The 56,374-nt window shown below is 45.0% G+C and carries 48 protein-coding genes, 1 pseudogene and 1 riboswitch; of the genes and pseudogenes, 30 read left to right on the top strand and 19 right to left on the bottom strand.

Annotated elements, in window-relative coordinates; translation table 11 throughout:
- The first annotated feature begins 686 nt into the window (after positions 1 to 686).
- Positions 687 to 1,214 (top strand): hypothetical protein, encoded by a 528-nt coding sequence (locus H525_RS0107475; RefSeq protein WP_027415697.1) that lies wholly within the window; start codon positions 687 to 689, stop codon positions 1,212 to 1,214.
- Positions 1,199 to 1,450 (top strand): hypothetical protein, encoded by a 252-nt coding sequence (locus H525_RS0107480; protein WP_245590425.1) that lies wholly within the window; start codon positions 1,199 to 1,201, stop codon positions 1,448 to 1,450. Before H525_RS0107475 ends, H525_RS0107480 begins: the two co-directional genes overlap by 16 nt.
- A 465-nt stretch (positions 1,451 to 1,915) precedes the next feature.
- On the opposite strand, the gene ggt is transcribed toward H525_RS0107480, so the two are convergent.
- The 5 genes from ggt to H525_RS0107505 all read right to left on the bottom strand — a co-directional run bounded on the left by ggt (position 1,916) and on the right by H525_RS0107505 (position 7,068).
- A complete protein-coding gene (gene ggt / locus H525_RS23220) occupies positions 1,916 to 3,520 on the bottom strand; it encodes a gamma-glutamyltransferase (RefSeq protein WP_051330880.1) in 1,605 nt (534 codons plus the stop codon).
- Positions 3,521 to 3,537: 17 nt separating this feature from the next.
- Positions 3,538 to 3,804, bottom strand: coding sequence for a fumarylacetoacetate hydrolase family protein (locus H525_RS29130; protein ID WP_342664277.1), 267 nt, complete (start codon positions 3,802 to 3,804; stop codon positions 3,538 to 3,540).
- Positions 3,756 to 3,965 carry a fumarylacetoacetate hydrolase family protein gene (locus tag H525_RS28490; RefSeq protein WP_245590426.1) on the bottom strand — a complete coding sequence of 70 codons (210 nt, stop codon included), beginning with the start codon at positions 3,963 to 3,965 and terminating at the stop codon, positions 3,756 to 3,758. Before H525_RS28490 ends, H525_RS29130 begins: the two co-directional genes overlap by 49 nt.
- Before the next feature lie 144 nt (positions 3,966 to 4,109).
- A complete protein-coding gene (locus H525_RS0107500; RefSeq protein WP_027415701.1) occupies positions 4,110 to 5,285 on the bottom strand; it encodes an amidase in 1,176 nt (391 codons plus the stop codon).
- A 169-nt stretch (positions 5,286 to 5,454) separates the two neighbouring features.
- A complete protein-coding gene (locus tag H525_RS0107505; RefSeq protein ID WP_162142481.1) occupies positions 5,455 to 7,068 on the bottom strand; it encodes a PucR family transcriptional regulator in 1,614 nt (537 codons plus the stop codon).
- Positions 7,069 to 7,285: 217 nt separating this feature from the next.
- Between H525_RS0107505 and allC the strand changes: the two genes are divergently transcribed.
- The 6 genes from allC (at position 7,286) to allB (ending at position 14,395) form a co-directional block, all read left to right on the top strand.
- Positions 7,286 to 8,590 carry an allantoate deiminase gene (allC, locus tag H525_RS23225; protein ID WP_051330881.1) on the top strand — a complete coding sequence of 435 codons (1,305 nt, stop codon included), beginning with the start codon at positions 7,286 to 7,288 and terminating at the stop codon, positions 8,588 to 8,590.
- Complete coding sequence (locus H525_RS0107515; protein ID WP_027415703.1) at positions 8,532 to 9,776, top strand: pyridoxal-phosphate-dependent aminotransferase family protein; 1,245 nt, start codon at positions 8,532 to 8,534, stop codon at positions 9,774 to 9,776. Before allC ends, H525_RS0107515 begins: the two co-directional genes overlap by 59 nt.
- 97 nt (positions 9,777 to 9,873) lie before the next feature.
- Positions 9,874 to 10,461 carry a chromate efflux transporter ChrB gene (gene chrB / locus H525_RS0107520; RefSeq protein ID WP_027415704.1) on the top strand — a complete coding sequence of 196 codons (588 nt, stop codon included), beginning with the start codon at positions 9,874 to 9,876 and terminating at the stop codon, positions 10,459 to 10,461.
- A complete protein-coding gene (gene chrA, locus H525_RS0107525; RefSeq protein ID WP_027415705.1) occupies positions 10,461 to 11,000 on the top strand; it encodes a chromate efflux transporter ChrA in 540 nt (179 codons plus the stop codon). The genes chrB and chrA overlap by 1 nt, the downstream gene beginning before the upstream one ends.
- Positions 11,001 to 11,442: 442 nt before the next feature.
- Entirely contained in the window at positions 11,443 to 12,840 is a 1,398-nt protein-coding gene (locus tag H525_RS0107530) for an NCS1 family transporter (RefSeq protein WP_027415706.1), read from the top strand.
- Positions 12,841 to 13,000: 160 nt separating this feature from the next.
- Positions 13,001 to 14,395 carry an allantoinase AllB gene (allB, locus tag H525_RS0107535; protein ID WP_027415707.1) on the top strand — a complete coding sequence of 465 codons (1,395 nt, stop codon included), beginning with the start codon at positions 13,001 to 13,003 and terminating at the stop codon, positions 14,393 to 14,395.
- Positions 14,396 to 14,525: 130 nt separating this feature from the next.
- On the opposite strand, the gene H525_RS23230 is transcribed toward allB, so the two are convergent.
- Complete coding sequence (locus H525_RS23230) at positions 14,526 to 14,762, bottom strand: transposase (protein WP_211236986.1); 237 nt, start codon at positions 14,760 to 14,762, stop codon at positions 14,526 to 14,528.
- On the opposite strand from H525_RS23230, the gene H525_RS29135 reads away from it, so the two are divergent.
- Positions 14,754 to 15,554, top strand: a complete 801-nt coding sequence (locus H525_RS29135) for an aminoacyl-tRNA deacylase (protein ID WP_342664275.1) — start codon at positions 14,754 to 14,756, stop codon at positions 15,552 to 15,554. The genes H525_RS23230 and H525_RS29135 overlap by 9 nt on opposite strands.
- A gap of 44 nt (positions 15,555 to 15,598) precedes the next feature.
- Here H525_RS29135 and H525_RS28495 read toward each other — a convergent pair.
- Together H525_RS28495 and H525_RS0107550 are read right to left on the bottom strand one after the other, a co-directional pair.
- A pseudogene (locus H525_RS28495) lies at positions 15,599 to 15,822 on the bottom strand (IS5/IS1182 family transposase); the annotation flags it as partial.
- Positions 15,810 to 15,995, bottom strand: a complete 186-nt coding sequence (locus H525_RS0107550) for a hypothetical protein (RefSeq protein WP_211236987.1) — start codon at positions 15,993 to 15,995, stop codon at positions 15,810 to 15,812. The pseudogene H525_RS28495 and the gene H525_RS0107550, both read right to left, overlap by 13 nt.
- 225 nt (positions 15,996 to 16,220) lie before the next feature.
- Between H525_RS0107550 and H525_RS28095 the strand changes: the two genes are divergently transcribed.
- The 4 genes from H525_RS28095 to H525_RS0107570 are packed head-to-tail and all read left to right on the top strand — an operon-like array spanning position 16,221 to position 23,083.
- Positions 16,221 to 17,759: a toprim domain-containing protein gene (locus tag H525_RS28095; protein ID WP_051330883.1), complete on the top strand. Its 1,539-nt coding sequence runs from the start codon at positions 16,221 to 16,223 to the stop codon at positions 17,757 to 17,759.
- Complete coding sequence (locus H525_RS0107560; RefSeq protein WP_027415710.1) at positions 17,735 to 19,150, top strand: hypothetical protein; 1,416 nt, start codon at positions 17,735 to 17,737, stop codon at positions 19,148 to 19,150. The genes H525_RS28095 and H525_RS0107560 overlap by 25 nt, the downstream gene beginning before the upstream one ends.
- 25 nt (positions 19,151 to 19,175) lie before the next feature.
- On the top strand, positions 19,176 to 19,853 hold the full coding sequence (locus tag H525_RS0107565; protein WP_027415711.1) for a hypothetical protein: 678 nt from the start codon (positions 19,176 to 19,178) through the stop codon (positions 19,851 to 19,853).
- The gene (locus tag H525_RS0107570; RefSeq protein WP_027415712.1) at positions 19,850 to 23,083 is read left to right on the top strand and encodes a coiled-coil domain-containing protein; all 3,234 of its coding nucleotides are present in this window, start codon (positions 19,850 to 19,852) and stop codon (positions 23,081 to 23,083) included. The genes H525_RS0107565 and H525_RS0107570 overlap by 4 nt, the downstream gene beginning before the upstream one ends.
- An 842-nt stretch (positions 23,084 to 23,925) precedes the next feature.
- Here H525_RS0107570 and H525_RS0107580 read toward each other — a convergent pair.
- The 7 genes from H525_RS0107580 to ahbD form a co-directional block, all read right to left on the bottom strand.
- A complete protein-coding gene (locus H525_RS0107580; protein WP_027415714.1) occupies positions 23,926 to 27,219 on the bottom strand; it encodes a DEAD/DEAH box helicase in 3,294 nt (1,097 codons plus the stop codon).
- A 34-nt stretch (positions 27,220 to 27,253) separates the two neighbouring features.
- Positions 27,254 to 28,528: an SEC-C metal-binding domain-containing protein gene (locus tag H525_RS25460; RefSeq protein WP_051330884.1), complete on the bottom strand. Its 1,275-nt coding sequence runs from the start codon at positions 28,526 to 28,528 to the stop codon at positions 27,254 to 27,256.
- 325 nt (positions 28,529 to 28,853) lie between these two features.
- Entirely contained in the window at positions 28,854 to 29,954 is a 1,101-nt protein-coding gene (locus H525_RS0107590) for a GerAB/ArcD/ProY family transporter (protein WP_027415715.1), read from the bottom strand.
- 25 nt (positions 29,955 to 29,979) lie between these two features.
- The gene (locus tag H525_RS0107595) at positions 29,980 to 30,207 is read right to left on the bottom strand and encodes a hypothetical protein (protein ID WP_027415716.1); all 228 of its coding nucleotides are present in this window, start codon (positions 30,205 to 30,207) and stop codon (positions 29,980 to 29,982) included.
- A 7-nt stretch (positions 30,208 to 30,214) separates the two neighbouring features.
- Complete coding sequence (locus H525_RS0107600) at positions 30,215 to 31,402, bottom strand: Ger(x)C family spore germination protein (RefSeq protein WP_027415717.1); 1,188 nt, start codon at positions 31,400 to 31,402, stop codon at positions 30,215 to 30,217.
- Between the two features lie 15 nt (positions 31,403 to 31,417).
- Entirely contained in the window at positions 31,418 to 32,998 is a 1,581-nt protein-coding gene (locus H525_RS0107605) for a spore germination protein (protein WP_081413289.1), read from the bottom strand.
- A gap of 457 nt (positions 32,999 to 33,455) precedes the next feature.
- Positions 33,456 to 34,604, bottom strand: coding sequence for a heme b synthase (gene ahbD, locus H525_RS0107615; protein WP_245590427.1), 1,149 nt, complete (start codon positions 34,602 to 34,604; stop codon positions 33,456 to 33,458).
- Between the two features lie 208 nt (positions 34,605 to 34,812).
- Here ahbD and H525_RS27120 point away from each other — a divergent pair, with 208 nt between their 5' ends.
- A complete protein-coding gene (locus H525_RS27120) occupies positions 34,813 to 34,989 on the top strand; it encodes a hypothetical protein (protein WP_155837185.1) in 177 nt (58 codons plus the stop codon).
- Between the two features lie 231 nt (positions 34,990 to 35,220).
- On the opposite strand, the gene H525_RS0107625 is transcribed toward H525_RS27120, so the two are convergent.
- Positions 35,221 to 35,799: a DNA-3-methyladenine glycosylase I gene (locus H525_RS0107625; protein ID WP_027415721.1), complete on the bottom strand. Its 579-nt coding sequence runs from the start codon at positions 35,797 to 35,799 to the stop codon at positions 35,221 to 35,223.
- A 228-nt stretch (positions 35,800 to 36,027) separates the two neighbouring features.
- Positions 36,028 to 36,114, top strand: a riboswitch (cyclic di-GMP riboswitch).
- A gap of 172 nt (positions 36,115 to 36,286) precedes the next feature.
- Here H525_RS0107625 and H525_RS0107635 point away from each other — a divergent pair.
- From H525_RS0107635 to H525_RS0107650, 4 genes are all read left to right on the top strand, one after another.
- Entirely contained in the window at positions 36,287 to 38,029 is a 1,743-nt protein-coding gene (locus H525_RS0107635) for a methyl-accepting chemotaxis protein (RefSeq protein WP_027415722.1), read from the top strand.
- A gap of 53 nt (positions 38,030 to 38,082) precedes the next feature.
- Positions 38,083 to 41,919 carry a non-ribosomal peptide synthetase family protein gene (locus H525_RS0107640; RefSeq protein ID WP_051330885.1) on the top strand — a complete coding sequence of 1,279 codons (3,837 nt, stop codon included), beginning with the start codon at positions 38,083 to 38,085 and terminating at the stop codon, positions 41,917 to 41,919.
- A 5-nt stretch (positions 41,920 to 41,924) separates the two neighbouring features.
- Positions 41,925 to 42,602 carry a 4'-phosphopantetheinyl transferase family protein gene (locus H525_RS23245; RefSeq protein ID WP_051330886.1) on the top strand — a complete coding sequence of 226 codons (678 nt, stop codon included), beginning with the start codon at positions 41,925 to 41,927 and terminating at the stop codon, positions 42,600 to 42,602.
- A 258-nt stretch (positions 42,603 to 42,860) separates the two neighbouring features.
- Entirely contained in the window at positions 42,861 to 43,526 is a 666-nt protein-coding gene (locus tag H525_RS0107650; protein ID WP_027415724.1) for a cyclase family protein, read from the top strand.
- 87 nt (positions 43,527 to 43,613) lie between these two features.
- Here the strand turns inward: H525_RS0107650 and H525_RS0107655 are convergent, their stop codons facing one another.
- Positions 43,614 to 44,819 carry a cation:proton antiporter gene (locus H525_RS0107655; protein WP_027415725.1) on the bottom strand — a complete coding sequence of 402 codons (1,206 nt, stop codon included), beginning with the start codon at positions 44,817 to 44,819 and terminating at the stop codon, positions 43,614 to 43,616.
- 207 nt (positions 44,820 to 45,026) lie between these two features.
- Between H525_RS0107655 and H525_RS23250 the strand changes: the two genes are divergently transcribed.
- From H525_RS23250 to H525_RS0107670, 3 genes are all read left to right on the top strand, one after another.
- Positions 45,027 to 45,875: a basic amino acid ABC transporter substrate-binding protein gene (locus tag H525_RS23250; RefSeq protein ID WP_051330887.1), complete on the top strand. Its 849-nt coding sequence runs from the start codon at positions 45,027 to 45,029 to the stop codon at positions 45,873 to 45,875.
- Between the two features lie 88 nt (positions 45,876 to 45,963).
- Complete coding sequence (locus tag H525_RS0107665) at positions 45,964 to 46,638, top strand: amino acid ABC transporter permease (RefSeq protein WP_027415726.1); 675 nt, start codon at positions 45,964 to 45,966, stop codon at positions 46,636 to 46,638.
- A complete protein-coding gene (locus H525_RS0107670; RefSeq protein WP_027415727.1) occupies positions 46,625 to 47,347 on the top strand; it encodes an amino acid ABC transporter ATP-binding protein in 723 nt (240 codons plus the stop codon). Before H525_RS0107665 ends, H525_RS0107670 begins: the two co-directional genes overlap by 14 nt.
- A 63-nt stretch (positions 47,348 to 47,410) precedes the next feature.
- Here H525_RS0107670 and H525_RS25465 read toward each other — a convergent pair whose 3' ends face one another.
- Complete coding sequence (locus tag H525_RS25465; protein ID WP_051330888.1) at positions 47,411 to 48,247, bottom strand: cell wall hydrolase; 837 nt, start codon at positions 48,245 to 48,247, stop codon at positions 47,411 to 47,413.
- Positions 48,248 to 48,468: 221 nt separating this feature from the next.
- Between H525_RS25465 and H525_RS0107680 the strand changes: the two genes are divergently transcribed.
- From H525_RS0107680 to H525_RS0107705, 7 genes are all read left to right on the top strand, one after another.
- Entirely contained in the window at positions 48,469 to 49,182 is a 714-nt protein-coding gene (locus H525_RS0107680; RefSeq protein ID WP_051330889.1) for a hypothetical protein, read from the top strand.
- A gap of 26 nt (positions 49,183 to 49,208) precedes the next feature.
- Positions 49,209 to 50,297, top strand: a complete 1,089-nt coding sequence (locus tag H525_RS23260; RefSeq protein WP_051330890.1) for a toxic anion resistance protein — start codon at positions 49,209 to 49,211, stop codon at positions 50,295 to 50,297.
- Between the two features lie 92 nt (positions 50,298 to 50,389).
- Positions 50,390 to 50,791: a hypothetical protein gene (locus tag H525_RS0107690; protein WP_027415729.1), complete on the top strand. Its 402-nt coding sequence runs from the start codon at positions 50,390 to 50,392 to the stop codon at positions 50,789 to 50,791.
- Between the two features lie 79 nt (positions 50,792 to 50,870).
- Positions 50,871 to 52,409 (top strand): carboxypeptidase M32, encoded by a 1,539-nt coding sequence (locus H525_RS0107695; protein WP_027415730.1) that lies wholly within the window; start codon positions 50,871 to 50,873, stop codon positions 52,407 to 52,409.
- Positions 52,410 to 52,447: 38 nt separating this feature from the next.
- Positions 52,448 to 52,903, top strand: coding sequence for a metal-dependent hydrolase (locus H525_RS23265; protein WP_051330891.1), 456 nt, complete (start codon positions 52,448 to 52,450; stop codon positions 52,901 to 52,903).
- Positions 52,876 to 53,046, top strand: coding sequence for a hypothetical protein (locus H525_RS29395; protein WP_425387662.1), 171 nt, complete (start codon positions 52,876 to 52,878; stop codon positions 53,044 to 53,046). The genes H525_RS23265 and H525_RS29395 overlap by 28 nt, the downstream gene beginning before the upstream one ends.
- A complete protein-coding gene (locus H525_RS0107705) occupies positions 53,046 to 53,360 on the top strand; it encodes a rhodanese-like domain-containing protein (RefSeq protein WP_027415731.1) in 315 nt (104 codons plus the stop codon). The genes H525_RS29395 and H525_RS0107705 overlap by 1 nt, the downstream gene beginning before the upstream one ends.
- 110 nt (positions 53,361 to 53,470) lie before the next feature.
- Here H525_RS0107705 and bacA read toward each other — a convergent pair whose 3' ends face one another.
- The gene (gene bacA, locus H525_RS0107710; RefSeq protein WP_027415732.1) at positions 53,471 to 54,271 is read right to left on the bottom strand and encodes an undecaprenyl-diphosphate phosphatase; all 801 of its coding nucleotides are present in this window, start codon (positions 54,269 to 54,271) and stop codon (positions 53,471 to 53,473) included.
- 172 nt (positions 54,272 to 54,443) lie between these two features.
- Between bacA and H525_RS29400 the strand changes: the two genes are divergently transcribed.
- The gene (locus H525_RS29400; protein WP_027415733.1) at positions 54,444 to 54,752 is read left to right on the top strand and encodes a hypothetical protein; all 309 of its coding nucleotides are present in this window, start codon (positions 54,444 to 54,446) and stop codon (positions 54,750 to 54,752) included.
- Between the two features lie 233 nt (positions 54,753 to 54,985).
- The gene (locus H525_RS0107720) at positions 54,986 to 56,140 is read left to right on the top strand and encodes a CaiB/BaiF CoA transferase family protein (protein ID WP_027415734.1); all 1,155 of its coding nucleotides are present in this window, start codon (positions 54,986 to 54,988) and stop codon (positions 56,138 to 56,140) included.
- Positions 56,141 to 56,374: the final 234 nt, after the last annotated feature.

A 56,374-nucleotide genomic window follows, 5' to 3' on the forward strand; every position in this document is an offset into this window, starting at 1 on the left:
TTCATACCGACGAGCTACAAGGGTAATCTTTCCTGTTTCTTGGGCTTCTTTGATGACTTGTAATTTAAATTCTTTAGAATGCATTGTTCGTTTCATAATGTCAGCCTCCTTGGTACATTAAGCAGTATAATAAAAACCACTCTTATTGTCCAAGTTCATTTTGGGGCTTATGAGGTGGAAGTACACTCATTGCTTGCCAAAAAACTGACCGTGTTTGCTATATGATGGAGCTAGACCCAAAATACGTGGATGTAATCGTGAACCGCTATATAGCCAACGTGGAGGGCGACAGTGGGGTATTTTTGATCAGGGATGGGCAAAAGTATAGCTACCAAGAAGCCGTTGACTTAGTGGAAGGTGAGAGGTAGCATGTGACCACTATAATGGAAAGGGTGGTTCGATTGAGTAAGGTAAAAGTGAATATGGTAATTCGATTCCTGAAGGATATGCAGACGGATAAGGTCTGCTCGCAAGGGAAGAAGAGGCCAAAGGGGACAATGAGTTGATCCAAAAGGTGATCGAGGACATTGAGATGTTTTATGAGGCGGAGTTGGAGTAGGGGCTGATATGGCTCCTTTTTTGGTTAGGCAAGTTTTTCATAGACATTTATAAGATGAATGAGTAATTAGTTTATGGTATAATATGGACAAAGATAGAAAAAAGAGTAGAGAAAGAGATTTTGTTGTATGCTGATCGAAGTGAAGACTGATACAGAAGTTGAATTTTATTTCCGAAAAGTGAGTCGAGAAGAAATAGTAAAAAGACAGTATTCACCAAAAGGTGGATGGGAATTTAGGTGGTTAAAACCCCTATCTCAAAGTTTTGAAATTTATGGATTAGTAACTGAAAAATATCCAACCGATGTTCAAGGTCTGATTGCTGCTCGACCGAATTATGACGAGGATTTTCTTTGTGTAGACGTAGACATTATTGAATCGTCACCTAAAAATAAAAAAATGATCAAAGGTAAGATCAACCCAAACCGCACTTACATTGGTGTAGGAAAATGTTTAGTTGCCTTTGCGTGTCAATATAGTATTGACAAAGGACTAGAAGGATTTGTGGAATTAACATCGAAGTCCTCTAAGTATGAATTATATAAGGAATTAGGTGCTTATCAGACATACGGTCAAAGTATGGTGTTTTCAGATATTGCAGCTAATCAATTAGCTCAAATTTATTTTCCGGAGGGTGTGAAGTGGTGGGAAAGATAGTGGACATTCTAATACCAACAAATAAAGGGTATACTGTTAAAAAGGTGAGTGATAAAATGATTCGTAGAGAATTAGAACAATTTGATAATGCTTTCCCCAACGGAGTGTACGCCGTCCCACGAAATCCAAAAGAACCCAGAGTAAAAGTTCGTGCTTTACATGAATATTGTAAAGCAAAAGGGATCACACCTGAGGAACTAAGTGAACAAGAGATGAATCGGTTCCTTAGTCATTAATCGCTACATCTATTTATATAAACATAAACTGAAGTCTATGCAATCAAACTGCATAGGCTTTTTTATTGGAGGTGAGGTGATTGTGGGCAGCCGAAAAGAAATTCCCAATAGAATTAGAAAATATGAAACGGACATATTGCCCCGTATTTCGGACATAAAGGATTGGATTGTACAAGGTGATTCTGCACGTGAAATTTGTAAGAAATTATCAATATCCCCTGATACTTGGTATCGTTATTGCAAAGAAAATGAAACACTCTCTGAACTCGTTACACTGGGCAGGAGTATGTTAAACACTGAGGTGGAAAATTCACTTTTTAAACTCTGTACTGGTTATGAGGTCGAGGAACCGTACCATAAGTAACGGCGAAATTTTTTTCATGGTTGATAATCATAGAACATGAAGTAAAGTAAAGGGGCTATCCGAAGTATTTTTGCTTTTGGTAGCCCCGTTTTCAATAACAACTAGAATCCTATCGCGCATCCATCCTTTCTCGGATCAGATCCTCCTTTGAACAGCCCGGTTTCCGGATCGATGAAAATCCCTTGGTAACCCCCAACGGCAAAATCATCGCCATCAGACTGCTCCAATAGCGTATAACCTTGATCAGAAAGCTCCTGGCGGATCTTTTGGCTAATCTCTGATTCCAAGAAAATTCCATGAGGATAATGGCGGAACCGGGGGGCATCTCCCGCCGCTTGGATATTCATGCCGAAATCAATCATGTTCACCAGCGTCTGGACTTGCCCTTGCGGCTGCATGTCGGCACCCATCACACCGAAAGAGATCAATGGTTTCTCATCTTTCAGGACCATTCCTGGGATAATGGTATGAAAAGGACGTTTTCCGGGTTGGAGGACATTGGGATGGTTCCGGTCCAAAGAAAATAATGAACCGCGGTTATGAATAAATATTCCGGTCTCGGGAATAAGTACTCCGCTGCCGAATAGACTAAAAATACTATTGGTCACAGAGGCTACGTTTCCTTCCTTGTCTGCGACGGTCAAATAAACTGTATCCCCGCCTAATTCTACCCATGATTGGCTTTTCTTCAGCCCGGATTGGATCGAATCAGCCAATTCTTTTGCATACTCCTTGGAAAGCAGGCGGTCTACAGGGATGTCTGCAAATTCCGAATCGGCAATATACCGGTCTCGATCGGCATAAGCTAATTTCTTAGCTTCAACAAACAGTCCGATATACTCCGGGGAGTTATGCCCAATCGCTTTCAAATCGTAATTTTCGAGTATATTCAGCATTTGAAGGACGACAAGCCCTTGACCGTTCGGGGGAATTTCCAAGACTTCGTATCCGCGGTAATTGGTCGATATCGGTGTGACCCACTGGGAACGGTGTTCCCTTAGGTCTTCCTTTCGCAGCAATCCCTTATGGTTCTTCATGTATTCAACGATTTTATCGGCAATATCGCCCTGATAGAAGGCGTCTCTTCCATCCTTTGCGATTTGTTTGAGGGACCAAGCCAAATCGGGTTGTTTAAATAGCGTTCCTTCCTTTGGAGCTTTTCCGTTGATTAAATATTTTTTACTGGCTTCCTCAGACTGCAAAAGGAGCCGTTCTGCTTTTTTCCAGTAGTAGGCTACCATTTCCGGAATGGGGAATCCCTCTTCAGCATATCGAATGGCCGGAGCCAATACTTCTTTAAAGGTAAGAGTTCCATAGCTTTGAAGAAGCTGTGACCAACCATCGACAACTCCCGGTACTGTTGCGGATAAAATCCCAGTAGAGGGAATGCTTGTGAAACCATTTTGCTCGAAAAAATCGGGGGTTGCTGATTGCGGAGCGCGTCCACTCGCATTCAGCCCTTTGATTTCCCGCTTTTTGGCGTCATAAATCAGGGCGAACATGTCACCGCCCAAACCTGTCATCATGGGCTCTACCACGCATAATACGGAAGCGGTTGCGACGGCTGCATCAAAGGCATTTCCACCTTGCTGCAGGATTTGCAGCCCGGCCATGGCTGCCAGGGGATGACTGGTGACAACCATTCCATTTTGTGCATGAACTACAGAGCGGGTTTGTTTAAGATAACCAGATGGTCGATCTGCCATGTTTAGCTCCTCCTAAATTACAAACTGTTTTTGACTGGATTTAGCAAGGTCATTACTTGTGAAAAGAAAGAGACAATGAACCATGGGCGGTAGATCATATTGGATAAGACGTTGCGCTTGTGGACTTCTCCATTCAGTACCGTACTAACCGCGATATCCATGAGGTTGGGGAATTCATCCTTCGTTATGAAAAGGGGCCCGAAGCTAAAGAACGTATCAAAACTTTTCGAACGCGTTAAGAATCGCGGATTTTTTGATGAATATCTGTAGTGGTTATATCCAATGAAGTCGTGAAACCGACGACAACATCAGGCACTTCGGATTCCGAAACCCGTTTGCAGAATTTCCCGATGATGATAGCCAACTCCGCCTCAGCGGTTGTTTTCTCAGATTGAGCTGGGATGCGTATCGAATCGAGTGGGCCAATCAGGCTGGAATATATCATAAAGATGGGGATCCCATTTTTTATTTACTGCTTGATTGATCGTCTCTATTAAAACAAGTCCATTCTGCGTGACGATGGAAGAGCATTCCTTCCCTTCGATTTGTATGGTTGCTATTTTCATAGAGTTCACCTCTTCATGTCTTTTCATTCAGTTCCTAATATTTGATGGACCCATTCAAGAAGTTTTGCATCCTGGCCATGTCCAGCGATAATGGACAATCCAATGGGTGAACTATGTGTTTCTGCTATAGGCAGGGTCACCTGCGGTAAGCCGGCTAGTCCGGCAATACAGCATAGCTGTAAGGTTCTAGCCCGGCGCAGATCCATTTCATTTCCAGACATGCCCTTCAGCGGAGCGGAGCCTGGTGCTGTCGGAATGACTAAAAGGCCATTATTGCCCAATAGATCAGACATTTGATTCCTGATGTTCTGTCTCAGCTGCAATGGTTCGCGGCTTTCGTTTTTTTGCAATGTACTCGCCCAAGAGAACCGTTTGCCGATATGGGTTCCAAAACGCGGTTTCGTCTGCTCAATCCATTTTCCATGGGTCTCCCAGATTTCCAAACCTTGCAATATCCGAAATATGTCCATCCACTCGGTTAACCCGGCTGGGGATAGGGTGATCCATTTGCACTCATTTATCCGATTTTTGAATATTTGCACGGATGGAGATAAAGCATCGCGGCACTCCGCATCTGAGATGGACCAGGCATCATCGGCAAAATACATGCGCTGAAAATCGGATTCATGGGGTTGGTGGCCGTCCAGCAATACCTGCCCTACATCAAGAAGCGTCTTCGTGTCTCTTGCCATCCATCCTACAGTATCAAAACTAGGAGCTAAAGGGATGACTCCGTTGATATCGACGAGACCATGAGTAGGGCGGAATCCATATACCCCACAATAGCTTGAAGGAATCCGAACGGATCCCCCTGTATCTGTACCTAAAGCGAAATCGACCAAACCGGCTGAAACGGCTACAGCCGAACCACTGGATGATCCGCCGGGAATCCGTTCTGGTGCTTTTGGATTCACAGGAGTTCCATAATGTTCATTTTCCCCGTCCAAGCTGTACATCAGTTCGTCGGTATGTGTAGTTCCGGTCAGCCGGGCTCCATGGTTTAACAATCGCTGGATGCTGAGAGCATGTTGATTGGCGGGGCTATGGGTTCTGAGCCAATCCGGATTCCCTGCACCGGAAGTATACCCTCGAATGTCAAATACGTCCTTTACGGCAAATGATAAACTGTCTAATATTCCTGAGCCGGAAGGATCCACCTCAAGATCTCGATGGACAAAAGCGCCCCAATCTTTGTTCATTTCTTATTACACACCTTCCATGTGAGGTTAATTCACATTGTATAAAATTTATGTTACTGGTTAGGAGGGAGGAAGTCATTGTGTAGTGCAAATAAATTTGGAATAATTTATTGTGCAACTTGAACAAGTGCATGATTTTAAAACAATACAAGGAACCGCGTAGATATTGTTAAGTCTGCAGCAGGGAACGGACCATAAGAGCGATCCTCAGTTTCAGCGCTTCGTTCGGATCTTTCAAACTCCTGCCTAGGATCTCCTCGCACTTGTTCAGCCGGTAGGAAACGGTGTTTCGATGAATATAGAGTTGTTTTGCCGTTTCCGTAATCAGGCAATTGTTTTCCAAATAAACGGCGATGGTTTGAATCAAATCCATATGTTCCCGATCGGTAGAATCAGCAAGACCTTTGAGGGTATTATCATAAAATTGCTTTAAATTCTTATACGGAATCATTCGCAGCAATTCCACCAGCTCCTTAACGCGGTACGATTGAATAAATCGCGTTTTCTTGGATTGATACCCGGACCGCAAGGCTTCCAGGGCTTTATGGAAACAAGCAGGAATATCCGTTAATTGTTCGGCATAATTGCCGATTCCAAAAGATAGGCTCACCTCCAACTCCTCATAAAGCTTGTCCTGAATGTTTCGCAAGATGCTATTCCAATCCTGCTCCTCCGTTTCTTGCGGTGCCTGTGTTGCTGCAACTGGAATCAGCAACACAAAATAATGGCCTTTCGTAAACAAAATGTAGGGTTTCTTTAGGTGTGAAAATAAATCATCCAAATATTCGTACACTTGATCCCTAAATTGACTGATGGCTTCTTCCCGATGAACAAACTTTTTGCTGTAAATTTCCGAGCTATCGTCGATTAAAGCTACGATACATTTGTAAGTTTGTCTTTTCTGGAGGCCGTAGTGCCTTCCACGGTTCATAATTTCTTCTTCTGAAGTAATCTGCTCATCCAGAAAATCAGCAAAAAATTCATTTTTAATCCGCCTTGAGCTTTCTTCTAACGCATACTGCTTCATAAATTCAAACCGCACAACATTTGCTGCCTGTTCCACGGCTAGAACGGAAAAAGGATCATCCAGCATGGTCTCAAGAACGACTAAAAACCCTTGCCGCTGTTGATAGATTTCAAAGAGAAATACGGTCACCGGCTCTTTGCTGGCCAGAAGTGAGAAATAGCAGACTTGATTCCCACGAATCGACTTCAAAAGATCGACAATCATCTTTTTTTTGTCCTGAGAGAGGGAAGGTGTTGCATATGATTCTGCCAACACTTGTCCCCGGTGATCAAAAAGAAGTACCGGATGTTGAATTAACGTGCTTAAGCTGTTCATCACCCCCAGCATCCCCTTCCCCTCCATAATGATGCGGGAAAAGGCTTGGTGGGTTTCCAGCGCATAACGCAATTCATCGGTCCTTTTTTCCAAGATATAGCTGAGGATTTGCGTCGTCAATTCTCCTAAGGGGGAATCGAGCGGGATTTCAATAATCGGAAAAGCCAATTCATTAGCCAGTTGTAGTACAGAATAGGGAATCTCGGAAATGAAGCGTTTGGTTTTAATTCCTAACCCCGCACATCCCTTTTCGGCCATCTGTTGGACTAATTCCAGCAAGTCATTCGGTGATTCCTTAATCGCAAAAGCTGTGGTCAATAATAATTCATTTGGTTTTAAATAATAAATGATGTCAGGAGCATCCATCATATTGACGCTTTCTACTCTTCTGGCCATGCCGAGGTGCCCGGCAGCGAGTTTTGCATGTTTGAGAAGAGGCATATGAATCACATCCTTCATCTTCAAAATCATCACCCCAATTTCTATAATTCATGTAAATAAAACTAACATAACAATTGTACATCTTGCATGATCAAATGACAAAATTTTATTCAATGGATACAATGACTTCTGAAAAAGGATTCACTACAATAGGGATATCATTTGAAGTACCATAAAGGATCAAAAAAGTTGACACGAGAAAAAGGGGGACACGCGGATGAAGATAGCGGATCTCCAGCAGCGAATGGAAGAAATGGTACATTGGTTAGCGACTTACGGAGCTGATCCAGAAGGCGGCGTGACACGTCTTTTGTATACATCATCTTGGACAGAGGCTCAGCAGGCATTGGAACAGAAGATGAGAGAAAGCGGTTTGGAAACCTATTACGACGAAGTAGGGAATTTATATGGAAGGCTTACTTCGGCCAATCCAGAGGCAGGTACGATTCTCACTGGATCACATGTCGATACGGTCAAGTGCGGAGGAAAATATGATGGGGCATTCGGAATTCTCGCCGGTTTACTGGCGTTGCGCTATTTAAAAGAAACCTATGGACCTCCCATGCGGAATATTGAAGTTGTTTCGTTGTGCGAGGAGGAAGGAAGCCGGTTTCCGCTCACCTTTTGGGGATCAACCAATATTACGGGAACAGCTCCTGTAAATAAAATCACGCAGATTCAGGATGCTGGGGAAATTCCCTTCATGGAGGCGATGAAAGAGGCAGGTTTTGGTTTGGGGTATTATCGAAACCCTCGACGGGAGGACATTCTCTCCTTTATTGAGCTTCACATCGAACAAGGGGCGATTTTGGAACGCGAAAAAATACCTATCGGAATTGTTGAGCAAATTGTGGGGCAAAAACGGTATACAATCGAGTGCATCGGGGAAGCCAATCATGCCGGAACGACACCGATGGTTTGGCGCAAAGACGCTTTGCGGGGATCTAGCCAAATGATCCTTTCAATCATGGAATCTGCAGATCGCATCGGTGCCCCGCTGGTCGCAACGGTGGGAAAAATCGAAATGGAACCCAATGTATCAAACGTCATTCCGGGTAAGGCAACTTTCACCTTAGATATCCGCCATCCACAAGGAGATGTGCTGGATGCTTTCTGCGCAGAGGCGATCGAATCATGCTACGCCATTGCACGCAATCGAGGACTTCAAGTAAAGGTTGAAAAGCACATGGATGCTCGTCCCGTTGAAATGGATGAATCACTGATTAGCAGAGTTAAAGAGATTTGCCGACATCAGGACCTTCCTTATAAATTGATGCCAAGCGGAGCAGGGCATGATGCTCAAATCATGGCTCCGCATCACCCCACTTCGTTAATTTTTGTGCCGAGTCATCGGGGGATCAGTCATAACCCTGCGGAATACACGTCAAAAGAAGATTTGACAGCAGGCGTGCAAGTCTTGATCGAATTGCTATACCAGTTAGGCTATGAAGGAGGAGAAATAAATGAAATACAGAGAACTCAATACGTCAACCCGAACGATCATGACTCCTGGTCCGGTTGAAGCTGAACCGCGCGTGCTCAGAGCGATGGCGACGCCTATCCTCGGACAATTCGATCCTGAATTTACGCACATTATGAATGAAACCATGGAAATGATTCGTGAGCTGTTTCAGACTGAAAACCACTGGGCATTTCCTGTCGATGGAACATCGCGTTCCGGGATCGAGGCGGTGTTAGCCAGTATCATCGAACCGGGCGACCGTGTTCTGATCCCCATTTACGGCCGGTTTGGCCATCTCCTTACGGAGATAGCGGAACGGTACGGAGCGGAAATCTATAACATTGAAACTGAATGGGGAACTGTTTTCCAACCGCAGGATGTCATCCGGGAAATTGATCGTGTACAACCGAAAATCGTCGCGATGGTTCATGGGGAAACATCCACGGGATGCATGCAGCCCTTAAAGGAAATAGGCGTTGCTTGCCGGAAACGCGAAGTTCTCTTTGTGGTTGATATGGTCGCCTCTATAGGGGGGGCAGAAGTGAAGGTCGATGAATGGAAGATTGACGCGGCTATCGGTGGAACCCAAAAATGTTTGTCCGTACCATCCGGGATGGCGCCAATTACCTTCAACTCTCGTGTCGAAGCGCTGCTCTTGGAGCGGAAAAAGATTGAACAAGGTTTACTCGAACCGGGTTCGAAAAGGATAGTGCAAACCCGGTCCATTCGAAGCAACTACTTCGATCTAAGTCAATTGATGGATTATTGGGGTCCTGCCCGCTTAAATCACCATACCGAAACCACTTCGATGCTTTACGCGCTGCGGGAAGGGTTACGGATTGTCTTGGAAGAAGGATTGGAAAGGCGTTTTGCGAGGCACAAATTGCACGAAAAAGCACTTGTTCAAGGAATTCAAGCGATGGGATTGGAATTATACGGCGATCTCGCCTGCAAACTCCCCGTGGTCACTTGCATTGCGATACCGGACGGAATCGATGGCGAATCGGTTCGTTCGATGTTACTGCATGATTTTGATATCGAAATCGCAAGTTCCTTCGGCCCGCTAAAGGGGAAGATTTGGCGGATCGGCACGATGGGTTACAGCTGCCGGAAGAAAAACGTGCTCCATGTCTTAGGGGCACTCGAAGCCGTACTTCTGCGCCATGGGGCAAAAATCCAGGCAGGTCAAGCTGTTCAGGCCGCATTGGATATTTATCATGCGAACGCTATAAATGAATCGGAATAATGGAAGAGGAGGGTGACTCAATAGGTCTTTAATGCATGGGACTTGATGAGTACACTCTTTCTTTTTGATAGATTATTAGCATCAGGAGGGGGTAAAAGTGGGAGCTTCATATAAAGAACTCGTATTGGCTATGTTTCGCACAGGGATATTCGGATTCGGCGGGGGTCCTTCGGTAATTCCTCTTATCCGCTATGAGGCGGTTTACCGATATCGATGGCTGGAAGATGATGAATTTGGGGAAATTTTGGCTATTGCCAATGCATTGCCTGGCCCGATTGCTACCAAAATGGCGGCGTATTTGGGCTATAAGCTGAATGGCACAATAGGGGCCATTGTTGGCGTGGCGGCACATATCATACCTACATGTCTGGCTATGGTTGCCCTGCTCGCCATGGTCAATGTCCTCAGTTATTCGGCGGCCGTAACCGGCATGATTTCTGCTGTCATGCCTGTCATTGCGGTTATGCTTGGTCAGATGGCCTATGAATTTGCTGAGAAAGCAGTAAAAGGGCTGGGCAAATTATTGGGTTTCCTGCTTTTTATGCTTTCCTTTTTCATGCTTCAGACGATTTCCATTCATCCGGCCATAGTCATTGTCATATTCCTGGCTTATGGTGCTTTCCATTTCAAATTGAAGAATAAATTGCAGCATAAAAACCCGAAAAAGAAGGGGAGGTCGGCATAATGATTTGGGCCAGCTTATTTTTAGGATTCTTTCTTGCCAATGTTCTTGGATATGGAGGCGGACCAGCATCTATCCCTCTCATGTACGCGGAAATCGTGAATCACTATCACTGGCTGACCAATACCGAATTTTCCAATATGCTGGCTCTGGGAAACGCCCTGCCGGGACCCATCGCAACCAAAATAGCTGCATATGTGGGGTATGATGTTTTCGGGTGGATGGGTTTTTTCATTGCTTTATTTGCTACCGTATTTCCTTCTGCCTTTGCACTCATTTTCCTCTTAAAAATAATTCAACGGCATCGAAAATCGTTGGTTATAAAGGGAATGACTTTATCAGTACAGCCTGTAATAGCGGTCATGATGTTTATTTTAACGTGGAAAATGTCTGCAGACTCAATACGGTTTATGGGAATATGGCAATCGTTAATTATTGTATTTCTATCTTTTTTTGCATTGACAAAGTGGAAGATTCATCCGGCCCTTATCATTGTTTTCGCTTTTGTATATGGAGGGCTCATTCTGCCTCATATGAATTAACGGATCCTGCCAACCTGTGCTGTCAATCAATCGAATAATCGCAAATGGAGTTTTAAAAAAAGTATGTTAGATAACCTAACATAAAAGTGAATGAGAAGCCTTGGCATCATTGAAGTTTATGCGCTATGAATAATATATTGTTTTCAATTTGTGTAATGTGAATAATGATAAATCACCACCTTTCGATTATATTAGTGATTAAAGGTAACAGATGATGTTAACTAAACTAACATAATAAGAGAGGTGTTTTTTTATGAAATTAAGGAATTACTCTCCGTCTTTGAGAAATGAAGATTTACTGCCCGTAAAATCGGAAGGACGAACGTGTAAGGCTTTTAACTTTGTTGATTATATCAAAGCCTATTGGCAAACATCTAAGATCTATTTGTAAACCAGTACATTATCAGAAGTACGGCAAACACTAAAAAGGAGTTGGTGTTCAATGTCTACTCGTTTAGAAAGTTACCATACAATAGATACGCGGATCCAACATGATACAGGTGTGGACGAATCACTAAATCCGAAAACCGAAGCGGGTAGGATGGTAGGTCCTCTTACCTATATGTTTATGTGGATTGGAGACGGCGTTAATCTAGGCAATATGACCCTCGGAGCTAGTTTGGTTGTAGCGGGGACCGCAACGCTAAACATCTTTCAGACATTTGCCGCAGCCATCATAGCCATTGGCATCATTTCAACTATTTTTGCTTTAAATGACAGACTCGGATACAAAACAGGAATACCGTATGTTGTACAGCTCAGAATGTCCTTCGGTATGAAAGGATCTATTATATCATCACTTTGCCGAGGTATCCCCGCCATTGTTTGGTACGGTTTTCAAAGCTGGATTGGCGGTACTGCCTTAAATGAAATTGCGAAGATTATTACGGGCGGCGCCTTTGATCATGTTGCCATTTGCTTTGTCGTGCTGCAGCTGGTGCAAATCGGGATTTCGATGTACGGCTTCCATGCCATTAAATGGATTGAAACGCTTGTATCTATTGTTATTATGCTGGCGCTTCTCTATGTATTTAGCGTTCTTCTAACATCCTATAGCGCTGTGATTACAGAAAAATGGGTTCATGCAAAAGGTTCATGGGGCTTGCCGTTCTTTGCATTTGTAATGATGTTTATGGGGAATTATGCGGCTATCTTTTTAAGCGCAGCGGACTATTCAAGGGAGCTTAAAGCCGGTATTCGTGACTCAAAACGTGGATTTTTGTACTTTTTGCCTATTTTAGTAGCGTACGGTATGACACTTACCATCGGCGCAATGCTTGCTTCCGCAACCGGCATCTCGAATCCTGTTAAGGCATTTGCTATAGTAGTCGATAACTCTTACATTACATTCTTTGTATCCGCATTTATTGTAGTAGGCGCGATTGCAGTAAACATGGTTGCCAATATTATTCCGCCGACCTATGTCATTACATTACTTACAAAATTAAAATTTAAACCTGCTGTTACCATAACCGGACTCCTTGCGTTAGGTTCATTCCCTTGGGTGCTTGTACAGGATTCTTCGGCAAAGGGTCTTGGGATATTCATTCTTATCTATTCCGCATTTTTAGGCCCGATTGTTTCTATTTTATTAATTGAATATTATATTTTAAGAAAGCAAAAGGTAGATATTGCAGATTTGTACAAGGAAGACGGTCCATTTGCCGGATATAATCCAGCCGCGGTGCTTGCAATGCTTATCGGCGCCGGCGCCGCATTTATAAAAGTGGAACTGGTATGGATTATCGGTGTTGTTGTGGCAGGTATTGCATATATTCTTCTGATGAAGTTTGCATTTAAAGATTCAAAATTCAAAAAGGGTACGATATTTGAAAATTAATTGTAAACCTGTTAATGCAATCAAATCTATAATTAGAGATAAAGGATAAGTCATTTTCGTTTGTGGACTGTCGTGGATGGGGAAGGTGCCGTTTCACAGTTGCCCTCCCACGACCATACCTAGCACTTACAATTGAGGAATTATAGAGAAGGGATCAGTCATGAAATATGATTTAATTATTAGAAACGGTAATGTCGTTTTCAGAGATGTCGTGAAAAAGGCGGATCTAGCCATTCAAAATGGGAAGGTTGTTGCCATTGCTAACAAAATATATGAGACAGCAGACCAAGTTGTTGATGCGACAGGTCAATATGTTATGCCTGGGATGATCGATACGCATGTCCATATTTGTGAACCGGGGCGTACGGAATGGGAAGGCTTTGAAACCGGTACGAAAGCACTGGCAGCCGGAGGAACCACAACCTATGTGGATATGCCCTTGAACGCTTTGCCCGCAACGACGACGAAAGAAGCATTAGAATTAAAACTTGCAGCAGCTGTCGGAAAAAACTACGTAGACTACGCCTTGTACGGCGGATTAGTTCCGGGGAATCTCGAAAACTTGCAAGAGCTTTCCGATGCGGGAGTTGTAGCCTATAAGTGTTTCATGGCCACGTGCGGAAGTGACCTGCCGGACGATTTTAAAAATGTAGATGACTATACGCTTTATGCAGGAATGAAAAAATTAGCCGAGCTTGGTCATATCTTATCCATTCATGCAGAAAATGCTGAGATTACGGACCGTTTAGCTGGGGAAATGATCAAGCAAGGAAAGTTAACACCTTACGATTATGTCGCATCCCGTCCTGTCTTTACGGAGGTAGATGCCATAAAGAGAGCATTGTTATTGGCTAAAGAAACCGGGTGTAAACTGCACTTTGTTCATGTTAGTAGTGCTGCAGGAGTAGAAGAGATTATCAAAGCACGAAATGAAGGTCAGGATGTGACTCTTGAGTCATGCCCGCACTACTTTACGATTACGACGAGTCAGTTTGAAGAAATCGGGCCCCTTGCCAAATGTTCGCCACCTTTGCGGGATGAAGTGGAGCAAGAAAAATTATGGGAAGCATTAAAACAAGGCAAAATTGATATGCTAACATCGGATCATTCCCCTTGTCCGCCGGAAATGAAGTATAGTGAAACCAATAATATCTTTGAAATATGGGGCGGAATTACGGGCTGCCAGAACAATGTCGACTTGATGTTCGATGAAGCTGTGAAAAAGCGTAATCTACCTGTAACCGAATTTGTCCGGATGATTGCGACTAAACCTGCCGAAAGGTTCAATTTAAGAACGAAAGGTGAAATCGCGATCTCAAAAGACGCAGACATTATCTTGATCGACCCTAATCAATCGTATGTAGTTAAAGCCGAAAACTTCTATTACCGCCATAAGCATAGCCCATATACAAACAGAACCATCAATTGCCGGGTTACCAAAACATTCGTTAGAGGGCATTTAGTGTTTGATCTAAATGAAGGAATCGTAGGAGAACCCATTGGGCAATTCATACAATCCTTGAATGTTTCAGTTAATGAAGTCGTGCAATCTTAATCTCTATAAGCCAGGTACTTCTGCCTGGCTTTCTTCATTGTACGCCCAGCATGGGCGCTATTTATACTCAAATACCTGCATATCTTCCCGACACGGAATTCGAAGCGGTGTTCATGGATAAAGGAATAAATCACTTCCGGTCTTTGATGTAGATGTGCCTGGCCTTTTTTAAGATCGCATTTTCCTCCTGTAGGTCCTTTATTTGCTTTTGAAGTTCGCGAATTGCCGCATCCTCTGGCTTCAGGTTGCCACTTCCAGGAAAGGCTTGATTCACATCCTTTTTAAACGGCTTCACCCATGCATACAACGTTTTCTCCGATATGCCGAGTTCTTTGGCCACTTGAGGTACTGATTTTCCTTGCTCCAAAATCACTGGACAGTATTCATCTTAAATTCACAACGGGGCTTAAGAGGTGAAATAGTTAAAGAAGCTAATCAAAATGCACTGGTCAAAAAGTTTAATACGTTTTTGCAAGAACGATTTGCAAAAAGTATGATCTTAAAAGAAGGTGAATTGACCGACTATCTCAATCGATATACTCTCCATTCTATGCAACAGTATCGAACGCGCTACCTGCTAGCTAAATTGACGCAATATGTGGATATGGCTTATAAAGGCATAAAGATACCTGGTTCTTTGCAAGAGTATACGGTTTTAGAAATTGAACATATTCTTCCTAATACACCGACTGCTGTTGAGATCGAACACTTACAGTCAATATTAAAGAAATGTCAATATTCATATGAGTTGATTCAACATGACAAGCCTATTCTTTCAGCGCAAGAGGGGGCAGATTATTTTGGAATTGAAATTGGGCAAACAGCACCGACATTAGTCATAAAAACGGACAAAGGATTCTTTGTGATCATTGTGTCGGGGAGTCATGGGAAAGTGAATTTTGATGAAATAGCAGAAACATTGGGTTGTAGCGAAGTCAAATTAGCATCGCCTAAAGAAGTTAAGACACTAACTGGATTTGAAGTGGGCAGCGTACCGTTAGTGGGTCTAAACTTACCTTTTGTTCTAGATAAAAATTTATATCGCTACCCTTTCATTTACGGGGGAACTGGCGAACGAACTTGCACACTAAAAATAGAACCTCAGGCCTTGGAAAAATTAAATCGCGTTGAAGTAATTCTTTGGTTAAATAAAGTTTAAGAAAGATAGACGTAAATAAACGCCCATTGGGGCGGAGGTGGTGAATCGACGGAGTGAGAGCGTTTGTCATACATCTCTTTCTGTTGGCGATACAATTCGGAAATGACGAGCAGTTGCCGATACGGCAAGGAGTTCAATCGGCACAATCCACTTTTCGATGCAAGCCTTTCAACAATGCGAAGATTACGTGAGACGTAGCGAAGTTGTTTTCCGATGGCTTGCGAATCAATTTGGCTCCGACTCGACGTTTTTTAGCTACCTCAAGGTATTAGCCCCGCCATCATTCTCATCCGATGTCCCATCGGAACCGTTGATCGGTGGGTCATCAGGATCGTTCTTGTCCTGTTGTTGCTTTTGATACGACGCTTCTTCCTCCAAAATCCAGTCATTGATTTGCACGTCTTCATGAACTTCAATTTTATTGCAAAGTTGCTGAATCATTTGCTTTAAATACCGTTTTAGATAGCATCCCGTTAGTTCAGAATTTTTTTCATAGTAACCATTTGTTATCAATAAGATTCCACTATGTATTCGTGTATTTCCTCAATCACGGCACATCATTCCTCTTCCCACTTCTCTCCCTATAACGATTCTAATATTTACATTCCCCATAACCCGACCATTTTGCTACTATAATAGATAATAAAATAAAAAAGAGGAATGGATATGCTTGCTCCGTCTATTATCACCTACATAGAAACATTTATTTTAAAAAGTGCCGAACAGCTTGAGCTAACCAATAAATCAAATCCCGGGTCTCCCTTTATAGATGTAAATATCATCAAACGAACAGAACGAACGTATCGGGTCGTAGGAGTGCTCACATTGGCTTCCAATGTCTGTAATGATGCCTCTGCTGACAGCTCTACTAGCTCTACTGACGTCTCTACTAATCAAGAAGAATCTCCCGACGAGGAATTAACGAACATCAATTTTATGCCAAGAAAGAAAGTAAAATTGGATGACCGTCATCCGACCACACTGCGGTGGTTGGAGAAAGGCTGGATTATCAAAGAAGTTCGCTTTAAAAAGGACGAGAAAACGATCGATTCTATGCATTATCGAATGGGGTATCGTTTGCACAAATATCAGGCAGATCAAGTTCAGCAAAAGAAAGACGCGCTCGCGCAAGAGTTTCAGACCTGGAAAAAGAGAGCAGCATTGCTGGAATGCACCTGGCAAATCGAGCAATCCGAGCAGCAGCCTGAGCAACCCGAGCAGCAGCCTGAGCAACCCGAGCAATCTGAGCAAATTAAACAACCTGACCAAATTGAGCAACCTGAGCAGCAAATGTCACACACGCGCCAAAAAGGCGTTCAATCTTTGCTAAACATGATAAACGAAACCTATTGGGAAGACCTTCATGAACTGGAGGTTTCGCCGCTTTTCCCATCAAAGTGGCCCATGCAGAAACGGCTGAAATTCCTTCATTTTGTGTTAGCTTTCTTACAGTTGTGCGTTACAAAAACGGATTTTGACTGGAAGGAGATCGGAGCGAGTTATTATAAGAAAATAGGAGGGTCGAAGGAATTTGATTTGAACAAAGAAGAGTTTATCGCCTGGCTGGAGGATTGGGCGCAATGTCCGGCGGCTTTGCTTGGCCTTACCAGTCTGGGCAAGATTACGCCACTCTATTTTTCCGGGGAGATTGCCGGTCGGTTTTCGACCTACCATTTTGGCCCTGTCCATGCGTTGACCGATTTATCGATTTCTGAAGATGACTATTCAACGACAGCAGCGACACTCTGGCTCGTGGAAAATCGAGCGGTTTTGACTCGAATGGCTGCCGAAAAAGACTTTATGAAAAAAACGAATTCACTTGTCGTGTGTGTCGATGGACATCTCAGAACCTCGCATAAGCAGTGCATTGGCCAGCTCTTAAAAAATAGTTCACTGAAAAATCATTCACTCCGGCAAGTCATCATTTGGACGGATTACGACCCGGACGGTCTGCAAATCGCAAAAGAATTATATTTGGCGATTTCACAAGCGGTTCCACAAGCTGTTTCACAAGCGATTTCACAAGCGGCTTCACCATATGGCATCCCCATCCTTACCCTTAAATGGATTACCCATGACCATGAAGTGATCGCAAACTGGCAGCACTACGAGGATTATATGATAGCATTCCTAAAACATCAAAAAGCGGAACAGGAACAAGTCGTAGGGGGTGTGGAAGATTGGAAAAAGTGGATCGGCCGTTAATATCCATTTTTCAAGCCGGTGAATCGGCTCCCGAGGTTCTGCAGTCGATGCGGGATATTGCGTCTTTATCGGGTGTTTTGAGCGATTTAGGTTCACAAAATGCCTTTCAATCACCGGCTGAAATTCTTCGCTTTCTGCGCATCATTCAATTAATCAATGAAGAAGCGCTCGGTCTTGATGACCCGATTGAAAATGCCGAGACGGTTTATTATCGCTACCGAAACCGTTATCACGACCCGGAACCGCCCTCTAAAAAGAAAGTTGAGCAAATCGTCAACGTCCTTATTAAGTACAATTGGATTTCCAAACAGTCGCGCCAGTTGAAGATGAGGGATGTCGGGAAACGGATGATGGATGCATTGATTCGACTGGCCAACGATTCCCTGGCCTATTATATGCATGATGATATCGGCCGCTCTCTTTTTCAGGCGAGGCGCGATGCCGAATTAAGTGAAGCGTACGATGACCATGGGATTTCCGGCGGAAATAAGATTGCCAGCATGATCCGCAATGTTGAAAATGCGATTCAATTAATCAAAGAGCGCGAGTTGGAAATGCTGGCGGATCGTAATGCGCTGCCGCAGCTCGAACTGATTCATCAATTAATGCAGGAGTTAGAAATGAAATTGCAGGAACGTTTTCGGCAGTTTCAAACGCTAGAAGACAGTTTAATTCTTACCGATCTCATGCAAAAAGGAACCGCCGTTCTGGCAGAAGGAACGAATGTAAGTCTTGGGATGATCAATAAGTATTTGAAGTTTACTCATATGCAGAAAACCCCTTTATCCTCAACGATTCAGCCGGAAAAAGTCCGCGAGTTTATCATTCAGATGTTTGATCCGCCTCTTGATTCTGATGTCCCGAATGCTTATCAATTATTAAGTTTTATGGAACAGGGCCGGTACGAAGAGGAGGCAGTTGATGGGTTATGGATTCCGGTTAAATTTGCCGCCCCTCTTTCCGCGGCTGCAATAGAGGAAGCCGTACACTATCTGGAAACGTATGAGCCATTGATTGACCCCATTGATGAAACGGAAGAGGAAATCGTTTATTCATCAGAGGAAATTTCTCAAGATAAAATGGAAGAATTGCTGGGTGAATCGAACTGGCTGCTGACGAAAGCGATGATTGAAACGGAAGCGATTGAATCATTTTTAGACAAGCATGAAGAAGCGCCAATGGAACAAGTCGTTATTGAAGCCACTTCGGCTCAGTGGAGTGATGCCGTCAATGCACTCACGGCCATCTCCGCCTTGGTCGGCAATAAAAAAATTACGATAACAAAGCCGGAACAGAGAAAGGAAATACCGGCATACGAAAGAAAATGGGAGTGGATGAATCGTGAAGATCGATCCAGTATCATCCGGAAACGAACGAACCGAAGCGAGTAAGCAGGATGCAAGTAAGCAGGATCCTATGGGGGACCCGCAAAACGAAGAGGTCAATGTCAATCCATTAAATGTGATGCAGTCACTAAAAGGCATCTTATCAGAGGAAGAGGAGGTAACGTTTATGAACATTCTTTTCTCGTCCTCTGCTTCCATACGGTCAGGAAACTTTGGCCTTTCCAGAAAAGAGGTGGAAAAACAGCTTCATATCCAGGCCAATGATGAGAAATTTTACTCTTTCTTAACGCGGATCAATCAAGCGGTTAGCCGCTATTTTCAAGTGATTTATGATGAACGGCGCGATCAGGTCATCGCGTTAATGAGAGTGCCGGCACGGGCCGCCCGCAACACGTTAACCAAAGAAAGTCTTTCGATTCTTTTGTACATGTTTTATCAGCAGGAAGTATTGCAGCACGAATTTACCCTTTTTGAACAACTGCTGAATGCGTTTGGACACGAAACGACGAAAGCCAATCAACGCATTTTAATGAACATCGACCCGCTCAAAAAAATTGGTGCCATTGAAGAATATGATACAAATTCACCAGAAAAAGCCTACCGGTTGACGGCCATTGGCGTTCATATGTTTTCGGATTCTTTTTTGCGGCGTGCAACGGAATTCAGCCAATCGAATCAATTAAATAAAGAAGAGGTTTTGAAATTTTTCAGGCGTTATAACCTTTATCAGAAAGGGGAAAACGAATGATTCCGTGGAGGCTTACTTTCTCAGGGATTCGCGATTATCCCCCTACCTTATTAGATTTGTCCGGAATCGACAACCATGTGATGATCACCGGACCAAATGGGGCCGGGAAATCGACCATTACATTTTGCATGGGGGCTGTCTTATATTCCGCAAAAGTGGATGTCGAGGGCTTAAGATCCCGCAATTTACCGGCGGATCAAACGTGGAAAGCAAGAATCTCATTTCTTTTTAAGAATGACGGGTTGATGAAAATTGATGCTCCGGCGTTTATTGAGTTTACATTAAACATGGTCCAGGATCCCGGGCAACCGCTGAAAAAAGAGTTTTCGATTTCAACCGGTGAACAAATCGATCAATGGGAAGAGACGGTCACGTATACGTCAGGCGATCGCTATTACAATTTTTCCGCTTACAAAAAAGATTTACAGTATAAATACAAAATTGATCCGGACCTTTTCTATCTGATTTGGTATCAGCAAGAAGTGAATCAGTTTGCGGTCATGCACCCGGAGGAACGTTTCCGCATTTTCAGTGAAATGCACGGCATTGACAAAGTCCAGCGAGACTGGGAAGAAAGCATAGAAAAAATGAAAGACACACAAGAAACACTCCGGGTTGCCGAATCGAACGTGAAATACATGAAATCGGAGCTATCAATGAAAAAGGCGGCATTAGACCGCTTTTTGGATAATCAAAAACGGCTGCATGAAGGGGGAGAACTTTATATTGAATCTTTGCTGCGGTTAGAGGTTCACTTTAAAAAGGAAAAAGAGAGAATAGAAGACATTGTGGAGCAGCTGGCAGAGGAAATTGAAGAGGCAAAAGACGAGCTGGCGTTAAAAAAGGGGCTAAAAGAGAAATCAGAGGAATTAGTAGAAACACTGAAGAGTAAGCAGGAACAACTGGGTGCACAGATTGAAGAGGAACAACGGAATATGGAAAACATCAGCCGATGTATCGAGCATATCGAAACACGGATTGAAGTACTTGAGAAAGAATTAGAGACGATTACGTTAAGAAAAAATCAACTGACAAGAACAGAGGAAGAAGTTAAAGCTGAGCTGCACAAGCTTTTGGATGAACAGGTGAAAACGAACGGTGAATTTGAACGCACCCAATCTTTATTGGATGGGCGAAACGAAGCCTGGCAGGAAAAAGTAAAACTCATTGCGGGAATCAACGAGAAAGTGGCAGCTGATAAAAAATTAGAAGCGGACCATCTTGAAAGATTGCGCCAATATAAAAGTAGCCATGCTGTGCAAGAAAAGATCAATACACTTGATGAAAGAATCGCAGAGAATAAAGATGCAAAAAGTAATTTGTCCCGTAAATGGCAAGAGTTAAAAGAAGAACTCGTTTTGCTTGAAGAAGAGCGTGATTGGTCGGCCCGTCAAGTCGAGTCGATGAAATTTTTCCGTTCACAACAAATAAAAGCCTATCCTCTCCGTGAATTAATTGAGCTTGACGAGACAGCCCGGTTAAGAGATGAACAGTTGTTTAATGCGATCAAATATACGATCTTTTTTAACGGAACATATGTGAATCCACCGAACGATTTGTACCATGTCCCTCTGATGAAGGTCGTTCCGGACCGGTCGATTACGACATTGCAGGCCCTTCATTTACGGGTGAAGGAAGGGCTTCGTGAAGAAGAACTCGCCCACGCGATCAAAGCACTCTGGTGGGTAGAACAATTTTTCAAAGGCGGGGTCTTTTCCATTAAAAATGGAACATTAATCGATCCGATCGGCATTCGCGGGCCGCAAGAAAAAGACAGGTTTATTTTGAGTGTAAAGGCATTAAGGGCCCGGAAACAGGACGTGGTGCAGCAAATCGACATGCTCGCTCAGGGACTTTCCGAATTAGACCGGCAGATCCAGGCGGATACAAAGACCTTACAGGAGCTGAATAGTATTATTCATCAAGTTCGGGAATCGGAAGCGTTCATGACGAATGAACATGAGCGGGTGCTTCGGAAAAAGAAATTGGAAGAAGAAATGGCCAACGAGGAAAAAATCAAACATGAAATAAAACAGTTGGAAACAGAAAAAGACCGATTCATGCGTCTGCAAGTTGAGCAAGAAAGCTTTGAAAAAGAATTGCGCGAAGAAGAGGCTGTATACGAAGAGCTTGGTAAGATGAAAGATAAATATGAAGAATTGAACGAGCAGCGGAAGCAGTTGGCGCTGCAAAAAGACCATTTAAGAGAACACAAAAGTAAGCTTTCATCCCTTGAGGAAGAACTCGACCGACTGGAACGGAATATCAGCCGGACCGAGCGGGACATCAGAAATGTAGTGAATGTGCTGGAAGATGGTGAATATGACCTTTCCTCTAAAATAAGACAGAAGGACAACTATATGGACCAAATCGAAACAACAAAGGAAGAACTTGTGCAAGTGATTAAAGAATTGGCCGACTTGCAGAACATCATCCCTGACATTTATTCCGAAGTCGTAGCGAATGTTTCTGCAGCGAATGCTTCTGTAGTGAGTGTTTCTTTAGAAAAAACGACTTCGGTCAATCAGTTGAAGAGAGATCGTGAAAATGGCCGGGTGATGTTGCACCAGGCCAGGACTGAGCATGACATTGACCCGGCCGCACCGGAAAATTACGAGACCGTTAAACAGGAATATGAACGCCTTGAGGACGAATATAAACGGACAACCATTCTGCTGGAACAAGATAGGGAACGCACGGAACAACTGAAAGATAAGCTGGAAACGACGATTAACATGCGTGTCCTCGAGTTACAGCAGCGGTTTAAGTCTTATATGAGCGATTTTCAATTTGAAGGGGATATTAGCTGGGAATCGTACGAAGATCGGCGCCAGCGAACCCATTTTACCTTGTATATTAAAGCCCGCAAAGAAGGCCACCGCGGTTCTATGGAAGATGTCAGTATAAAAGCACGTGGCGGAAAAGTCGGAAAAGGTGTGTCCGGCGGTGAAGAGTCGCTCAGCTCGCTCCTATTTGCCCTGGCACTGTTGCAGAATCTTCAAACCGCACCGGGATTCATTGTTCTTGATGAATTTGACAGCGCTCTCGACGAACACCGTAAAGTAAAAGTGTTTGATTTGTATGTACAAGAACTAAAACGAAAACTGATTATTTTAACTCCGAAGTCGCATGAAGAAACGTATTTGAACCGGTTTACGAAAGCATTTGTCGTTCAACACGATCCTACCATTCCGAAAAGTAAAGTTGTGGGGATCGTGAAGGTGGATTAATACCTTTTCTAGTCTTATATTCTAATGATCCCATTATTGTTAGGATCTCAATCCAGATATACACAGGCGGCATGAGGAATTGGCAGAAATGGAAGTGGTGTTAATTAACAGCTACGCAAAACAGTCTGTTTGATTTTGTGGGTATAACTGGTGTATAATGGATAATAATAAGATAGACCGAAGATGTTTGTTGGTAGCATCTCCGATCAAGCAACGGTCGCCCTTCATAGGGGATAGGCTATCCGAACAAAAGGAAAATAAGCTCCCAAAGTCGGCTAAAACTCATGGGGGCTTATTTTTTTGTATTGATTAAAACAACAATCAGGGAGAGTAGGGACAGTATGGTAGCTATGCTACTATTAATTAACACCAACGCCTGAAATGTTGTCATATTTAGCTCACCCCCTTTCGAGGGAGTAAGCCTAAACCACCCATGAGAGCCTATTCCGTTGTAAGATAATATACCATATTTTAGCGTAAATATGGAATTACTTTCCTTTTCAAGCATCTCTCTTAATTCCACAAACCTCGATTTCTCTTATTGAACTCAGAATTGGGTTTTTTGTATATTCATAGTCCATGTCGACTGTTGACACGTTCCACTGCTGTTCGTTTGTCGTACTCTTTTTCCCACTTGTAGCTGGACCGGTCGATGTGATAACAGTCATATGATTGGTCACGAATATTCTTGTTTCAACTGTGAATATGCATGAAAACTAACGACAGGCGACGTTATGTTCAAGGGGTATAATTGAAGCGAGGGATCATCGGATCGTCCGAGAAGTTTAGAAAAATTCGATGTTTCTTATTCGGAAAAAAATGAGAGGGCCCTCAGCACCCTCTCATGAACCAATCATCAGTAGTTCGCGTATTTCTTCCTCTGTCAAAGCGGACAGGGTTTGTTCGCCGGGTTGAATCACCTGGTCGATCAAGTCCCTCTTTCTTTGCTGCAGTTCGTACATTTTCTCTTCAATCGTGCCCTCTGTGACCAGCCGGAACACCTGGACTACGTTTTTTTGCCCGATGCGGTGGGCTCGGTCTGCGGCCTGCTGTTCAACTGCGGGATTCCACCACAGATCATAGAGAATAACGGTGTCCGCTCCGGTCAAATTCAGTCCGGTTCCACCTGCTTTTAAGGAAATGAGAAAGATGTTTTCCTCCCCTTCGTTAAACCGCCGGCAAAGCTCCACCCTCTCCATGGAAGGTGTTTTACCGTCCAGATAAAAACAGGATAAACCGCTTTGTGCGAGTTCTTGACGGATGATCCCCAGCATTTCTGTAAACTGAGAAAAGATCAGCATTCGTTTGCCGCTGCTAAGACATTCATCGACAAGTTCCATAAGCTGCTCCAGTTTTCCGGAGCCGCCGTTGTAATTGTCCACAAACAACGCCGGGTGGCAGCATAGCTGGCGCAGCCGCGTTAGCCCAGCGAGAATTTTCATCCGGGTTTTTTGGAAGCTATCCACTTGAAGTTGTTGAACGGTTTCTTGCTGCAGTCTCGACAGATATCCCACGTATAGTGCTTTCTGTTCCTTTGAGAGTTCGGACGATCGAATGGTTTCAATTTTATCCGGCAGCTCCTTCAGCACATCAGTTTTCAGCCGACGCAGGATAAAGGGGCGCAGCCGTATCGCAATTTGTTCACTCGTAAGTTCAGAAAATGCCTTTTTGCCGGAGAAAAGTTCCGGGAATATCGCATTGAAGATGGACCAGAGTTCCTCCAACCTATTTTCCACCGGTGTTCCAGTCAGGGCAAAACGATGCCGGGCCTGGATTAATTTAACGGATTGCGCTGTCTGTGTCGCATGGTTTTTAATTGCCTGGGCTTCGTCGAGAATCAGGATATGGAAGCGTTGATCCGCATATAGTTCCTGGTCTCTGCGGAGCAAAGGATAGGATGTAATCAAAACATCTGCGTCCGAGGCGCCGCCTAAAACCTGACTGCGCTCCTGCTTATCGCCCGCTACGACGGCTGTTTTCAACTCAGGCGCGAATTTTTTCAATTCGTTTTTCCAGTTATAAATTAATGAAGCGGGGGATACGATCAAGACCGGCAGTCCAACCTGCTTGTTCTCTTGCCGCTCCGACAGAATAAAAGCAATGCTTTGCAGTGTTTTGCCAAGTCCCATATCATCCGCCAGAATGCCCCCGAAGCGGTAGTAGGCGAGAGTCTTCATCCATTGAAAGCCAAATTTTTGATAGTCTCGCAGCACGGGGATCAGCGTTTCCGGAACGGTGAAGTCCAGGTTGTCCGGGTTTCGCAAATTGTCGAGCAGCTGGCGCAGCGATTTTCCAAATTTGATGTTACGGTTTTTTTCATTTGCATCGATCAGGGAAAATCCACGAACGACTGGCAGTTCGATGCGCTTGCCCTTGATTTCAGAGGTTCGGATGCCCATTCTTTCCATAAGCAGAGCAATTTCCTGAAACCCGTCTTCCTCTAATGATAAAAATGAACCGTTTGGCAACCGGTAATATTTCTGTTTCTCTACAACCGATCCGAGAATGTTGCGAATGTCCTGTTCGTCGATGCCTTCCATGTCGAAGTTGACTTCCAACCACTCCGTTTTCGTGTCAACATCCACTGATGCTTTCGGCTGGTGGATCGTCCTGTGCATCAGCGACTTGACTGATGGGGTTACATAAACGTCGGCAAGTTTCTCAAATTCAGGCAGGACATGGTATAAAAAGTTATAAATCGATTCTTCTTCATCCATGTAAAGTTCGTTTGTGTTAATTTTGAAAGCAGAATTTTCAAAGAGGTTCATGATCCGGTTTTCCTGCTCCACATCCCGGATGAGGATGCGGTCTGACCGATCATAATTCCCGGTGTTTGAGCGCATCGGTTCAATAACGATATCACCGTATACATACTCCAGCCTGGCCAGCAGCCGATCGTCGTCCCGATTCAGATAAAGCCTGGCCAGTAAAGGAGGGCTTACGATTCGATCGGAAATCTGCGCAGCGATATTCACGGTGCCAAGTTTTTTTAGCCCCGGGACGACCTTCTCCATAAAGGGTTCGATTTGATCGGGTGCCACCCATACCTGCCTGCGGGACGAAAATTGAAACATCTTTTTCAGTTCCGCGAGTCTTTTTATTTGTGTCTGGTCTGATTTCCATAAGTCCCCGCCGACAATGACGTACCCATAGTTCTCCATTACCGTTACATTTTCCAGCCCTTGAAACTCGAATTGATATCCATTGGACGGAGCTTTATTTAATTCAAAGCTAAGGGGAATTTGCCCCTGGGTTACTTCAATGTGATCGTACGTTTCGGAGTTATGTTCAAAACGAACGGTTGCTTGCAATAATTTTGGCAGCATCGTCTCCCATGCCAGTGGAGGAATCAATATATCCCGTTCATTGTTCGACGTATAAAGCTTATAGCCACTGGAATAGTGGTTTAACACGTCACGGTAAACCGATTCATTATGATTCAATTCGATCAACTGCTGAATGATTGCCCAATCCGTTTCTTTAAAAGCATGTACCGTCGGATCGAATGTAAAGAGTTTAGTAAATACACAGGGAGCCTGACTCTCAATTTTTGAAAGAAATTCTTTAATTTTCTGGACGATGTACAAACGCTTGGCGCCGATTTTCATCTCAAGTGTAAATGTGTTTTTTCCCGAGGCAAAGCTGGTGGCTTTGCATGTGAATTCTACGTCAACCAACTGCTTGCTTTCTCTAAGCGGCTCGGCGGCTTCAGGGTAAACAGCCGTATTATCAAATAGAGCCAGAATGTTCTTCGTCAACTGTGCGTCTTTGCTTGAGATAACCGGTTCACGGAACGCATTGCCTTTCCCCTCACGGATAGCGTTAACAGGCGCAAGTCCGGGTATGCCTGTACTGTTAGCATAAATGTAAAATAAAACGGCAGCAATATGCTTACAGCAAGTGTCATAGGAATTGTAGGCAGGGCAGTTGCACTCGGCTTCGACTCCGTCCGCTTCGTCAAAAAAAACTCTGACGCTGTATCGTTTGCTGCCCATGACAATCGCGTCATAACGAAGTTCGTCCGGGTCGTAACTGACCCGGATTACCCGCTGCGATTTATAATATGCCTCTCCACGCTGGTAGGCAGCTGCGCCGCATAATAATTTAATATCTTTCAGGGATAGTGCGTGATTCATGCTTTTTTCCGTCCTCGCTGCGTTTTTGCGCCATTCACTTTTTACTTTTCCCGGGTGTATTCGCTTTGACCTGTTCCTTCAACCAGCGCATCAGAACCGGTTCTCTCTGCCATAAGTGAATATGGTCCTGAACATAGGCAACCGCTTCATCCTTGTCACCGAAGCCGATGTATTCAGGCATTTCGTCAGGAATTCTCTTCTTCCCCAGAACATAATCGACTACAAATGAATTTTGCTGGATAGCCTCTTGTAATAGTGAAACAAGCCGACTGGAAACTCCATTTTTCCCGTATTCTATCAGAATCCGGTTATAGTTAAAATTCGCGGTATGATCCTCACTATACGTATTTATCACTTTTAAAGCTTCACTGTATTTTCTCCATTCAATATAAGCGGTCAGTAACGCATAGCGGACACCCTGGTTGTCGTTAGGGTTTAGTTCCAACAGTTCTTTATATTCCCGCACCGCTTCTTTTAAATGGCCTAAAAATGACAACCCCTGGGCATATCCTAATTTTGATCGCATATAAGGGCGGGTTTCTATCATTCCCCAGAAATGGCCTTTGTTTTCTTTAAAAAAGGCTTGTCCCAAATTACGCTCACCTGCCAGCATTCCCTGCCTGTAATATTCAATCATATCTTCCAGGCTGTCGGCTGTTTCTGCAAGGATGTTGTAAGCGTCCGGACCATCAGGAGACAGCTGCAAAGCTTTTTTCGTACGCATTTCCCTTTCTGTACCTATGGAACGGGGAAGAGGGGGCAGAAGAAAAGGGTCTTCGTCATCCTCATCATCCGTCAAAGCAATATGCTCTGCCAGGTCTTCAGCAAAATCCAGCAGTTGATTCACACGCTGGGAAATGGTGCCTGCTGACAGCCCGTATTTTTTAGCCAGCCCGGCCTGTGTTGCTTCTGCTCTTCCATAAAGTTGATCAATACAATATTCAACCGCAGCAGGGTATACGCCCACTTTTCTGATGATGGGTTGAATTACGGAAGAGTAGGCATTCCATAGTAAAATACCTGCAACAACGGATTCAAGATCATACTCCTGAACCATATTGTCCAAAATTTTTCTAGCAATCAATTGGTAGAGAAAGTTACCCCAATCCAATTCTTCTTCGATTAGAGTTACAAGAGAATCATAGTCAATCTGTTCCGGGTGCTGTTCACAAGGAGGCCAATTGTTTTCCTCGTCACTGTGAGAAGCGATTCGGATTACATTATTCTGCTGGTCTTTTTCGAGACAGCAGCGTTTATACTTCTTTCCACTCCCACACGGGCAGGGGTCATTTCTTCCTACCTTTATCATGCGTATATATCTCCTTTTTCAAACCTCGTTTATTATAATACTATTATAGGATTTAGAGGACGCGAGGTAAACCGGGGAAGCGAATGTACTTACCGCGATCATAGAAAAAGTGTGCTAATCGTAAAATGGATTCCTTCTGCTTGCCTTGCAGCACGTCATGACCTTTGTCAAAGTGTACATACCTCTACCTTCGTTGACCATAATAACCAAACAAAAAGGGCCGCAAACGGCCCCTGGGTTAACAACAAAGAATTGGTGTTTGCGATACAACCACAAGCGGTGCGAAGTGCTTGTTTTTTTATACGAAATTACTGCCACATGCAAATTACCTCATTGTCCTTATCCTACCGAATCGTTTTTTCACCCAAGCCATACAGAACAGTAACACCGGAATCACCACCAACACAGTCAATAGAGAAAATGTCACAGACGTAGAAATCGCATGCGTTAATTCCTGCAGATTGGTCGCTACCCAAAAGTTAAACAAGATTAAAATAAAACCGAGCGGAAACACGATCGGCCGATAATCGGACAGGTTCATCCATTGGGCGGTGCCAAGAACAGACACATAAAAAAATACGCAGATTTTCACAAACGCACCTAACACCCAAATGGCCATGTGCAGCGATTCCAGATGGGCGAAAAATTCTGCCAGACTGATGTACCTCGCAACGATCAAAAAGGGATAAGTATAATTGTCCGTCATCTCCCCCAAGAGCAGCAGTGTTTCCAGATTGGAAATAACCAGCGTCAATATCACTGCAAATAGGGAAATCAAAGTGCTTTTCAGCGCTTTTTTGCGATCGGTTACAAAAGGGAGAAGAAACGATACGGTGATATATTCGCTAAACCAGGTCTGCAGAACGCCAGCACCCGCGATAGAAGGCATAATCCCTTCTCCCATGACCGGAAGCATGTTCGATGGGCTCAGATCAGGAATGATCGGAATAAGGATGAGTAGAAAAAAAATAACAATAGCAGGTAGGAAAAGTTGGGCAAACCTCCCCACGATTTCCACACCTCCGCGAACGGCTAATGCACATACCAGCACCATGCTGCTTGACACCACGATGAGCGGGGTCCGCTGCAGGAATGCCCCGACCAAGAATTCGCTGTATTCTCGAATGACAACACCATTGAGATATAGATAAACGAAGAGGATGATTAACCCGATTATTTTTCCGGGAACCCGGCCGACGATTCGTTCGCTCACTTGGACGATATTTTGGCCCGGATACATGTTATGGAGTCGAAATGCGATAAATACGGTAATCAATCCACTCAAGGCCCAAATCGGCGAAATCCATAGATCTTGTTTTGCATATTTGTACGTAATCGCTGGTGCGGAGAGAATCGCTGTAGGGGTGATTGCCAAATACATCATCATTCCCATTTGTAATGCAGAAATCTTCCCTTTTTCGATCATCTTTTTTTGAACTCCTTTCCGCGGTTTATTTATAAATAAATTTTCCCAGCGGTTTATAAATGGCATCAATCCATTGTGTGGGACCCGGCATTTCTGGATAGAAAACAAGCAGAAAAGCCAGCCCCCCTCCCAACATGGTTAAAGCGGCAAAGGCAATTTTCTCTTTTTTCATTTGCCCCTTCATTTTCGGCCATTCGTATATGGTCATGAAAACTAAAACCACTGTGATCCCCAAGATTTCCGCCCATTTCATTTTTTGATCACCTCTGTTCCGGCTTAATAAAGCTTTTACCGGTCATCCCTGGCCTGGTAACTTTTGGATTTGTTTCCAGCTTGACTTTCACTTTCGGGAATATCTCGTCCCAGCGATCCTTTGCTTGATTCCACTCTTTCGGATATTTACGGTAAAAAACATCGGCAAAATTGAAAATGTCGGCGTTCATCTTTTCCTGTGCTTGCGTCAGGGCCTTCTTCACACGATGTTCAATATCGGTTCTCAATTCCGTTTCCAGCGCTTGCGTATGCTCCGGTTCCATGAGATTCAGGTTCGTTGTATTTTCGACGATATCGTCCTGAGTTTCAATCTTAACGGCGATCCTCCAATTATTACCCTTAATATGAGGGATCAATTTCGTATGACTTCTGATCAGATAGAAAGAAACATATCCTTTAGTGCCTTTTGGGGAAACGGTCACGGTGGCACTTTTTACTTCGTTTCTTAGCCACATGATCCCTCTGGTTGTGTAATCATTCACACGACCGGTCATTTTTCCGTTCTTTACTATCGCTGTTCCATTAATAAACGGAATTGCTTTTTGAGCATCTTGTGCTTGTTTGATTTCCACCCAAGGTATGACAGCCGCATTGGCTTTACCGGCCAGCATTTGCGCCAACTCTTTTATCGTGATATTCAGCCCTGTTTGGGACTTGGCCAATTCCCGCAGCACTTCCGCGACATTTCGCTCAATAGGGGGTTGAAGTTGCAGCACATCTTTCGCCAATCCTTTGCTGACGAATACGTTTGCGCGTTCTCTTGGAGCGTGGTGCCGAGTCAAGTATTCCATCGGTTCGATAATGCCTTGCTTCGCCAATCTTTCTCCAAAAATGAAAACATCGTCATGCCCCCAAAACACTTTGCGAGGAAGCATCTGCTGCAATTTGGATGCCGCATCCGCCATGGTCAGCCCTGCCGCTGATCGAACGATGGATTGTCCGCCCTTCCCGCGACCGCCGCCGGACATTCCCTCCATCTGTTGACCACCTGACGGATTGGTAACAAATATGTTTACAGACAGTTCAAGTTTATGATCGTCCGTTACATCCAAACCAGCCGCTGTAATGATAGCCAAATCGTTCACTTCCGTTCGGTCCCAACAGCCGGAAAGAAAAAGCGTATTGATTGAAAGGAAAAAGAGGACAAGAATGGTTTTTCGTTTTGTTGTATACATAAAAATCCCCTTTGATTATTCTTCCTCATCCCTTTTGGTTGGATTTGGTTGTTGTCCGGGGGCCTGACGATATTGGTTCCATTCTCCGGTTAAGTGTGGACGTGTGTTCATCGCCCAGCGTGGAGCCCGCAAAAGTACATCTTTCATGTCGCGGCCTTTCATAGGGGCCAATGGAGACATATACGGGACACCAAAAGAACGAAGAGTGAGGAGATGATTCAAAATCAAAATTATCCCCAGCATCAAGCCGAGAAATCCCAGGAAGCCCGCAAGGATTATCATAGGGAAGCGAAGGAGCCTTACGGCAATTCCCACGGTGAACCGGGGCGCCATAAACGAAGCGATCCCCGTAATCGCCACAACCATGACCATCGGAGCGGAAGCGATACCGGCTGCAATCGCTGCTTGACCAATAACAAGCGCTCCAACAATACTGACGGCTGACCCGACTTGCTTAGGAAGTCTGGCTCCGGCCTCGCGCAGCGCTTCAAACACGGTCTCCATAAGCATGGCCTCCACAAGTGCAGGAAATGGCACCTGTTCTCGTGACTCGGCCATCGTTAATAAAAGGGTGGTCGGAATCATTTCTTGATGAAACGAAACAACGGCGACATAGAGCGAAGGCCCCAGTAAAGAGATGGCAAGAAAAAGGTAACGCAGCCAACGAATCGCAGTACCGACAAAGTATCGCTCGTAGTAATCTTCCGGTGATTGCAGCAAAGAAAAAAACGTCACCGGAGCGATCAACACACTGGGGGTTCCGTCGACGAACACAACGACATGACCTTCCAGCAAATATGCGCTGGCAACATCAGGACGTTCCGTCGAAAGAAGTTGAGGGAAAGGGGAATAAGGGTTGTCTTCAATCAATTCCTCGATATTTGCGCTTTCCAATACACCGTCGATCTCAATCCGCTGTAACCGATTCGTCATTTCCTCAATTAAACCGGGGTCCGCAATTCCCTCGATATAGGCAATTGCGATTGAGGTTCTGGAATATGTCCCGATGTTCATTGATTTGATTTTCAGGTTCGGACTTCTTAATTTCCGCCGCAACAAAGAAGTATTGGTCCGCAGTGTTTCGATGAATCCTTCCCTTGGACCCCGTAATACCGATTCGGCCACAGGTTCTTCGATTCCGCGTTTTTCCCACTTCGATAATCCAATTGACAATCCTTGCTTTTCCTGATTCACAAGCAGAACGGGATTTCCGCCGGATATTTCTTCGATGGCATCAGCTACGGTTCGTACATGTTTTATGGACGAGACGGCGATTTTCTGACGAATGTTCGAAAGTGTATGTTCCAGAACGAAATCCTGCTGAAGCGGCGCTAGTACATGTTGGTCGACCTCTTCGACATTGGCAAGACCATCGATGTAAATAAGCGCGGCTTTTGTTTGATCGCCGATCAAAAAGTCATGGAAAATGACGTCGGAACAATCCGCATAAATGTCTTGTATCATTTGCAGATTTTCATTCAATTCTCCGGAGAGCAATGTTTTGGTTTGAGGATTCTTGCTTGGCAGTTCGGCATTTACCGACTTTCGCCGGTCGGAGCGTAACAGATGGTTCAAGATTTTCTTCCAGTCGCCCATAGCGATCTCCTAATCGTTCTTTTCCTTTCATTATTGACATATACGGTTTTGTAAAAACATTTTGAGCTTTTTGAGATGATATTACATGCCCATCAAGTTAAGGTTATCCAATATCCTCAAACAGAAAAAATCTATTATTTATGCAAACGAACGTGTTTGTTCTTTTTTATACATCCCGTATTTTACGTATGCTTCCCATTTTTCTTTTTTTAGATTCACATGGCCTTCTTCGAAGAGAAGCCTCAAGACCTGCTTGAATATTTCATCCACGGGGCCTTTGAATCGCTCCGCTCGAAAACGGTTGATGGTATGACATAACTGTAAAAAAGGGGCTGTCGCCAAAAGGTCACTTTATGCATCCTTTTGGGTCAGCCCCTCTTCTCTTTTTCAGGCATAACCAGAAAATGTAGGGAAAACTTTCGGATTTTGGTAGGGTTCGTCAACTAGGATCCGTCAACTAATCGCTTACCGCCTGTTTCGGTTGATAAATACAGAACGGTTCTTCTGCGAGGAGGTCGCCCGTCATTCCATAGGCTCTGGCACGGCAGCCCTCGCAAACATTTCTGTACTCACAGATGCCGCATTTTCCTTTAAGATTGGCTGTATCACGTAATTGGCTGAAAATTTCTGAGCCTTCCCAAATCTCCTGGATGGTCTGGCGGCGGATATTTCCCGCTTCAACAGGCAGATAACCGCAGGGCTGTACGATTCCCTTATGGGAAAGGAAGCAGACGCCGGTACCGGCCAGACACCCCTTGGTCATAGCGGCCATGCCGTGCGTTTTTGAGGTAACCTGAATTCCTTCCGCTTTGGCGCGCTGGCGCATGATTCGGAAGTAGTGGGGGGCACAGGTAGCCTTTAATTCCAGCGGAACTTTTAAAGACTGATCGTAAAACCAGTTAAGCACCCGTTCATACTCAGCAGCCGGAATCATTTGCGTCGCAGAAAGCTGCGCGCCGCATCCTACCGGCACCAGCATAAACAGATGAAGAGCCGTCGCTTTTTCATCGAGCGCAAGCTGCATCACCTGTTCGATTTCCTGCACATTGTGTGTGGTGATTGTCGTATTAAATTGAATGGGTACACCCTGGTTCACCAGATGGCGGGCGCCGTTTAACGCCGTTTGAAAAGCGCCATGTATCCCACGGAATTGGTCATGCGTTTCCTGTCGGGCTCCGTCCAGGCTAATCGAGACGCGCTGCACACCGGCCTTTTTAATTTTTTTAGCCATCTCTTCATTAATCAGGGTGCCGTTGGAGGCAAGGGCGATACGCAAGCCTTTCGAAGTTGCGTAACCGGCAATTTCAAAAATATCCGGCCGGTACAGCGGTTCTCCTCCGGTTAAAATGATAATTGGATTGGCAAAACCGGCAATTTCATCAATCATCCGAAAGGCTTCCTCTGTCGAGAGCTCGTCCGGATTTCGCTGCGGTTGAGCCGTTGCCCGGCAATGAACGCATTTTAAATTACATCCTTCTGTTAGTTCCCAGAAAATCAGGCGAAGTTGATTTTTCTTATTCTTCATGTATTGACCGGCTTCCTCTGTGCTCATCTGTTTCATCTTTTCCCGTGCCGTATAAATGGGCATTGCGCCTGGATGTTCCATATAGCTTTTCCACTCCCCGTTACCTGTTAAATACATACAAAATAGGCTCGTTTACAAGATGTAATTTTAACATGGCCGGTATAAATTGGACGCGCATTCATTCCCGTTTCTCTGTCGGATTTGTGAATTTTTTTCGCAAAATACATGAACGGATATTCTTATGGATTGGGAGGAATACTTGATAGTGGAATGAGGAGGTGAGCACATTATGGCAAACAAGAAAAATGCGATCGAGCAGGGACTAAAAGCTGCACAGCAGCAGGCGAAAAACAGCCAGGAACAGCAGCAGGTTCAAGAATTATCCTCCCAGCTGCAAAATAACACCACAAATACCGGAACAAACGGTACGGCTGTAACTGAGGCCGAAACGAATGTGGAAAGCTAAAAATGGAAAAAAATAAAGGCGGTGCATTTTGCATCCGCCTTATTTACCGTTAAAGAAAGTATATGTTGCTTTACAGTGTTAAACTGAATGGAGTTGCCTTCGTTAGTCTATTTTTGTTTGAATGATAAAAAAATATCAGGCATAGACTACACACAAACCTGAAACTCCAAAAGAGTATAAAGAAAGAAAAAAGTAAAAGATTAGGGCCTCAAAGAACAGTTGTGTATGTTCTTACTTTGTATTTGTCTTATTCAACTCCTTATATCGAAAACACTCCATAACATGATCACTCACCATCCCGGTAGCCTGCATGAAAGAGTAACAGATGGTGCTGCCGACGAATTTAAATCCTCGTTTTTTTAAAGCTTTGCTCATTTGATCCGACATGGGTGTACTGGCAGGCACTTCCGCCAGGCTGCTCCAATGATTCAACAGCGGTGTGCCCCCGACGAATTCCCAAATATAGCGGTCAAAACTGCCAAACTCATCCTGGACACGGAGGAAAGACTGCGCGTTGCCTATCGCGGCGTTTATTTTTATCCGATTTCGAATAATCCCTTCGTTATTCAGCAGTTCTTGAATCTTATGCTCGTCATAAGCCGCAATTTTTCTAGCATCAAAGTTATCAAATGCCTTTCGGTAATTCTCTCTTTTTTTCAAAACGGTAATCCAGCTTAACCCCGCCTGCACACCTTCCAATATCAGCATTTCAAACAATTTTTGATCGTCGTGAACCGGCACTCCCCACTCCGCATCATGATATTCAATATAGAGGGGGTCGTTGGTTGCCCATCCGCATCGTGTTTTCATTGTCTATACCTCATATTTGTTTGTTTTTTCTTTTATGATAACACAGCGGAGGAAGCCCACCCACTGTTCCATGAAGACTGCTGTTGCATTCATCGTCATTTGCTGTCCTCTTTTGTCATTCAATGTAACATATTGGCACATTGAAATTTTTATAGTGGAAATGATTTTGAAAAAATGTAAAATAAAAGAGGTGATTGGTATAAAGGATTCGCTTCTTTCTTCCTAAAAAAACATATTTGGCAAACCTGTCGAAAGGCAGGGACGCAAAGCTATGGGCCTAAAGCAGTTCGCTGCTATGGTTGCCAAGTTGCACGTAAAAAACAACTTCCGGTTGCTTTGTTGCAGTGCCTTGGAAGTTGTTTTTATTTGCTCCCAAAGCTGAACAGGAAGGGAGGAGAAGGACTGCCGAATGATTTTCAGGAGATGTTTATCAACAAAAAGAGAGCCGTTTAATTACAAACAAGAACAAATCTAAGGAGAGTAAAAAATGAAAAAGAAAAAGCTTAAAATGTCTGTTACTGCTAAACTTGTTTCTATTTCACTCGCGATTTTGCTTCTTTTTGGTTTATCAACGATGACGCTGGCTTATTTTATGCTGAAAAACAGCAACCTGAAAAGCATGGATAAACAGTTGAATGACACTTCTACCATTCTGGCCGAGCAGATCAATCGTGATAAATTAAAGTCGATTATGAACGAGCCGAACGATAAAAACCCGGACGTCCTTGAAGCCACGAAGAACATGGATAAGATGATGGGCCAATCCGCAATTATCAGCAATTTATACATAATTACGTCAAAGAACGGCTCGTACTATGCGCCTACAATGAGTACGAGTGTTTTAAAAACAGGGGCCAAGTATGATACCGACATGGTAAAAGCAGGCTTATCCCCGGATATGATCGCTGCGGTAAAGAGAGCGTTTGAAGAGAAAAAAGTTCAGGCAACAGCGATTTACGGGGATGCCTTCGGACAGTATAAAACCGGATTTGCTCCTATACTCGATGAAAATGGCACGGTGCTTGCTGTGTATGCCGTGGATTACGACGTATCTTCAGTAACCCGGAAGGCATGGGCGGAAGCTCTCAATATCTTTTATTTCACTCTGCTGTTCATCGTTATTTTTGGAGTCGTTCTGTATGCTTTTATTAAGAAAATGGTGAAGCCGATCGTTTATTTGTCAGAAGTATCCCGAAAAGTAGCAGACGGCAACTTGGAGATAGAGCTCACAGAGGTGAAAACAGAGGACGAAATCGGTACCCTCAGCAGGAATTTTGCTACTATGGTCAATAGTCTGCGGGGCATTATCCAGAAGGTAACAAGCGTTTCAAGCCAGGTTTCGCATTTATCCACCAATTTATCGTCCTACATTGAAGAAACAACGTTGGAAACGAATCAAATTTCCGCCTCCATTCAAGAAATTGCGAGTGGAACCGAGGTGCAGGTAAGCAGTGCGTCCAGCAGTGCACAATCCATTGAAGAATTGGCAATAGGAATTCAGCGTATTGCGGAGACGTCTGTTGCGGTATCGGAAGCCTCCATTACAACAGCGGAGGAGGCGCAGAGAGGAAACCAGTCTACGCAAAAAGCGGTTCAGCAGATGGATTCGATCAGCAAATCGGTCAATAAATCGGCCTCCATCGTCCAATCGCTTGGAAACCGCTCCCAGGAAATTGTGCAGATTGTTGAAATTATCGCCGGAATCGCTTCACAGACGAACCTGTTGGCATTGAATGCCGCGATTGAAGCGGCGCGTGCCGGAGAACAAGGAAGAGGGTTTGCCGTCGTTGCGGATGAAGTGCGGAAGCTTGCGGAACAATCGGAAGAATCAGCACGACAGATTGCCGATCTTGTCCAGGAAATTCAAGGAGACACTTCGCATTCGATAACCGCGATGAATCAGGTCGTAGAAGAGGTACAGGCCGGGTTGGACGTTGTACAGCACGCGGAAAATGCGTTTTGTCAGATTCAGAAGTCGATCGAAAATATTTCCGATCAAATCCGGGACGTTTCATCGACTTCACAGGAAATGGCGGCAAGCTCACAGGAAGTGACGGCATCTGTAGAAGAAATCGAACAGATTGCCAGGAGTTCGTCTGACAGTACACAGGCTGTGGCGGCTTCTTCAATGAAACAGTTGTCTTCCATGAAAGAAATTCACAGTGAAGCCCAGTTGCTCCGTGAACTGGTTGAGGAACTGCAGCAGGCGATTCATCAATTCAAATTATAAATTTTGCAGGCTATGTGAAAACACTTCTTAGAAAGCAGAGGAGAAATTTGAAGATGAACATACATCCTAATGAAAAATCCGGAACGTATTCGGCTACGGCAGAGCAGTACTGGCTGACACATATGGCGCCGCCTTTGCCTGTCATGGAATTTCCGCTCGATTTTTCCCGTTCGCCTGTATATGAGTTCGCGGGACAATGCATTAGCGATGCCCCCGACAAAAGCTTTCTTTACCAGATAAAAAAGGTCTGCCGGGATAAGGGGATAAATGTAAATACCCTGCTGCTCACCGCCTACTTTGTATGGATGTACCGGTTGACGAATGAAGAAGACATGATTATAGGCATTCCCTCCACAGGATACAAAAAGACAGGTGAGGTGACTCTCATTCCTCTGCGTGTTTCGATGGCGGGGCTGAACAGGATAGACGAGGCTCTTTCTCTCGTAAGCCAGCGGGTAACTGAAGCCGCGCATTATAGCGATTACGCATTTGATGAACTAGCGGACAAGCTCAATCCGGATAAGGATGCCGGCCGGCCCCCTGTGTATTCGACCATCTTTTCCTTGACGGAGGAAAGAATCGCCGATCCTGCGGACCTTATCTGGCAGGTGCGGGACGATGGGGAGCAGCTGAAATTTAAACTTACATTCAATAAAACGGTGTTTAAAGCCGAGTCAGTGTATCGGTTTATCAAGCAGTATAAAAAAATACTCAAGGCATTCATAGAAGACGCGTCTTTTTTATTCCGGACGTTTGACATCTTAACGGAACAGGAACATCTCCTTTACAAGGAGTTAAATCATTCCCGTGCAGATTTTCCTGCCACACAAACTCTACCTGGCCTGTTTTACCTGGCGGCGGACAAGCACCCAAACAATATCGCCCTGTCTGCTGAGGATGGCCGGATGACATACGAGGACGTAAACAAACGTTCCAATCAACTGGCGCACAGGCTGCAATTTTATGGCCTGAAAAAAGGCGATTTTATAGGGGTTTTTATGGAACGAAGCTTGGACACTGTCGTTAGCTTACTCGGTATTATGAAAGCCGGCGGAGTGTATGTTCCGATTGACCCTGAATATCCGGAAGACCGTGCAAGGTATATGATCCAGGATAGCAGGATATCCCATGTCGTGACGAAAAGACAGCATGAAGAAAAAGCAGTGGAACTAATCGCGGGCAATGCGTGCGTTGAAAAGATACTTTGTGTGGATGACGGTGAGTGTGAACATTATTCCGCAGATAACGTGACAAGCGGTCTCACACCGGATGACTTTGCCTACGTTATTTATACGTCTGGCTCAACCGGCCGCCCGAAGGGAACGCTGCTTTCCCACCGGAGTGTTGTCAATCAGATTGATTATGCGATACGGTATTATGATTGCCAGGAGTATGACATTTTTACCCAGTTCACTTCGTTTAGCTTTGATCCCTCGGTGTGCGAGACGTTTTCCGCTTTATTTTCCGGGGCAAGGCTGCATTTGCTGTCGCCTTCACAGCGCGTTTCCATCGAAGAATTCACCAATATCATCGAAGAAATAAAGGTGACCGGGGTTTTAGCCCTTCCTACCGCTTTCTTTAATCAATTGGCTTCGTATTTGTCCGACGAAGACTGTAAAAAACTCGCTTCCGTAAAACGCATCGTTGTAGGGGGAGAAGCATTAACCGGTTCCATGGTCCGCCTCTGGCAAAAACGGTTTGGGACCAACATTACGATTATCAATGCGTATGGGCCGACAGAATGTACGATCATGTCTACCTCGTATAAAATTAGCCATCTTGTACCGGATACACAGAACGGTATACCGATAGGAAGGCCGGTGCAAAATTATGAAATGTACATCCTCGACAGCGCAGGGCAGCTTTGTCCGGTTCATGTACCCGGTGAGCTGTATATCGGAGGCGAGGGGTTGGCGCAGGGCTATCTGAATCAGCCAGAAAAAACAGCTGAAGCGTTTATACCCCACCCATTTTCTACTATGCCGGGGGCACGTCTCTATAAAACAGGCGACCTTGTCCGCTTGCTCGCGGATGGAAATATTGAATTTATCAGCCGTAAAGATACGCAGGTGAAAATTCGCGGGCACCGCATTGAACCGGGTGAAATCGAAGAGGTATTGGCCGGGCGGGAAGAAGTGCAGGAGGCGGCGGTCATTGCACAGAAAGCGCAGGACGGAAACAATCGCCTGATTGCTTATTATACGACGGTGGACAAGCAGCCTCTTCACGGGAGAGAAATTCGGGACTTTCTTGCCGGTTCGCTGCCGGGCTACATGGTCCCCGAACAAATCATCCACCTGGCAGCTATGCCTCTTTCCCCGACCGGTAAAATTGACCGGAAAGGTCTGGCAGCCAGAGAAATAGAGTCGGCGATGCCGCAGGAAAGCTATGCGCCTCCCCGAAATGCGACGGAGAAGCTGATAGCAGAAGCCTGGGAAAAAGTCCTTGGTGTGAAAAAAGTAGGCATTTATGACGACTTCTTTATGATTGGCGGGCATTCGCTGAAGGTTCTGCGCATTCTCGTACTGGTAAAGCCTTCTTTTCCCCATTTAAAAATCCAGGACTTTTTCCGCTACCGTACCGTCGCCGAACTGGCCGAGTATGCTGAGAAGCGGGAACCGCAGGAATCACAGAAAGTACAGACGGCGGGTGAGACGATTTCGAATGCCAATCTGGCTTCCGGGGAATGGAAAGTGCGAGACCTTGCGGAACCTGCACGAATAACAGGAGCTGTCTCTTCCGGGAGCAAGCCGGAAAATATTCTGCTCACAGGAGCGACCGGTTATCTTGGGGCCCATATCTTATATGAGCTTTTACTGCAAACTTCGGCAACGGTTTACTGCCTTGTTCGAAGTTCAGAGGGAATTTCCGGGGAAGAACGCCTTACGGATACGATGCGCTTTTACTTTGGCGGGGAAGGCGCAAAAAGGCTGGAAGACCGGGCTGTTATCGTTGAGGGGGATTTAGGGAAAGCTGATCTGGGTCTATCGCCGGCAATAACGTTCCACCTGCACAAGGTGATTGACACGATTATTCACAGCGGCGCCGATGTTCGCCATTTCGGCGACTCCGCCCAGTTTGATAAGGTTAACACCCGGGGAACCTCGTTTCTGCTGGACATCGCCCGTCATAAAAAAGGTGTTCATTTTCACCACATCTCCACGATAAGCGTACCGGAAGAACTCGCGGAAAGCGGGCAGTGGGGTGATTTTGCTCAAACGGGCGACTTTACGTATGATGTGACGCTGGAAAACGGATATACAAACAGCAAGCTCCAGGCGGAGAAGCTGGTTCGCGAAGCGATGCGTACCGGCGTGCCGGCGACCATTTATCGGGCGGGCAATTTAACCTGCCACTCTGAAACGGGGTTATTTCAGCGCAACATGGAAAGCAACGCGTTTTACCGGATGATAAAAGCGGCGCTGCTGCTGGGAGCGGCTCCTTCCGCCAATTGGTACGTCGACGTAACGCCAATCGATTACGCGAGCCGGGCGATTGTAAACCTGGTGCATCAATCCGATATGGAAGGGCGGACGTTCCACATTTGCAACCCGCAGCAGCTTCTGTATGACGAGTTTATCCGGATATTGCAATCGTTCGGGTATGACATACAGCTGATGGAAGCCGACCGTTATCAACAATGGTTATTCCTGTCAAATCACGATACCGGGCGTGAGGAAGCGCTGCAGCTGGCGATGGCGCAGCTGGATGGAGACGGAGCGAAGGATTCGGAATATCGCTATACCTGTAACGAGACAGAAAAATTCCTCAGGGGAACGGGCATCAGCTGCGCGAAACCCGACCGTCAACTGCTTCAGCTGCTCGTAAACTATGCGGTCAAGACCAGATATTTTCCGGCAGCAAACGGGCATGAAAAAGTACTGGTATAAAGCTGTTGAAAATAACCGAACCGATGATTCAACTTTTTGCGAGTGCTTTTGGAGAGCCGTTTTCAGACTTTCAAATGAAAAAATATATGAATGAGCTGTCCCCCGAAGAACAGGAGCGCATTTTGCAGTATAAGAACCCGGAAGACCGGCAGAGAACACTGCTGGCAAGTAAAATGACCAGTGCGATCCTTGAACGTTATTTTGATAAAAAGCATCCTGTACAAATAAAACGGGACAACATGGGACGCCCTTATCTTTGCTCGGAACCGGCATGGGGGGGAGATTTTAATCTCAGCCACTCGGGAGCATGGATTCTTTGCGCCGTTGCGAATTCGGGCAGGGTAGGCATTGATGTGGAAAGAATCGAGCCGATTGATCTTTCGGCTGCCGCGTACTGTTTTTCCGACGATGAATGCAGGCGGCTGTTCCGGCAACCCGCGGAAAACCAGCTCCACTTTTTTTATGAACGGTGGACGGAAAAAGAAGCTCTCGCTAAAACGGTGGGGGTCGGATTGCTGGAGACAATAACAGATCTTAAAGCGGAGCCTCATTCCTCCCACACAGTTAAGTGGAACGTGAAGCATTACTGTCTCGATCGGGAGTACCTTGCATGTCTGGTGTCTACGGAAGGGTGCTGTCCGGAGGAAATTGTATTCTTGGCTCATAGAGATATTGGTTTATAAGCGAAGTTAAGCAGGAAGAAATAGCGGACGTGTTGAATTGCCCTGCTTCAGTATTGAATTACCGGATTCACCATTGAATAAAAATTTATTCAAAAAAAGCAAGGCCCCCCTCGCAAATTTTGCCGTTGGGGGTTTTTAGATAGGGAAAGCCGTTCAATAAACGCGCTTATCTATCCTGCCATATTTGGCCTCCTTTTTGCTAGAAACAGAGATAGACAAGACTACCCGAGAGGGAAGCGGAAAGAGAGGCGTTTTTTTATGTTTAGAGCGAAAAAAATAGTGGATTTATCGCTGCCGTTAACCAACCAAACTCCCATTTATCCCGGAGATCCTGAGCCGAACATCAGCGTAGCCACCACATTAGAGAATGAAGGCTACAATCTAAAGCATGTTCATCTGGGATCGCAGACAGGTTCCCATGTAGACGCTCCCTACCATTTTTTAAACGAAGGGGAAACGATCGACCAATCAGATCTGCGGCTGTTTATTGGCACAGGAATCGTCATTCCCGTTCTTGATAAAGGGGAGCGGGAAGAAATCGTGATGGAGGATGTGGAACCGTATTTGGATCAACTGCAAGCGGGAAAGGTTGTACTCTTTCATACAGGGTGGTCCAGGTATGCCGGGGAAGAAAAATATTTTAACCATCCATACGTCCATATTGAAGTGATAAACGAAATGATCCGCAGAGGGATTCGAACCTTCTGTATTGACTGTATCAATATGGATTTTACGGGCGGAACTTCATTCCCTGTCCATGAAGCGGTGGGGGCGGTTAATGGGATTATTGCAGAGAACCTGACCAATTTTGCGGGCATTGATTTTGACGAACCTTTAATTTGTGTCTTTCCTCTCCGCATTATTGGTGCCGATGGTTCGCCTGTCCGGGCAGTGGCGATCGAGGCTGCAGGCGCTGAAAGATAAACCGTACAGACCTAACGGCAGCTTCCCATGGTAATCCGATTACTTGCCTGCTGGTGCAGCATCTGTAATCGGTCTTTTAATTGTTTGTTAACTTTTTGTCGGCCCCCGCCTGTATACCATTGTAAATAAAATAGGGGATAGGGTGCTGGTAATAATGGCGACGACGAGCAGGGCTTGATCAATTTCCGGGGGAATAGTGCCCAGGTGTACACCAATGGATGAGGCAACGATCACGAGAGTCATCCTCGAAGACAGCAGAAATCCACCGGCTAAGACAGCGCGGCTGCCGAATGAGCGGGCAAACCATAGCATGGGAAGCACTTTTACGGCGTACGCGGACAAAAGCAAGAAGGGAATCCAAACCCAAACATTTGGCGAGTTTTCCAGCGTTCCCAGGTGAAAATGAAACCCGACCATGACGAAAAATATCGGAATGATGAAGCTATATCCTACGGACTCTAACTGCTGGCGTAATCGGTTATTCTCGTTCATTTGGAAGAAGGACAGCAGGATCCCTGCCAGAAAGCTTCCCAGCATTGGTTCCGAGCCGGTAAAATCCGTTATCACCCCGAATAACCCAAGCAGGGCGAAGACAGCTTGCATTTTCGCAATCGAATCGGAACGAAACCAATCCCGCCAGATACGGGTGCGCTGAAAACGGGAGATGGCGACGTAGCTCAGCATAATGAACGGAAGTAAAAGGCCGACCGATAGCTTGCGCCAGGTAAAACCCATTTGATACATATCAGCGACAATAGAGATAAAAAGCATTGTAATAAGGTCGGCGAGTAACGCTGCAACGAGTATACTTTGCCCGTAACGCGTACGCTGCAAATCTAATTCTTTTAAAACCGGAAGCACGATGCCTAGCGAGGTTGTCGATAAGACAAGCATCATCATCCAGGGTTGAATCGTGCTGTCAAGTGATTTCATCATGACAGACAGAACATACGATAATACCAATGTACATAAAAATAGGACGAGACCGAGAAAAAGCGGATTCGGGTAGTCAGCCGCTGCATGTTCCCCGGGAAGACGCGTGCGTTTAAATATCCGTATGTCCACCTCCATACCGGACAAAAACAGTAAATAGAGAAGGCCAAACTGGCTGATTCCGTTCAACCACTGCAAGTTTTGCGGTTGAAACAGCCGGAACTCTCCATTTCCGATTATCATGCCGAACAAAATATAAGCAATGACCGAAGGAATGCGCAGCCAAGGCAGTTTAGTCGTGAGCATTTGAAATAAAAAGGACAGGAATAGTATCCAGAACAAGGGCAGAAGAGAGTCCATCGTTATCCTCCCTGAGAAATAATTATCGGTAAAAGAGTGGCATGTTCCATCTTATTCGGACGACCCGCCCTTTACTACTGTTTTAAAATCGTGAAATTGGCGATTTTTGTTTCTTGTTGCAACCCTTTTTGATATAATTTTATTTGTTACAAATTTGTTAACTCTGTAACGGTACGTTAACAAAAAGATTATAGGGGGTTAAGACATATGAAGGGAACTACGAAATACTTACTCAGTGCCGTTCTGTTAGGGGCCACATTGGTTGGCTGCAGCACGAATTCAGCTCCAGGTTCATCGAGTGCGGGCAGCGCAGCCAATAATTCCGGCTCTTCCCAGGGTCAAACCATCAACGTGGCAGCGGATACAACATTCCCGCCGTTTGAAACTCAAATGAACGGAAAAGTAACCGGGTTTGATATCGATTTAATCAATGCAATTGCCAAAGAAGAGAACTTAAAGGTCAATATGAGAACGATGAACTTCTCCGGTCTTATCCCCGCTCTCCAGGCAGATCAGGTGGATATTGCCGTAGCAGGTATTACGATTAAAACAAGCCGTGAAAAAGTTGTTAATTTCTCCAACGCTTACTACAAATCCGGCTTAAGCATCCTGGTGAAAAAATCGGATTCATCTGTAAATGGCCTCAATGACCTGAAAGGAAAAACAGTAGCAACTAAGAAAGCAACGTCATCCGTTGATATTCTGAATAAAGTTGGCGGTGTTAAAGTCCAACAATTCGATAACATTGACGACGCCTACAACCAATTAGAAAACGGCGGCGCACAAGCGGTTGTATTCGACCATCCGGTTAACCTTAACTTCATGAAATCGCATCCTGATGTAAAAACGGTGGGCGGACTTTTAACCGGGGAATATTATGGTATTGCGGTTCGCAAAGACAATCCTGACCTTCTCAAGAAAGTAAATGAAGGATTCAAGAAACTTCAGGATAACGGGGAATATGCAAAACTGTACAAACAGTACTTTGGTGATGACAAAAACGGTATTGTGACAACGACAGTTGACCCGGCTACTGTTGCTTTACACGATAAATAATCTTTGTACATTTGAAAATGGTGATGGCATAGCATGCGTATGGCTGCTATGCCATCATTACTGTACGAGTAAGAAAGGTAGTTGAATTATGGACATCATACAAGCCATTAGAGATGCTATGCCCCAGTTGCTGCATGGTCTTGGATTTACCATCGAATATTCGATATTAGGCGTATTGTTTGCCTCCATTGTTGGCCTCGTTGCCGCTTTTATGAAACTGTCGCGCTTTTCTTTGTTTCGCTTAATCAGCAATATGTATGTAGAAATCTTTCGTGGAACGCCGCTTCTTATCCAGATCTTATTTATTTATTCCGGACTGCCTGTTGTGCTTCCCCTTCATCAATGGTTCGGGGAATCGTATTTGTTAATAGCTGCGACCACGGCGCTTGCGCTTAATGAAGGAGCTTACATTACGGAAATTATCCGAGCAGGGATTCTGTCTGTTGACCGCGGCCAAAAGGAAGCCGCTGAAAGTATCGGAATGACCGGCTTCCAGACGATGTTTTATATCATCCTGCCTCAGGCGTTTAAACGCATGATTCCTCCGCTTGTGAATCAATTTGCTCAAACGATAAAAGATACGTCTCTGTTATCCGCCATCTCGGTTGGTGAATTAATTTATACCGGACAGATTATTATCGCCCAAACGTTTCAGGCTTTCCAAATATACACAGCCATTGCCTTCCTCTACTTTGTTTTTATTTTTGCCCTGACTCAAATTGCCAGGTATTTGGAAAGGAGATTTCAAATTGATCAGCGTTAAGAATCTCAAAAAATCATTTGGATCCCTGGAAGTATTGAAAGATGTGAGTATTGATATACATCCCCAGGAAGTAGTCGTTGTTATTGGCCCATCCGGGAGCGGAAAGAGCACATTTCTCCGCTGCCTCAACTTCCTGGAAAAACCAACGGCTGGCCAAATTATCATTGATGACATTGAATTAACCGACCCAAAAACAAATATTACAAAGATGCGGCAGCGTGTAGGGATGGTGTTCCAGCGGTTTAATCTGTTTCACCATCTTACGGTAATGGAAAACATTACAATCGGCCCCCGTAAAGTTCTCGGCGTTTCAAAAGAAGAAAGTGAAAAGCTTGCGAGAGAACTCCTGAAAAAAGTCGGACTTGCCGCAAAAGAAAACAGCTATCCGGATCAGTTGTCGGGCGGCCAGCAGCAGCGGGTTGCGATTGCCAGAGCGCTTGCGATGAAGCCGGAAGTGATGCTGTTTGATGAACCGACATCTGCGCTAGACCCTGAAATGGTTGGCGAAGTGCTTCAGGTTATGAAAGACCTTGCTAAAGAAGGGATGACCATGTGTGTGGTTACCCACGAGATGGGCTTCGCGAAAGAGGTAGGCGACCGGGTTATTTTTATGGATCACGGTACGATTGTAGAAGAAGGAACACCGGAAGAAATATTCGGAAGCGCCAGGGAAGAGCGTACACGTTCATTTTTAAGCAAAATATTATAAGGGAAAACCGGAGGGTGATGGCTTGCCATTTCACCCTCCGGTTTTTTGCGGCGTATTTTTTCTTTATTTTGCAAATACATGGTGACCAATTGTGGCCGTTACCGCATGGCTGCGAACCCATTGGTTCGAGGTTTGGCTTGGATTGTAGAAAATGACGGCATGGTTGCTCGGATCCGAACCTTGTAACGCGTCATTAACAGCCGCGATCGTGTCGGCAGAAGGTGTTACGTTGTAAATTCGTTTGTCCTGTACGGTGGAATACTGGTAGTAATCCGTTCCGTTGATGTGGTATACCTGGAAAATGACTCCCTTGATCGTCTTGGGCCAGTCCGGGCTTTTTACCCGATTCAGCACGGAAGCGGCAACCGCTACTTTTCCGGCATGGGATTCTCCGCCAGCTTCCGCTTCGGTCAGCTGGTAAAGCCAGTACACATTATCATCCTTTGGCACTGCCGCAGTCTTGGTTTGCACAGAACCGGTCTGAGATGCGGAATTATATGTAACCTTCATTCCCAGTTTTTCCGCTACATAACGCATCGGAACGTATGTACCATCCCGGCGGTCAGTTGTCGTGGTAGAAACATAGTCGCGAGTCCAGGTACCCGTTTTGTTCGTGTAAACATCGGCGTATTTTTTTCCTGATGGCATTGCGATAATCATACCGTTACGTTGAAACGTAACCGCTTGATACTTTGTGCTCCATCCTACAACGGTTCCTGTGTTGATAAACAGGACGGCAGGAACCATTACCGTATTCCCCTGCACAAAACTCTGCGTTTGCAATGGTTTGCCGTCAATCGTCACTGATGCTGACGAAGTTGAATCTGCAAAAGACATACCCGGAAGCATTAAGACGAGCAGCAAAACGGTCATTAAAACGGCGGCGTATTTCTTAGACATTTTTTCCCCTCCCTTACCTTAATTGTAATAGAGAGGATAGAGTTATCTCCATTATTAAATAATGGTAATTTACTCGGGATAATTTTACATGTATTCCGAAAAAATCAGTCGCGGTGCGGAGGGAAAAAGTAACGCGCGCTTTTACATATGTGATAAAATGTAAATGATAAATATCGATAAAGTCTGCATAAGACTTGAAACGGTAAGGGAGGACAAGCCTTATGGGAAATTTGTTCAAAACAGCCTTGAAGTCGGAAATTGGCGCGAAGACATTTGTTGGAGCCGTCGCAGGGTATGTCATTGCTCTCCTGTCGACCCCGTTTCTTCCCGACTTTCTTTCCCTTGCTATCGCGCCTGCTTTTACATTTGCCGGATTTGCCTGGGGATATAAGAAAATGAATCGTTCCCGGCGGCAGCCCCGTTCTGTGCAGGAATTCATCCAGGGAGATGATGTTCTCTTCCAGACGGCATCTTCTCAGCATGCTTTGATTGGAAGTGAAAGCGGGCAGTCAGTCGTCGAGCCAGTGTCGGACTATGCGAAAGAAGTGATGCAGTCGCTTGATTCGCTCCGGGACAAGGTTATCATTGAAAATAATAAACAAAATCTTGATAATGAGATTACGGATAAAACCCTGCGTCTCGTTTCCCGCATTCAAACAATGCTGCCTTACGTAGAAGAGATAAACAGCATTGAATTAAACCATGTGGTTAAGCGCCTGGTTACAACAGACTTATCCAGTGTGATCAACCCGTTTCTTCGCTTAACCGGGGAAAATAAAATCAAAAACAGGCGACTTATCTTAACGAGTTTAAAAAACATAGACGAAAAAATAAGCGAGATTTTTTCCGATGTGGAACAGAGCGACCTATATGAGCTGGATCGAAAGGCGACCCTTATTGCCCATCGTTACCATTCTGATGAAAAGATTAGATGAAAAGGACCAGATAAGGAGAGGGTAGGATGAACGAGCCAATGACACTGATAAAAGAGGAAGATATACAAAAAATTCATCGGGAAGCGGAAACGGTCGTACAGAAAATGTCCGACAAAAACCAGACAGAAGTGGAGAAGCTTGTGCTTCAATTAGGAAGTCTGGGCGAAACAACGCAGCGTGAGGCCGGCCAGTCGCTGGAAATTCTTAAGCGTCCTGTCAAGGAATTAATGTCGGATAAAAACAGCGAGGTGTCCAACACTCTTTTGAAATTACGGAGCTGTGTCGACGAATTAAACCCGAGCAAAGGAGCGAGGGGGAATTTTGTCTCCCGCCTTCTAGGAAAAAACCCGATTCAGGCGTATATCCGTAAATATGAGTCGGTTGAAAAACAAATCGCTGCCATTAATGAATCACTGCTGCGCGGCCGGGACCAGCTCCAGGAAGATATTGTGGAATTGCGCCAGATTAAGAATATCGCCATAGATAAAATTTATGAACTCGAAAAGCGGACGTATTTCGGCAAAAAACTGTTAGAAATGCTGGAGGCCGAGAGCCTGACACCTGCCTATGCGGACAATAAAACCCTGATTGAGAAAGCGATGCAAAAAGTCGTGACCAGGGTTAAAAATATGACCCAAATGGTCAATCTGCTGCAGCAGTCGATCGCCTCCATCGATCTCATCATCGAAAACAATGAAAAACTGGATGAGGCCGTTTTCAATGCTCTTACGATGATGCAGAATGTCGTAACCGTCTCCGCTTCCATTCAGGTGGCGTTAGGGCATCAGGAGAAAGTGATTAATGCGGTACAGAAAGTAAATGAAGGAATCGAGGAGATTATGCTGTCAAATGCCGCTTCTCTTCGCTCGAATACGGAACGAACGAATGCCCTGCTGGAGAAGCCCTCAATTGCGATTGATAAAATCCAAACCGCCTGCAATGATTTATATGCGGCGATCCAGGCTTCTGAAGAATCGAACAGCCGGATGATTTCATCCGGGAAAAATTACATTTCAATCATGGATAAGCTGAACCAGGATATGCGCGCCAAACTATCGGTGGGAAGCGCCCTTCCTGACCAGACGGGCAAACTAACAGAAAGCTTATTTGATTAATATCACAGTCCGGCATGCCAAATGCTGGACTTTTTTCGTGACTCGCTCTATAATTTCCCCAATGTGACTTTAACATTAACGGGGTGAAAGCGATGCAATACGGAAAGCGTTTCATTCTTTTGATAGTATTAGCCTTATTTGCCAGTTTGAACGGGTGCAGTCCGAACAAGAATACGATTACGTATAATGGCCAGGGAGACAGCTGGAAAGGAATTCTGACCATAACGAAGAATAAAGCCGCCAAACAAGGGACCGGAAAATTAACGTTAATTTACTATAAAACTGATTCTGACCCTGTTAAACACGTATCGTATGAACTCAGAGGGCTGGGCGATGATGTGAAAGGATATGTCCCTTTGTTAAGTGAGAATGGAACGCTTGCCCAGGATTTTACCTGTACAAAGTGTATGGATATGAAAAACGATGCCGTTCAGGTGAAGGTAAAATGGAATTTTGGCAGAGAAGCTTTCGTGTTGCCCCTGGTGAAACAATAGTAAATAATAATCGTAGGGAGAAATATATAAAAAAGAGAAGATGATTTTTTACATAAAAATACGAAAAGGAGCTTGATTAATGGCTGCTATGACACATTTAAGTGATTCGGTGCAAAAGTCAGTTCAGCAATTTAAAGAACTCGACCAGAAAATTTCTCATTATACCGATATATTAGGCTTAATGGGCTGGGATCTTCAGACAGGGGCTCCCAAAAAAGGAAGGGAACTTTTCTCTAAAGCAAAAGGGACGCTTTCCCAGGAACTGTTCAACATTACGGTATCAGAGGAAATGGGCCGCTGTCTTGAAACACTGTCATCTCCCGAAGTATATGACCAGCTGGATGAAGTCACGCGCGCCTGTGTGCGGGAACGTAAACATGCGTACAGCAAGTTTAAAAAGATTCCCCCGGATTTATACAAAGAGTTTATTATTTTAACGTCCGATGCTCACAGTGTATGGGAAAATGCCAAGGCGAACAATGATTTCGCCCACTACCAGCCGACGCTTGAAAAAATCGTAAGCACGATGAGGAAGTTTATCGAGTGTTACGGATATGAAGGCCATCCCTATAACGCCTTGCTCGATGATTATGAACCCGGTTTAACGGTGGAGAAGCTGGACCCGCTGTTTGCCAGCTTGCGGGAAAGCACCATCCGACTGCTCCAGCGGATTCAAAAAGCAGGCAACCGGCCAAAAACGGAGGCGTTGGAAGGTCGTTTTGCCCCTGAAAAGCAAAGGGAATTTAGTTTACATGTCCTCCCTAAACTCGGGTTTGATATGGACGCAGGCAGATTAGACGAAAGTGCCCACCCATTCTCCCAGACGATAAACACAGGCGATGTTCGCATTACTACGCACTACCTTGAAAACAATGTGTTCAGCGCAATTTTAAGTACGATCCACGAATGCGGGCATGCGCTTTATGAGCAGGGGATTAATCCGGAATACGAGGGAACGGTCATACGTGAAGGAGCATCGATGGGCGTCCATGAATCCCAATCCCGGTTTCTGGAGAATATGGTGGGCAGGAGCTTTGAATTCTGGAAGTTTTTCTATGCAGACCTGCAGTCGTATTTTCCCGAACCGTTTGGCTTGCTGCCTGTGGAAGATTTCCACCGGGCGATCAATGCGGTGGAACCTTCCTTTATTCGGACGGAAGCGGATGAACTTACGTATAACCTGCACATTATGATTCGGTATGAAATCGAGAAGGGCTTAATGGCTGGGGAAATGGAAGTCAGAGATTTGCCGCGCATCTGGAACGAGAAAATGCAGGAATATCTTGGCATCACCCCGCCGGACGATGCCCATGGTGTTCTGCAGGATGTCCACTGGTCATTCGGCGGGTTTGGCTACTTCCCGTCTTATTCTCTCGGGAATCTGTATGCCGCTCAGATTTTGCATACATTGAAACAAGAAATGCCCGGCTTCTACGGCAATATTGCAAAAGGCGAATTTGCGCCGATACGGCAGTGGCTTAAAGAGAACATTCATCAGTACGGCAAACTGTACACGCCAAATGAGTTGATCAAAAAGGTAACGGGCGAGGAACTTAACGCTAAATATCTCGTTTCCTATTTGGAAGATAAATTCAGTAAGATTTACAATCTTACCTAATTATCTTTGTTTATACACAGCAGCAAGGAGTCGACATCATGTTAGGAGTTACGCATATGATTGCAGGTGCGATGGCCGGCTATCTGGTCTCACCTGATTGGATAGGGATTGTAATAGGAGGGGTTGCCGGCCTTTTGCCTGATATCGACCAGCCACGCACGAAGATTGGAAAATGGCTGCGCCCTGTCTCTTACCTTGTTCACCGTAAGTTTCAACACCGTACCTTTACCCATTCGCTGCTGTTTACGGCTGCCATGTACGTCATTTTGAAGTCGTACTCACCCGGGATAGCCCGAATTGTAGCAGTAGCTATGGCCTCGCATATCATCGGTGATATGGTCACAGGCCGGGTGATGCTGCTGTGGCCGTACCGACAGTGGATAGGGATTCGTATTCCAAGGGGAATGTATGGGCTGATGGATAAGGGTATCCGGCTAGTACTGATTGCGGCTGCCATCTGGTATGGATGGGAACGCTTGCTCCACAGGATATAAGGGGCTATGAGCATAAACCTGTACAAAATGCGTTCAGCCACCTGGCAGACCGCATTTTTGCAGCGGCGCCTCAACGTGGTGGCCGGAAAGAAGAGGGCAGCATACTTGGCGGGCTCGGAGACTTTTTCAATGGAGATGACTAATGGAACCTTTATCAATTACACCTCAAGAGTTTGCACAAAAATATAACGATAATGAGCTGAAACACGACATCATTCTCGACGTGCGGGAGCCGTATGAATGGGATGCATACCATCTTGAAGATGCCACTCACCTTCCCATGAAGGATATTCCGGAGAATCTGGATCAATTGGACAAGAAAAAAACGATTTATGTGATGTGTGCGCATGGGGTGCGAAGCTGGCATGTGCAGCAGTATTTGCTTACCAATGGTTTCGATAAGGTGGTTAACGTGGAAGGCGGCATCGCTGCGGTTGCTTACTATATGAAAGAGTAACGGCACACACAGGCCAGAGGATTCTCTGGCTGCATAACAAAACCCGGATTCGGCCAAATTCAACCGATTTCCGGGTTTTTGTCATCAAAAAACACCGTAAAATACCCCTTTTACCGCATGATAAACAGCCAGAATACGGCGGCTAAAATAAAGCGGTAAATCGCAAACGGAGTCAGTTTTACTCTTTCAAGCAGCCGCAGGAATGTAACAACGGCCGCTAGGGCAACGATAAAAGCGACAATAAACCCAACAGCGAAGAAACCCAAATCGCTGGTGGTAAGAATTCCGGCACTCTTATACAAATCAAGGGCACTGGCGGCAAGCATAATCGGAATCGCCATGATGAACGAGAAGTCGGCAACCGCTTTATGCGATGTTCCTAAGAGCAAACCTCCCGCAATCGTAGCTCCTGATCGGGAGAACCCGGGCCAGAGAGAAAGAACCTGGAAAAGACCGATGCCAAACGCCTGTCCATAGCTAATATCATCCACCGTCTCAGCCGTAACAAATGTTTTGCGCCGTTCAGCAAAAATCATAAAAATACCGCCGACGATTAAACTCAGGAGAACCGTTTTCGGTGAAAATAAATGCGTTTTAATAAATTTGTGCAGCAGCAGCCCGATGATCGATGCCGGTATCATACCGATGATAATATGGAGCAGGTTAAGCTGCGGGCCGAAACGCCGGCGTTCACGGCCTATGCCAAACAGGTTTAAAATACGTTTCCAATAAAGAATGGCTACGGCAAGAATGGCGCCAAGCTGAATGACAATTTCAAACGTGTCCGCTTTTTCCCCGGTAAAATTCAGCAGGCTTCCCGTTAGGATCATATGGCCTGTAGAAGACACCGGCAAGAATTCCGTCAATCCTTCGACAATTCCCTGAATGACGGCGACTAAATATGAGTGCATAAATACCCTCCGCTTATTAAGTAATTTCACTACCACGCTATATTATATTATTGATAGCGAAAGTAGACTACCTTTTTTTATACAAGCGTAGGAGGGTTCCTGCGTTATGCGTGCGGGTGTTAAAAGTTTAAAATAATAAGGGCAGCCTGTCCGATGCTTTCTGCATGCTCATATGGCCGGCCCCCTCAATCGTTTCCACGGTATACTATTTCTAACACGCGCTGCACCTCCGTTTTCATCGATTCCAGATGAGCCGGGCAAACAATTTTGGTACCAGGTTTTTAATGATAAAGCTTTGATGAACCGGGCGCTGTTTCAGTGGTTTCGCCGGTTCAACCGGTTTGGCTGGTTCGTTCTATCCCTGTATTTTCCGATCGGGTCAAGGTTTAATCTTATTCTGCCATTCTTGCAGGATTGCATCCGGTTACTTCCGAACCGATTTCCCGTGTGCATTTCCCGGGCTTTTTTAGCCGTTCCCTGAATATAGTATTTCCAATCGTTTAGCAATTTCATTTTACCAGCAATGGAGCCAGATTATATAGGGAATTATGAAGCCTGCTTATGATGCCACATTATAAAGCCGACAAATGAAGGAGTATTGGGAAAGTGAGACGTTATTTATCATTTACAGTAAATCAAAAGGATTTTTCTAGGTAAAAAGCTAATTTCTTTTTGTAGTAGGTTAATTGCTGTATGGGAAGGATGATTGCAATCATGTTAAATGGCATTCGGGTAGTCGATTTCTCATTATATTTGCCTGGACCATATGCCAGTCTCCGCCTGGCTGATATGGGAGCAGAGGTGATTAAAGTCGAATCTCCTGCAGGTGACCCGGCACGCGTGCTTTCAGCAACGGAAGACGGAAACGGGGACGGATATGTTTTTCAAGTTCAGAATCGTTCGAAGAAAAGCATTGTTCTTAATTTGAAGGAAGCGGAAGGACAGCGTATTGCGCGCGAGATGATTCGCCGGGCGGATATTGTTATCGAAAGTTTTCGCCCCGGTGTAGCTGAACGCTTAGGCATCGGCTACGAGCAAATCAAACAGGTACGGCCTGATATTATCTATTGTTCGCTTTCCGGGTATGGTCAGCATGGAATGATGAGCCACCTGGCAAGTCATGACCTTAATTATGTAGCGCTTAGCGGTGTGCTTTCCCAAATGAAAGACCATTTTGGAACACCGATCCACCCAAGTATTACGTTTGCTGATTTAATCGGCGGAATCGCGGCAAGTGAAGCGATTCTCGGAGCGCTTGTACAGCGTGGGAGAAGCGGACAGGGTGCTTATCTAGACATCTCGCTCGCTGATGTCCTGATTACACTAATGGGAAATCATGTTCTCCTTGAGTCTGCAACCGGGGAACAGCATGGAGTTCCCGCCTTAAATAAACGTATCATCTCTTATTATATTTATGAAACCCGGGACGGCCGATTTGTAAGTCTGGCTGCATTGGAAGCAAAGTTCTGGACGAATTTTTGCCGGGCGGTAAATCGGGAAGATTGGATTCCGGCTCATCTCACGGCGCCTCATGAGGATAACCTGGTTTTTCAGGAAATTAAGGAGCTTTTCCGCAGCCGTCCCCTTGCCGAATGGGATCGGCTTTCTCTGGAAGTAGATTGCTGCCTGGCTCCCGTTCTGGAGGTCGGAGAACTGTACGGACATCCTTATATTAAAGAAAGAGGGCTTATTCGTGAACAGTGGGGGACACGACATGTGGCCACGCGATATACAGGAGATGAAACGCTGGTAAGCCGGTCAACACCGCCGCCCGGACATGGGGAGCATACAGATGAAGTACTGAGTGAGTTAGTCGGCGCTTCTCGTTCGCAGCTGGAGGAATGGAGAAAAAAAGGGGTTATCGGCTAGTTTTTACGTTACATTCAACAGTGATGGCAGGTAATGGAAGGTGATGGCAGTATAAAAGACGGGTGCATTTTTTCGCACCCGTTGTTCTTTTCACCGTTAAAGAAAGTATATGTTGCTTTACAGTGTTAAAGCAACATATACTTTCCTCCATGGGTCACCTGAGAAAAACTCGCGGGCGTTGCCGCTCGTCCTTTTTCTGCAGGGAAGCGAAACGGCCGCTTAGTGACCGGAAGG

The sequence above is a fragment of the Aneurinibacillus terranovensis DSM 18919 genome, from assembly GCF_000430625.1.
Lineage (GTDB): Bacteria > Bacillota > Bacilli > Aneurinibacillales > Aneurinibacillaceae > Aneurinibacillus_B > Aneurinibacillus_B terranovensis.

What these genes read in the sequence shown, in the direction of transcription:
- chrA (WP_027415705.1), top strand. Translation starts at nt 10,461, where the DNA reads ATGATTTGGGCCAGCTTATTTTTAGGATTCTTTCTTGCCAATGTTCTT.
- H525_RS0107475 (WP_027415697.1), top strand. Translation starts at nt 687, where the DNA reads ATGCTGATCGAAGTGAAGACTGATACAGAAGTTGAATTTTATTTCCGA.
- H525_RS0107605 (WP_081413289.1), bottom strand. Translation starts at nt 32,998, where the DNA reads ATGGGCGACTGGAAGAAAATCTTGAACCATCTGTTACGCTCCGACCGG.
- ggt (WP_051330880.1), bottom strand. Translation starts at nt 3,520, where the DNA reads ATGGCAGATCGACCATCTGGTTATCTTAAACAAACCCGCTCTGTAGTT.
- H525_RS0107550 (WP_211236987.1), bottom strand. Translation starts at nt 15,995, where the DNA reads ATGATTCAGCAACTTTGCAATAAAATTGAAGTTCATGAAGACGTGCAA.
- H525_RS28490 (WP_245590426.1), bottom strand. Translation starts at nt 3,965, where the DNA reads ATGATATATTCCAGCCTGATTGGCCCACTCGATTCGATACGCATCCCA.
- H525_RS29395 (WP_425387662.1), top strand. Translation starts at nt 52,876, where the DNA reads ATGGGAACGCTTGCTCCACAGGATATAAGGGGCTATGAGCATAAACCT.
- H525_RS23260 (WP_051330890.1), top strand. Translation starts at nt 49,209, where the DNA reads ATGAACGAGCCAATGACACTGATAAAAGAGGAAGATATACAAAAAATT.
- H525_RS0107590 (WP_027415715.1), bottom strand. Translation starts at nt 29,954, where the DNA reads ATGATCGAAAAAGGGAAGATTTCTGCATTACAAATGGGAATGATGATG.
- H525_RS0107655 (WP_027415725.1), bottom strand. Translation starts at nt 44,819, where the DNA reads ATGGACTCTCTTCTGCCCTTGTTCTGGATACTATTCCTGTCCTTTTTA.
- H525_RS0107640 (WP_051330885.1), top strand. Translation starts at nt 38,083, where the DNA reads ATGAACATACATCCTAATGAAAAATCCGGAACGTATTCGGCTACGGCA.
- H525_RS0107595 (WP_027415716.1), bottom strand. Translation starts at nt 30,207, where the DNA reads ATGAAATGGGCGGAAATCTTGGGGATCACAGTGGTTTTAGTTTTCATG.
- H525_RS0107635 (WP_027415722.1), top strand. Translation starts at nt 36,287, where the DNA reads ATGAAAAAGAAAAAGCTTAAAATGTCTGTTACTGCTAAACTTGTTTCT.
- H525_RS0107565 (WP_027415711.1), top strand. Translation starts at nt 19,176, where the DNA reads ATGGGGGACCCGCAAAACGAAGAGGTCAATGTCAATCCATTAAATGTG.
- H525_RS0107720 (WP_027415734.1), top strand. Translation starts at nt 54,986, where the DNA reads ATGTTAAATGGCATTCGGGTAGTCGATTTCTCATTATATTTGCCTGGA.
- allB (WP_027415707.1), top strand. Translation starts at nt 13,001, where the DNA reads ATGAAATATGATTTAATTATTAGAAACGGTAATGTCGTTTTCAGAGAT.
- H525_RS0107650 (WP_027415724.1), top strand. Translation starts at nt 42,861, where the DNA reads ATGTTTAGAGCGAAAAAAATAGTGGATTTATCGCTGCCGTTAACCAAC.
- H525_RS0107580 (WP_027415714.1), bottom strand. Translation starts at nt 27,219, where the DNA reads ATGAATCACGCACTATCCCTGAAAGATATTAAATTATTATGCGGCGCA.
- H525_RS0107680 (WP_051330889.1), top strand. Translation starts at nt 48,469, where the DNA reads ATGGGAAATTTGTTCAAAACAGCCTTGAAGTCGGAAATTGGCGCGAAG.
- H525_RS25465 (WP_051330888.1), bottom strand. Translation starts at nt 48,247, where the DNA reads ATGTCTAAGAAATACGCCGCCGTTTTAATGACCGTTTTGCTGCTCGTC.
- H525_RS28095 (WP_051330883.1), top strand. Translation starts at nt 16,221, where the DNA reads ATGCTTGCTCCGTCTATTATCACCTACATAGAAACATTTATTTTAAAA.
- ahbD (WP_245590427.1), bottom strand. Translation starts at nt 34,604, where the DNA reads ATGGAACATCCAGGCGCAATGCCCATTTATACGGCACGGGAAAAGATG.
- H525_RS0107690 (WP_027415729.1), top strand. Translation starts at nt 50,390, where the DNA reads ATGCAATACGGAAAGCGTTTCATTCTTTTGATAGTATTAGCCTTATTT.
- H525_RS0107705 (WP_027415731.1), top strand. Translation starts at nt 53,046, where the DNA reads ATGGAACCTTTATCAATTACACCTCAAGAGTTTGCACAAAAATATAAC.
- H525_RS0107695 (WP_027415730.1), top strand. Translation starts at nt 50,871, where the DNA reads ATGGCTGCTATGACACATTTAAGTGATTCGGTGCAAAAGTCAGTTCAG.
- H525_RS0107625 (WP_027415721.1), bottom strand. Translation starts at nt 35,799, where the DNA reads ATGAAAACACGATGCGGATGGGCAACCAACGACCCCCTCTATATTGAA.
- H525_RS0107665 (WP_027415726.1), top strand. Translation starts at nt 45,964, where the DNA reads ATGGACATCATACAAGCCATTAGAGATGCTATGCCCCAGTTGCTGCAT.
- H525_RS25460 (WP_051330884.1), bottom strand. Translation starts at nt 28,528, where the DNA reads ATGATAAAGGTAGGAAGAAATGACCCCTGCCCGTGTGGGAGTGGAAAG.
- H525_RS23265 (WP_051330891.1), top strand. Translation starts at nt 52,448, where the DNA reads ATGTTAGGAGTTACGCATATGATTGCAGGTGCGATGGCCGGCTATCTG.
- H525_RS0107600 (WP_027415717.1), bottom strand. Translation starts at nt 31,402, where the DNA reads ATGTATACAACAAAACGAAAAACCATTCTTGTCCTCTTTTTCCTTTCA.
- bacA (WP_027415732.1), bottom strand. Translation starts at nt 54,271, where the DNA reads ATGCACTCATATTTAGTCGCCGTCATTCAGGGAATTGTCGAAGGATTG.
- H525_RS27120 (WP_155837185.1), top strand. Translation starts at nt 34,813, where the DNA reads ATGGCAAACAAGAAAAATGCGATCGAGCAGGGACTAAAAGCTGCACAG.
- H525_RS0107500 (WP_027415701.1), bottom strand. Translation starts at nt 5,285, where the DNA reads ATGAACAAAGATTGGGGCGCTTTTGTCCATCGAGATCTTGAGGTGGAT.
- H525_RS0107570 (WP_027415712.1), top strand. Translation starts at nt 19,850, where the DNA reads ATGATTCCGTGGAGGCTTACTTTCTCAGGGATTCGCGATTATCCCCCT.
- allC (WP_051330881.1), top strand. Translation starts at nt 7,286, where the DNA reads ATGAAGATAGCGGATCTCCAGCAGCGAATGGAAGAAATGGTACATTGG.
- H525_RS0107505 (WP_162142481.1), bottom strand. Translation starts at nt 7,068, where the DNA reads ATGCCTCTTCTCAAACATGCAAAACTCGCTGCCGGGCACCTCGGCATG.
- H525_RS29400 (WP_027415733.1), top strand. Translation starts at nt 54,444, where the DNA reads ATGGCCGGCCCCCTCAATCGTTTCCACGGTATACTATTTCTAACACGC.
- H525_RS23250 (WP_051330887.1), top strand. Translation starts at nt 45,027, where the DNA reads ATGAAGGGAACTACGAAATACTTACTCAGTGCCGTTCTGTTAGGGGCC.
- H525_RS0107515 (WP_027415703.1), top strand. Translation starts at nt 8,532, where the DNA reads ATGAAATACAGAGAACTCAATACGTCAACCCGAACGATCATGACTCCT.
- H525_RS0107530 (WP_027415706.1), top strand. Translation starts at nt 11,443, where the DNA reads ATGTCTACTCGTTTAGAAAGTTACCATACAATAGATACGCGGATCCAA.